The organism is Microbacterium sp. 20-116 (assembly GCF_041079415.1).
Taxonomy (GTDB): domain Bacteria; phylum Actinomycetota; class Actinomycetes; order Actinomycetales; family Microbacteriaceae; genus Microbacterium.
Genome location: NZ_JBFYGP010000002.1, coordinates 224129 through 281179 on the forward strand (window position 1 = coordinate 224129; position 57051 = coordinate 281179).

Genomic DNA, 57051 nt, shown 5'->3' on the forward strand with positions numbered 1-57051 from the left:
CTCGTCGACGCCGATCTGATGGGTCGCGCGCTGCCCGGGATCGACCAGCTCTCCCTGGTGGTCGACGCCGTGCCCGGTGTGGTGCTGGTCGCCGACACCGGAGGGGGCGTCATGGTCGTGGAATCCACGCGGCCCGCCGACGTCGAGAGCCTCGTACGCGCGAGTCTCATCCGAGCCGGGGGTGCCGGCGCCGTTCTCGTCGCGGGCTTCACCGTCGGCGACCTGGCGACCCATGGCATCCCGGGCACCTTCGCCCGGGCGGCCGCGCTGGGCGACGCCGATGTCTTCGGCGAGAGCCTCCCCGGTGGGCGGATCCTCGCGGCGGGACGGGTGAGTGCGGTGGACGCCGTTCCCGACGACCCCTTCGTCCGATCGATCGAGCTGACCGGCGACGACGGTGCGCTGCTGCGCCTGGTCGCACGGTCGGAGTTCCTCGCGGTGACCCGCGACGGGCGGACGATCGCGGCATCCCCCGACATCCTCGTGGCGATCGACAGCGTGTCGGGCGACGTGCTCCAGGTCGACGCGGTCACGCTCGCCCGTCACGTGCGCGTGGTGTCGCTTCCGGCGCCGGCGTGGTGGACGGCCGCCGCCGGCCGCCTCGCGCACGTGATGCCCGCCGTCTATGGGTTGCCCGATCTGGAGGTGGAGTCGTGATGACCGTGCTGCGATCCTCGCCCCGCCAACCGAGGAGAGCGCCGTGACGCCCCTGGATCTGCGCGCGCTACTGGCGCACCCCGCGAACGGCCGGGTCCGTGTGCTGGTCGACGCCCCGGGCGTCGAGGCCTTCGCCGGTGTGGTGGTCGCCGCGCGCGAAGCGCTGCTGCCCGAACGGGGAGACGGCGACCTCGCCGCGCTCATCGAGCGACCGCCCTCGGCGCCCTGGCAGCAGGACGCCCTCGTGCGCCGCGTGCGCGACCGCGGCTTTCGCGGTCTCGCCCTCTCCGGGGCGGATGTGCTGGGGGCCGGCAGTCGCGGCCTCGCCGCCCGCCTGGGGCTCACCCTGCTCGCCGTCGACGACCCGATGGCCCTGGCCCGCGCCGGGTGGGAGCTCGTTCAGGGTCGTGACGCCCTGACGCTCGGGTACGTCAGGCGCGTGGCGCAGTCGATCGAGTACTCCGCCGCGCACCTGGCCGACCTGCTGCGCCACCTCTCGGCCAGCGTCGGACACGGTGTCGCGCTCATCGACGCCGAGGGCGTGCTGCTGCAAGCCGGTGGTGACCTGCCCGAGCCGGTGAGAGCGGCGATCGACTTCGGCCTCTGGCAGGACGTGGTCTCGGTCGCCGAAGGAGCGGCCGCTTCGGTGCGCGTCGACAGCCCGAGCCGCGCGGGGCTGCGGCTGGCCGTCTTCGGGACGGGGCTCAGCGCCGCGCAGCTGTCGGCCCTGGCCGTGGCGGCGGAGGTGGCGATGCCGGCGGTGGCCGCGCGCATCCTCATCGACGAGGTGGCGGACGTGAGCGATGCCGCCGTGGCATCCGGTCTGCTCCGGGAGTTCCTCGAGGCCCGCGACGCCCGCGACCCCGATGTCGAGCAGCGCATGAGCGAGCGGGGCTGGCGCACGGGTGGGTACCACCTCGCGTTCCGCATCGCCGGGCGCCGTCGGCTCGAGACACTCGAGCTGCTGCGTTTCGTTCGGCGGATCCTCGCTGCCCTCCCCGTCGACTCGCAGGCCGTGACCAGCGGCCGCGGCGTGACCGGCTGGCTGAGCTTCGCCGAGCCGCCGGCACCGGACCGCCTCGACGAGCACGTCGCCGCCGTGCGCGCCCTGCACGACCAGGTGCGACGCTCGTTCGACGTCGCAACCGGCGTCGGGTCGCTCGACAGTGGCGCGAGCGGGCTGTTGCGCAGCATCGACGGCGCGGTCGACGGCGCGCGCATCGCCGCCGGACGCGCCGCGACGGGCTGGTTCGTGCGCGTCGACGCCCTGGGCATCGAGCAGGTGCTGCTGTCGTGGGCCGGGTCCGACACCTTCGTGCCCGCCGCCGAGTCGCTCCTCGCTCCTCTCGCCTCGCAGGGCCCGGAACTGCTCGAGACGTTGACGGCTTACCTCGACCACGAGTCCGGCGTCTCGGCCACGGCGACCACCCTGGGCCTGCATCGCAATACCGTGGCGATGCGCATCGCTCGCGCGCAGGAGTTGCTCGGCGTCGACCTCACCGACACCGACGCCCGTCTCGCCCTGCACCTCGCCTGCCGCGCGCTGCGCTGAGGCCGTCGCGGGGGCGCCAAGTGCCTGGCGGCGCGCCGTCCTGCGGAGTGTGGGCCTGACACGCCGTTCGGGATGCCGATGTATCGGCGCGTCTCGAACGAACTCCGCACGACGGTTCACGCCGCGAGCACCGACCCCGCGGGGCGACGGGGGAGGGTTGCGTGAATACCTTCCATGTGTAAGGTTTTAGAGCAGTGAGCTCCGTCCCCCCGGAGCGCTTTCGATGAGGAGAGCCAGTCATGAAGCACACCCTCGCGGCATCCACCGCGGTCGTCGGACTCGTCCTGGGCGGTCTCGCCGCGGCATCCCCCGCCGTCGCCGCACCGGCAGAGAAGCCCGGTCCGCCGGGGCACGCCGGTCCGCCCGCGCATGCCGGCTCCGGCGTACGTGACCTCGAGCGCTATGCCGCCGACACCTGGGCCTCGCTCGCGGCGATGGCCCACGAGAACACCGGCCTTCCCGACGACAACATCGGGGGTGCGCTGGATGAGTCCACGGCATCCGGCTACACCTCGCCGACCAACATCGGCGGGTACCTGTGGTCGACGGTGACCGCGCGCGACCTCGGCATCATCGACGCCGACGAAGCGCGGGATCGCTTGACCGCGACGGTGTCGACGCTCGAGACGATGGAGCGCAACGACGCCAGCGGCATGTACTACAACTGGTACGCGCCCGACACCGGCGCCAAGCTCGAGATCTTCCCGACCTCGGGCGAGGTCATCCACCCGTTCCTCAGCACCGTCGACAACGGCTGGCTCGCGGCGGGGCTGAGGATCGTCCGCGAGGCCGAGCCGACACTCGCCAATCGAGCCGACACGCTCTACCGGTCGATGGACTTCTCGGCGTTCTTCGACGCGGCGGGGGCGGCGGGACTCCCGGCCGGCACGAACCGCGGCGGCTTCTGGGAGGCCCCTCCCGGCGACGGCTGCGCGGTCGAGGCGCCGATGTACAACGGCAGCGGCGAGACCGCGTTCTACACGTGCCACCACTACGACACGACCGTGAGCGAGAGCCGCATCGCGACCTACCTCGGCATCTCGGAGGGGGCGATCCCGGCAACGGGGCTGTACGGTACCCACCGCACCATGCCCGCCGGCTGCGACTGGGCGTGGCAGGAGCAGCTGCCCACCGGCGAGACCCGCACCTACGACGGCATCGACGTCTACGAGGGCGTGTATTCCTACGACGGCATGTCGTTCGCCCCGAGCTGGGGCGGGAGCATGTTCGAGGCGCTCATGCCCGATCTGCTGATCCCCGAGACCGAATGGGGCCCGCGCTCGTGGGGCGTGAACCACCCGATCACCGTCGAGGTGCAGAAGCGTCACGGGCTGAAAGAGGCCGGGTACGGGTACTGGGGCTTCTCGCCCGCCAGCAACCCCTTCGGCGGCTACGCCGAGTACGGCGTCGACATCGCCGGCATGCGCTCCGACGGATACACCTCGGATGCCGAGAAGACCGACGTCGACATCGACCGCCCGGGCTGCGCCGAGGGAACGAACCCCGACCCCACCTTCGGTGACGGCGTCGTCACCCCGCATGCCGCGTTCCTCGCGTTGCCGTACGACCGCGCCGGTGTGCTGAAGAACCTGCGGGGCCTGGAGAAGAAGCTCGGCGCCTATGGGCCCGGCGGGTTCTACGACGCCGTCGCTGTGAAGAGCGGCACGATCGCCGAGCGATACCTGTCGCTCGACCAGTCGATGATCATGGCCGCGATCGGCAACGCGCTGACGGGTGACTCCCTGAAGGACTACATGGTCGATGACAGGATGGAGCAGAACCTCCGACCCGCCATCGAGAAGCAGGTCTTCGGCTCGTCGTGGGGCGCCTCGCGTCCCTGACGGATCGACCGCTCGATGCCCGGTGCCTCGCGGAGGTGCCGGGCATCGGTGTGTCCGGACGGGGAGGGGATGCCGATGACCGACGCACCAGCACAGCGCGGGCGTCGCGGCAGCTATGCGAAGGGGCAGCAGACGCGCCAACGCATCGTCGACGAGGCGGTCGTCGTCTTCGGGCGGTCGGGCGTGACGGCAGGGTCGCTCCGCGAGGTCGCCGCCCGAGTCGGCCTCACCCCCGCGGGGCTCCTGCACCACTTCGCCTCGAAGGAGGAGCTGTTCGCCGAGGTGTTGCGCCAGCGCGACGAGCGCGTCCGCGCGGCCGCCGGCGACCCGGACGAGCACACCCTCGTCGAGCAGATGCGCAAAGTTGTCGCGCACAACGCCACCACGCGCGGCCTCACGTCTTTGTACACACTGGTCGTCGCCGAGGCCGGCGATCCGGCCCACCCCTCGCACGAGGCTTTCGCCGAGCGGTATCGCCGCAGCGCCGAGACGGCCGCGGAGCTGCTGCGGGCCGGGCAGGCCGCGGGGGAGGTGCGCGCCGACGTCGATCCGGAGCGCGCCGCGCGGCTGCTGAGCGCCGTGATGGACGGCCTGCAGCAGCAGTGGCTCCTCGACGAGTCGGTGGACATGCCCGCGCTTTTCGCCGAGTTCGTGCGGGGTTATCTCGAACCTCACGGCTGAGGTGGCGGCATCCGTTCCGTCCGTGGGCTGGTGGTGCTCGTGGGCCGTGCGGCGGAGTTTGTGGTGAAACGCCGGTGCTGGCTGCCGGTGGCTCGGCGTGTTGGCGGTCGATTCCGCCGGAGGGTACGTGTGGGGTCTGGCAGTGGTGGGGGCGTTCGTGGGGGTCGCCTGGGCCGTGCGGTGGAGATCGTGCGGGTCGCCTGGGCCGTGCGGCGGAGTTGGTGGTGAAACGCCGGTTCTGGCTGCCGGTGGCTCGGCGTGTTGGCGGGCGATTCCGCCGGAGGGTACGTGTGGGGTCTGGCAGTGGTGGGGGCGTTCGTGGGGGTCGCCTGGGCCGTGCGGCGGAGTTTGTGGTGAAACGCCGGTTCTGGCTGCCGGTGGCCCGGCGTTTCGGACGTGAATTCCGCCGGACGGTACGTGCCGTGTGGGGCTGTGCGGCCATCACGCCCGGTGCAGACCTCGGTCGAGGTGAGCACGGATGGCGAGCTCGACCGTCGGCCAGTCGTGCACGACCATCGCGTAGTCGAAGCGGAGGGTGACGAAGCCCCATGCGGCGGCGTGGGCGTCGCGCACGAGATCGCGGTGCCGGTGGTCGGGGCTCGCATGGTTGTCTGCGCCGTCGACCTCGACGATCAAGCGTTCACCGAGCAAGAGGTCGACGCGTCCCACCGACACGACGCCGTGCTGTGTCCTCACCTCGACGCCCCAGCCTCGGAGACGCCATCGGACGAGGGTTTCCAACCCGCTCTCGGCGTCGCTCCGTGCGAACGCGATCGCCTCGCGGCCCGTGTCGTTCGTGTGCGCCGCGAGCCACGACAGCTCAGCCGACCCGATCTTCCTCTGATGGAGTGCGGATTCCAGCGCGACGACGAAGTCTTCGACCCCGCGGCAACGGAGAACTTGCCGCAGGGTCTGAGCCACTGCGGGAACGCCGAAGGTGTCGGCGACGTCGTGGTCCCAATGCGGCACCCATCCGGTCCCACGCCGGTGCCCGCGTGGACTCAGGCCGACGTGCAGCGGCTCCGGCGCGGCCATCGTCCACAGGCCGTGATGTCGCGCGGCGCTGACGCACGCCGGTGGACCGCCGAGCAGGGCGGCGCTCATGACGGGCTCGCACGCATCGGCATCCGCGTATATCCCTCGCCGCAGGCGTACGAGCCTCCCGGCCTGCAGAGCGCTCTCGATCGCGCGACGGGTCATCCCCGCGGCGAACAGCTCGGTGCGGGTGTGTATCGACGAGCCGCTGCACATCGCCCCAGGTTCGCGGAGTCTGCGGCGTCCGCAGTGCGGTTCGGTCCCCATCTGTGGATGCCGTGGTGGATTCGTCATCTGGGGAGGAGTCGCGGCGGCCGTCAGGTGGGGTGGGCCGGGTGCGGGAGTGGGGATCGGGGGACGTACCGCCGGGCGGAGTTTGCGCAGGACGCGCGGGGGCGATCGCCCCTTGAGCGGTGTGTGCTCGTGAATCTCCGCGAGACGGCACACTGGCCGGGGTTGTCCGCCGTGCCGTCGAGCGGAGTCGAAGCCCGACGCGCCGACAGAGGAGGGCGCCGGGTGGTGCGTCGCCGCCGAGCTCCGCGAGACGGCACACTGGCCGGGGTTGTCCGCCGTGCCGTCGAGCGGAGTTCACGCCCGACGCGCCGGCAGAGGAGGGCGCCGGGTGGTGCGTCGCTGCCGAGTTCCGCGAGACGGCACGCTGGCCGGCGTTGTTCGCCGTGCCGCCGGGCGGAGTTCAAGCCCGACGGGCCGGCAGAGGAGGGCGCCGGGCGGCGTGTCGCTGCCGAGTTCCGCGAGACGGCACGCTGGCCGGCGTTGTTCGCCGTGCCGTCGAGCGGAGTTCAAGCCCGACGGGCCGGCAGAGGAGGGCGCCGGGCGGCGTGTTGCCGCCGAACTCCGTCTGACGGCGCGCGGCGCGGGCCTCAGGGCCGACGGGCCGAGGGGCCTACGGGCCTACGGGCCTACGGGCCTACGGGCTCACGGCCCACGGCACCCGGCCCACGGGTTGCACGGCAAAGGTTATGCGCTTAAACTCGACGCGACGTGCAAGCGGCACCCGACGGCGGGTGCCTCGTTCGAGGAGGAACAATGAAGATCACCCGATGGAGCGCGGTGGCCGTGGTCGCCGCGGCCGCGATCGCCCTCACCGGTTGCGGGCGCACCTCCGACACCGGCTCCGGTCCCGCCGAAGCCTCGACGATCGGCGACGCCAAGGCCGAGGGCACGCTCACGATGTGGGCGATGGGTGCCGAGGGCGAGGCGCTTCCGGAGTTCGTGAAGAAGTTCGAGGAGGCCAACCCCGGCGTGACCGTCGACGTCACGCCCGTGCCCTGGGACGCCGCGTACAGCAAGTTCCAGACGGCGATCGCCGGCGGCAACACCCCCGACCTCGCGATGGTCGGCTCGACGTGGATGGCCGATTTCGGCGACGCCCTGCAGACGGTTCCCACCGACCTGTCCACCGACGGGATCTTCCCCGGCGCGCTCGACTCGACCATGATCGATGACCGCGCGACCGGTGTGCCCTGGTACGTCGACACGCGCGTGCTGTACTACCGCACCGACATCGCCGCCCAGGCCGGATGGACCAAGGCCCCGTCGACGTGGGACGACCTCAAGCAGATGGCCGCCGACATGCAGTCCAAGGGGGGCGCCGACTACGGCATCCGCTTCCCCTCCGGCAACGACTCGTTCCAGGGCAACGTGTGGATGCCGTGGTCCAACGGTGCTCAGCTCGAGGACGGGTCGAAATGGACCCTTGACACTCCCGAGACCGCCGAGGCGTTCCAGTACTACCAGAGCTTCTACACCGACGGCATCGCCAACCCGGCCGCCGATCGCTCGGCCGGGGCGCAGGAGGCGGACTTCGTCTCGGGCAAGACCCCGATGCTCATCGACGGCCCCTTCCTCATCGGTCAGCTCGAGACGCTCGGCGGCGCCGGCTTCAGCGACAAGTTCACCACCGCGGTGCTGCCGGCCAAGGAGTCGTCGACGTCGTTCAGCGGTGGCGCCAACCTCGCCGTGTTCGACAACTCGAAGAACGCCGCGAGCGCGTGGAAGCTCGTCCAGTGGCTCACGCAGCCCGACACGCAGGCCGCGTGGTACGACGCCACCGGTGACCTCCCCGCTGTTCAGGATGCCTGGAAGGCCGACGCCCTCGCCTCGTCCAAAACGCTCGCCGCGTTCGGCACGCAGCTCGAGACCGCCAAGTCGGTGCCCGCCGTCACGACCTGGGTGCAGGTCGCCGCGGCCGGCGACGCGATGCTCGAGAAGATCCGTCTCGGCCAGCAGTCCCCGGCCGACGGGTTGAAGGAGCTCCAGGCCACCGCCGACCAGCTGGGTCTGGGCTGAGGCCGTGACGCAGGCAGTCGTGGGCGCGACCGGGACGCGTCGTGCGCCCGGTCGCGCCCGCGCCGGCGGGGCGTCGAGCCGCCGTCGGCGCCAGGGATGGGTCGCGTGGGGCTTCGCCCTGCCGTTCGTCGCGGTCTTCGCGGTCTTCATGGTCGTGCCGATCGTGGGCTCGTTCGCGATGTCGTTCACGGACTTCACGGCCCGCGACATCCGCTCGCCGTTCTCGGTGAACTTCGTGGGACTCCAGCAGTACGCCGGGGTCCTCGGCGACCCAGTCTTCCTGACCTCGCTGGGCGTGACCGCGACGTTCGTCGTCGTCGGCATCCCGGTCACCATGGCGCTCGCGCTGGCCCTGGCCCTCGCGCTGAACGCCAGCAACGGACGCATCGTGTCGGTGCTGCGCGTGGGCTTCTACGCCCCGGTCGTGACGAGCATCGTCGCGGTCGCGGTGGTGTGGCGCTACATCCTGCAGCCCGAGGGCCTGCTCAATTCGGCCCTCGCGATCATCGGCATCCAGGGTCCGGACTGGCTCAACGACACCCGGACCGCTCTGCCCTCGCTCATCGCCATGGCGGTGTGGCGCAACGTCGGAACGCTCATGGTGATCTTCCTCGCGGGGCTTCAGGCCATCCCCACCGACGTGAAGGAGGCCGCCCTCATGGACGGCGCCTCGTCGTGGCGGCGCCTGACCTCGGTGACCCTGCCGCTGCTGCGTCCGACGCTGCTGCTGGGCGCGGTGCTCATCTCGGTCGGGTTCCTGCAGTTCTTCGAGGAGGCCTTCGTGATGACCCAGGGCGGCCCGCTCAACTCCACCCTCTCGGTGGCGTACTACACGTTCAAGCAGTTCGGTTTCGGGCAGTACGGCGCGGCCTCGGCTGCGAGCTACCTGCTGTTCCTCGCGATCGCGTTGCTCAGCCTGGTGCAGTTCCGCGTGCTGCGCTCGAAGGATTGAGGGAGGATGCCATGACACTCACGTCTCCCGCGGCTCCGGCCGCCGCCGCCCAGACCGTCGAGCCGCCGCGCCGGCGCCGGTCGCCCGACCGCATGGCCCCGGGCCGGTTGCTCACCTACATCGTGCTCGTCGTCGGCCTGCTCGTGTGGATCCTGCCCTTCGCCTGGATGCTGCTGGGCTCGGTCAAGACGCAGCGCGAGATCCTCCAGCGTCCGCCGACGTGGTGGCCGCAGCAGTTCACCTGGGACAACTTCGGCGCCTGGTTTGGGCAGCTGAACTTCGGTCAGTTCTTCGGCAACAGCGTCGTCGTGGCCCTGTTCACGGTCCTGGGCAACCTCGTGTTCTGCTCGATGGTCGGCTACGCGCTGGCGAAGATGGACTTCCCCGGCAAGAAGGCGCTGTTCGTCGTCGTGATGGTGACCCTGATGGTCCCCGGCGTGGTCACGTTCGTGCCGCTGTTCGTGATGGTGTCGTCGCTCGGTCTCGTCGACAGCTACGCGGCGCTCATCCTGCCCTTCGTCACGACCCCGCTCGGCGTCTTCCTCATGCGGCAGTTCATGCTCGGCATCCCGGACCCGCTGCTGGAGGCCGCGCGCATCGACGGCGCCGGGGAACTGCGGATCTTCGCCCGGATCGTCATGCCGCTGTGCGGGCCGCCGCTGGCGACCCTCGGCATCCTGACCTTCCTCGCCTCGTGGAACAACTTCCTCTGGCCGCTCGTGGCGGCGCAGACCGAGGCGAAGTACACCCTGCCGGTCGCGCTGTCGCTGTACTCGACGGGCCAGAACGCCACCGACTACGGCCTGTTGCTGGCCGGTTCGGTGCTGGTCATCGCGCCGATCATCCTGCTGTTCGTCTTCTTGCAGCGCTACTTCATCCAGGGCATCGCCTCGACCGGCCTGAAGTGAGGCGCGGGCGGGCCCCTGTCACGGCGGCCCGCCCGGCCCCGTGTCGGCCCGCCCCCCGAGCTCCGCCGCCGGCTCCTGCACCGGCGGCCTCGAAAGGACCCCCATGACCTCCGCCCGCTTTCTCACCGCGCCCGACGGCACGCGCTTTCGCGACCTCAACGGCAACGGTGTGATGGACCCGTATGAGAACCCGACGCTCGGCGTCGACGAGCGCACCGACGACCTCCTCCAGCGCCTCAGCCTCGAAGAGAAGGTCGGTCTGATGTTCCAGACCGTCATCGAGGTCGGTGACGAGGGCGAGCTCCTGGAGACGGCGGGCAAGATCTCGAAGTCGCCCACGACCACGGTCGTGGTGCACAAGAGCATGAACCACTTCAACGTGCACGCGATCCGCACCGCACGCCAGGCGGCGACCTGGAACAACAATCTCCAGGCGCTCGCCGAGACCACACCTCACGGCATCCCGGTCACGATCAGCACCGACCCGCGTCACGCGTTCGTCGAGAACACGGGCGTCGCCTTCTCGGCCGGTCCCTTCTCGCAGTGGCCCGAAGGGCTGGGGCTCGCCGCCCTCGACGACGTCGACACCGTGCGCGAGTTCGCCGAGGTCGCGCGGCGCGAGTACGTCGCCGTCGGCATCCGCGCCGCTCTGCACCCGCAGATCGACCTCGCCACCGAACCGCGCTGGGGTCGACAGGCTCAGACCCTCGGACAGGATGCCGAGCGGGTCACCGCCTTCACCGCGGCGTACCTGCAGGGCTTCCAGGGCGACGAACTCGGACCCGACAGCGTCGCCTGCACGACGAAGCACTTCCCGGGCGGTGGACCCCAGCAGGGCGGTGAGGACGCGCACTTCCCCTACGGGCGCGAGCAGGTGTACCCCGGCGGTATGTTCGACTACCACCTCGCGCCGTTCCGCGAGGCGATTCGCCGCGGCACCGCCGCGATGATGCCGTACTACGGGATGCCGGTCGGCCTCGAGGTCGACGGGGAGCCCATCGAAGAGGTCGGGTTCGGGTACAACCGCCAGATCGTCACGGGCCTGCTGCGCGAACAGCTCGGCTACGACGGCGTCGTGGTGACCGACTGGGAACTCGTCAACGACAACCACGTCGGCGATCAGGTGCTGCCCGCCCGGGCGTGGGGCGTCGAGCACCTCACCGCCGTGGAGCGCATGGAGAAGATCCTGGATGCCGGGAGCGACCAGTTCGGCGGAGAGGAATGCGTCGAGATGCTCGTCGATCTCGTGCGCTCGGGCCGGGTGTCCGAGGAGCGCATCGACGCGTCGGTGCGGCGGTTGCTGCGGGTGAAGTTCCAGCTCGGTCTTTTCGACGACCCGTACGTCGACGTCGACGAGGCCGAGCGGGTCGTGGGCAATGCCGAGTTCCGCGCCCTCGGCGAGCGGGCGCAGGCGCGTTCGCTCACCGTGCTGGTGAACGAGGGGTCGATTCTGCCCCTCCGTCCCGCGAAGAACGTCTACGTCGAGGGCTTCTCGGTCGACGACGTGGCCGAGCTCGGGCGCGTGGTGGCCGACCCGGCCGAGGCCGACCTCGCCCTGGTCCGCATCGGCGCGCCGTTCGAGCCTCGCGACGACCTCTTCCTCGAGGCCTGGTTCCACCAGGGGTCGCTCGAGTTCGCGCCGGGCCTGATCTACCGGTTGAACCAGATCGCGGCATCCTGCCCCCTCGTCATCGTGGTGAACCTCGACCGTCCCGCGATCCTCACACCGTTCGTGGGGCATGCCGCGGCCATCGTCGCCGACTACGGCAGCTCGGCGGCGGCGGTGCTCGATGCGCTCACGGGTCGTGTCGCTCCGCGGGGTCGGTTGCCGATCGAGATCCCCCGGTCGATGGATGCCGTGCGTTCCTCGCGCGAGGATGTACCGTCGGACAGCGGCGACCCCGTCTTCCCCGTGCATCACGGGCTGGAGCTCGAGGGCGTGATGGCGACGGTGTCGCAGAGGGGTTAGGGCCGATCCGATGACGGAGGAGCAGACGACGCGTCGACCGACCGTGTACGACGTCGCGCAGGAGGCGAGAGTCTCGATCGCGTCGGTGTCGTTCGCCTTCCGTCGCCCCGACAAGCTCAGCGACGCGACGCGCCAGCGGGTGCTCGACGCCGCTCGGCGGCTGGGATACGCCCCGAGCGGCGCCGCCCGCGGGCTCGCGCGCGGGCGCACCGGGATCCTCGGTCTGCACGCCTTCGACCTGCTGCTCGAGCGGGCCGACCCGCGGGCGCAACCCCTCAGCGGGATGCAGTCGCCGGCGCTCGACACCGGGGGAGTGATCCCCTGGGACCAGACCGACGACGACGTGCTGTCGGACCCCCGCGCCTTCCCGCTGTACGTCGACGAGGTCCAGCGCGGTTTCGAGCTGGAGTGCTGGGCGCTGGGGCGACCGGTCATGCTCAGCAGCGGATCGGATGCCGATGTCTCGGTCGCCGACACCGTCGGCCGCGTCGATGGACTGGCGATCTTCCCGTCTCCCCAGACCGCCCCGACCCTGGCGCGGCACACACCGAGCATTCCGATCGTGCTCTTCAGCGCCGCCCCGGCCGACGACCCCCACCACCGCGTGCGGGTCGACAATGCGCGAGGGATGCGCGACCTCGTCGCCCACCTCGTCGAGGAGCACGCCGCGACCGACATCGCCTTCGTCGGGCGCCTCGAGGCGACGGATGCCGTGGAGCGTCGAGACGCGATGATCGCGGAGCTCGAGGCCCGCGGCATCCGCCCTCGTCTCGACTCCATCGACGCGACGGTGCGCGGCGAGGACGAGCTCGTGCCGCAGGTGCGCGCGCTCCTCGCCGAGGGGCGGATGCCGCGGGCCTTCGCCTGCGCGACCGATCAGAACGCCTTCACCCTTCTCGACGTCCTGGCGGCGGAGGGGGTGCGGGTGCCGGACGATGTGATCGTGACCGGGTTCGACGGCACGCTCGGATCGCGCCTGACCACCCCGCCGCTGACGACGGTCCGCCAGCCGATGGAGGCAATGGGACGAGCCGCCGCGCGGATCCTCGCCGGAACGGCGGGCTCGCCGCCGGAGGGCGGGGCGTTCGACGTCGTTTTCGAGCCGCAGGTGCTGGTGCGTCGCAGCTGCGGCTGCTGAGGTTCCATCCGTCGTCAACGGGGCGGTGGTGTGCCGTTGGGCGGAGTTCGTGGGTGACAGGCTGGTTCGGGGTGCCGTGGTCGGGCGTGTTGGCCGGGGGTTCCGCGGGACGGTTTGGGGGCGGTGGGGTGTGCCGTCGGGCGGAGTCGACCGGTGACACGCCGGTTCGGGATGCCGTGGTCCGGCGTGTTCGCCGGGGGTTCCGCGGGGCGGTCCGGGGCGGTGGGGTGTGCCGTCGGGCGGAGTTCGACCGGTGACACGCCGGTTCGGGGTGCCGTGGCCGGGCGTGTCGGCGGGGGTTTCCGCGGGACGGTTTGGGGGCGGTGGGGTGTGCCGTTGGGCGGAGTTCGTGGGTGACAGGCCGGTTCGGGGTGTTGTGGCCGGGCGTGTCTGCCGGGGGTTCCGCGGGGCGGTCCGGGGGCGGTGGGGTGTGCCGTCGGGCGGAGTTCGTGGGTGACAGGCCGGTTCGGGATGCCGTGGCTGGGCGTGTTGGCCGGGGGTTCCGCGGGACGGTTTGGGGGCGGTGGGGTGTGCCGTTGGGCGGAGTTCGTGGGTGACACGCCGGTGCGGGATGCCGTGGCCGGGCGTGTCCGCCCGGGACTCCGCGGGACGGTTCGCGACCGTTCGGCTCAGGCCGCGTTCCACCGCAGCCGCGGGGCGCCCAGATCCGCCCGTAACGCCCCGGGATCGGCGACCGGGAACATCGTGATGAGGAGTCCGTCGACCGCGTAGGCCAGAGCCGCGGTGCCCTCGGGCAGCGGGGCGCCGAGCGCGATGCGCGCGGTGCGGCCCTCGGCCTGCTCGGTCAGGGCACCTGGGCGGGCCAGCAACGCCGACGCGGCCGCGGTGGCGCGCGACAGGAGCGTCTGCGCGCCGGCCCACGGGGTGAACGCCCCGGCCTCGAGTCCGCACGCGCGTTCCAAGTCGCTCGTCAACCACCGCTCGCGTTTCAGGCCGTAGGGGGTGGGGGTGGTCGAGAGCAGGTAGCCGTAGACGTGCAGGACCCCGGCGTTGCCGATCGGCCACGTCGCCGCCAGACCCGCACGACGGTGCAGCTCGTCGAACAGGGCGCGGGGGAGCACCGCCGCCCCGACGTTCTCGTCGATCACCGTCGAGTGTCCCCACGCGGCGAAGCGGCCGGCCGCGCGGTCCTCGGCGAGCGCGGCGGAGAGCCAGGGGAGGGAGTCGATTGCGGCGACGGGGTCGGTGACCGCGAGGTCCGCGGCGGCATCGAGGGTGTGCACCGCTCCACGCTAGGGCGGGCGCGGGGGCGCACAGGCACCGTTCATCCATCGTTTACACGATGTGGACATTACGTCCACATATGACATGCATCATGGACGCAACGTCCACGACAGGAGTTCACCCGTGCCCCGCCCCGTCCTCATCTTCGACTTCGACGGCACCGTCGCCCTCGGCGACGGCCCCCTGTTGGCCTACGCCCGCGCGGTCGCCGTGCACACGGCATCCGCCGACGACTTCGTCTCGGCCGTCGCCGCTCAGCTCGCCGCTCCCGCCGACGACGTCATCGACGGCTACGACGCCGTCCGTCGCCTCGCGCTCGAGGCCGACGTCGACGACACCGCTCTCGCCGCGGCGTACACGCGCAGCCGCACTCAGCTCGGCGGGCCCGACGCGCCGGTTTCGGCGGCCCCGGGGCTGGCGGACTTCCTCGCGCGGGTGGATGCCGAGCGCCTCCTCGTCACGAACGCCCCCTCCACCCGCCTCGACGAGGCGCTCTCCGCGATGGGCCTGGACGCACTGTTCGACCGCATCGTCACCGACGCCGCCAAGCCCGCAGGGCTCGAGGCCCTGCTCGACGATCTCGGCGACGGTGTCCCGGTGCTCACGGTCGGTGATGTGTGGCGCAACGACCTCGCGCCCGCCCACGCCCGCGGCCTCGATACCGCCCTGGTCGGCGGGTACCTCGATCCATCCGCCACTCCGACCTTCCGAGCCGACACCCTCGACGAGCTGCTTCCCGCGCTCGCCGCGTGGGTCGAGGCCGCCTCCGTCGACGCTCCCCCCGCCGCACACCTGTCGTCCCACGCCTGAATCCCACCCGAACCGCAGAGGAATCATGAACACTCGTCGCACCCGTCTCGCCGCGGCCTTCGCCACCGCCGCCCTCGCCTCGATCGCCCTGGCCGGCTGTTCCGGCACCGCGGGCGCCGCCTCCGGTCCCGCCGCCGACCCGAGCTCGCTCGTGCTCGCGCTCGTCCCGTCGCAGGACCAGGCGAACCTCGTCGACACCGCGAAGCCCCTCACCGACATGCTCACCGAGAAGCTCGGCATCCCGGTCACCGGAGTCGTCTCGAAGGACTACCAGGCCGCCGTCGAGGCGATGGGCGCCGGTCAGGCGCAGATCGGGTTCCTGCCCTCGCTGCAGCTGTGGCAGGCGAACGACCGCTACGGCGCCTCGGTCGTGCTGCAGACCGAACGCAACGGCAACATCACCTACCCGGGCCAGTTCATGACGAACAACCCTGACAAGTACTGCGAGACCCCGATCGTCGAGCGCGACGGCATGTCGTTCTGCAACGGTGCCGACGCCCTGCACGGCCCCGCGGGTCTGGACAGCATCTCGAAGATCGCCGGTGCGAAGGTCGCCGTCCTCGGGCCCGGCTCGCCCGCGGGCTACATCTACCCGATGCTCGCGCTCAAGGAGGCCGGCGTCGACATCGACAGCGGCTTCCAAAAGGTTCCCGTCACGGCCAACGACGCCTCGGTGCTCGCGGTCTACAACGGCGACGCCGAGGTCGGCTTCAGCTTCTGGGACGCCCGCACCCTGGTGAAGAAGGACAAGTCGGACGTGGGCCAGAAGGTCGTCGTCTTCGGCCTGACCAACGAGATCCCCAACGACGGTGTGGCCGTGTCGAAGGACCTCTCGCCCGAGCTGCAGCAGAAGATCTCGACGGCGCTCGCCGACTACTCCGCGACCGACGAGGGCTCCGCCGCCCTCAAGGCTGTGTACTCGATCACCAAGCTCGCCCCGGCCGACCCCTCGTCGCTCGACGTGGTCGCTCGCGCCGCCCAGCAGCTCGGACTCCAGTGACGACCGGATCGCTCACCCCGGGCGTCGAGGCTCTGGCCTCGGCGCCCTGGGGCATCCGTCTCGACGGCGTCTCGGTGCGATATCCCAACGGCACGGTGGGGCTCAAGGATGTCTCTCTCGAGATCGCTCCCGGCGAGCTGATCGCCGTGGTCGGGCTCTCGGGTTCGGGCAAGTCCACGCTGATCCGCACGATCAACGGGCTCGTACCCGCGACCTCGGGCGTGGTCGAGGTCGGCGGTCGACGTGTCGACGGCGCTTCGGGGCGCCGGCTGCGCGAGCTCCGCGGGCATATCGGCATGGTGTTCCAGAGCTTCAACCTCGCCGGGCGCACCACGGTGCTCAACAACGTGCTGGTGGGTCGCCTCGCGCACACCCCCCTGTGGCGCACGCTGTTCGGGGCGTATCGCGAGGACGACCGCCGCTTGGCGTTCGAGGCCCTCGACCGCGTGGGACTGCTGCCCAAGGTCTGGGACCGCGCGTCGGCCCTCTCCGGTGGGCAACAGCAGCGCGTGGCCATCGCCCGCGCGCTGACGCAGCAGCCGCGGATCGTCCTCGCCGACGAACCCGTCGCGAGCCTCGACCCTCCCACGGCCCGCGGCGTCATGGACGACCTGCGTCGCATCAACGAAGACCTCGGCATCACGGTGCTCGTGAACCTGCACCTTCTCGACCTCGCCCGCGAGTACGGCACGCGAATGATCGGCATGCGCGCCGGCGAAGTCGTCTACGACGGCCCCGCGGCATCCGCCACCGACGCCGACTTCGCGCAGATCTACGGCCGCTCGGTGACCGCAGCCGACAGGCTCGAGCGATGACGGTCCTCACCGTCCCCCCTCGTCCGAAGGGGAGATGGATGCCGTGGACCGCCGCGGCGGTCGTCGTCGCGGTGACCGTCTTCATGTGCCTGCCGGGGGTCGGGGTGGGTCTCGACGTCGCCGCCATCGCGCGCAACTGGCAGCAGGGCGCGCTCCGGATCGGCGAACTGCTGACCCCGGACTGGTCGTTCTTCCCGCGCACCGTCGGTCCGATCCTCGAGACGCTGCAGATGGCCGTGATCGGCACGGCGGTGGGGGCGGCGATCTCTCTGCCGGTGAGCTTCTGGGCTGCCCGGCCGACGAACCCCTTCACGCCGACGCGGGCGGTGGTGCGCGGCATCCTGAACGTCATCCGCGCCGTGCCCGAGCTCGTGTACGCGGCGGTGCTCGTCGCGATGGTCGGGGTGGGGGCTCTTCCCGGCATCCTGGCGCTCGTGCTGTTCAACGTCGGCATCATCGTCAAGCTCGTCTCGGAGTCCATCGACGCGACCGACCTCGGCCCCCTCGAGGCGGGGCGGGCCGCGGGGGCGACGCAGACGCAGATCAACCGCGCGATCGCCCTCGCCGACACCTGGCCCGCGTTCGTGTCGCAGACGCTCTACGTGTTCGAGCTGAACGTGCGCGCCTCGACCGTGCTGGGCCTGGTCGGCGCGGGCGGTATCGGTCTGCTCATCGACGCCGTCCGCACGTTCTACCGCTACGACCAGCTGTCGCTCGTCATCGTCGAGATCCTCGTGATCGTCGTCGTGCTCGACACCGTCAGCGACGCGATCCGCCGGAGGCTCGTATGACCGCCCTCGCCCCTGCACGCCCCGCGGCGCGTCTCGTGCCGCCCCGCCGGCGGCGCCCCCTGCGCACCCTGTCGTGGGTCGTCGTGAGCGTCATCGTGATCGGCGCGTTCTGGTCCGCCGACATCGCGTGGTCGCGGCTGGGCGAGCTGCCCGCCGAGGTCGCGCGCTACCTCGGGCTGATGTTCGCCTCGCCGAACTGGGCGAAGCTCCCCGAGGCGCTCTGGCAGACCTGGCGCAGTGTCGAGATGGCGTGGATCGGTACGGTCCTCGGCATCCTGATCGCCACCCCCCTCTCGCTCGTGTCCGCCCGTGGGTTCGGACCCGCGCCTCTCCGGGCTGGGCTGCGCTTCGTCTTCTCGCTCGTGCGGGCCGTGCCCGAGCTCGTGTTCGCGATCATCATCCTCTCGGTGACCGGCCTGACCCCCCTCACCGGGGCTCTCGCGCTCGCGATCAGCGGAGTCGGAACCCTCGGCAAGTGGGGCTACGAGGCCGTCGAGAACGTCGCACCCGGGCCCATCGAAGCGGCCCGCGCGGCCGGCGGCTCGACCGCCCAGGTTCTGCGCTGGGGCGTGTGGCCGCAGGCCTCGCCGACGTTCCTGTCGTTCTGGCTGTACCGCTTCGAGATCAACGTGCGCGCCTCGGCCGTGCTCGGTCTGATCGGGGTCGGTGGGATCGGCGACATGCTCACCTCGTACACCCAGTACCGTGAGTGGTCGACGGTCGGGATGCTCCTGATCGTCGTGGTGATCGTCACCGTCGCCATCGACGCGGTCTCGGGCCGCATCCGCCGCCGCATCATGGAGGGTCCGCGTGTCCGCTGAGGTCCCCGTGACCGCCCGCATCGCGGCCGTCCGCAACTCGCTGCAGCCGAGCGAGCGCCGCGTCGCCGACCTCATCGTCGACGATCCGGATGCCGTCATCGAACTCACCGCGCAGCAGATCGCCGACCGTGTCGGGGTGGGTCGATCCACCGTCGTGCGTGCCTGCCAGACCTTCGGCTACCGCGGCTACCCGCAGTTGCGCGTGGCGCTCGCCGCGGAACGCGGACGCCGCGCGGTGCCCCCGGTCGCCGAGGACGGCGCGCTCGGCGGCATCCGTTCGGCGATCGATCGCATCGCCGACGACCTCCGCACCGCCACGAGCCTGCTGGACGCCGACGGGGTCGACGCCGCGGTGGATGCGGTGGTGGGCGCTCGACGCCTGCTCGTCGTGGCGAGTGGGCTGTCTGCTCCGGTCGCCACCGATCTCGCGATGCGCCTGACCGCCGTGGGGCGCCCGGCCGAGACGCTCGGCGACCCGATCGGCCAGCAGATCGCGGCTCGCCACCTCTCGACCGACGACGTCTGCGTCGTGATCAGCGGTTCGGGCGCCAACGAGGCGAGCCTGCGGGCCGCGTCGGCGGCGCGCGCGGCCGGGGCGCGCGTGATCGCGCTGACCTCGTTCGTCGCGTCCCCCTTGACCGAGCGCGCCGACCTGTCGCTCGTGCTCGCCTCGGGCGGGACGTTCCGCGACGAGCTCGAGCACACCTCGCGCATCGCCCACGCGGTCTTCGCCGAGGCGTTCGTCGACGCCGTCGCTCGCGCGCGGGCGGGCGATGCCGACCTCGCTCGCGAGCGCGTGCTCGAGATCCTCTCGGACAACCTCGGCGACGCCGGCTGAGGCTCGGGCGCCGCGGCATCCTGTTCCGCCGTGGGCTTTCCGTGCCGTCGCGCGGAGACCGCGGTCGACACGCCGATTCGGGATGCCGGCTCCCGGCGTGTCGGGCACGGACTCCGCCCGACGGCTCGGGCCCGACACCGCTACTGCGCGAGCCGCAGCGCCGTCCAGACCTCCGCCCGGACGGCGAACGACGACAGGTCGCGGCCGAGTACGCGCTCGGCCTGCGCGATGCGCGCGCGGACGGTATGGCGATGGATGCCGAGGGCGTGGGCCGTCGCCTCGTGCGAGCAGTCGTGGGCGAGCCATGCGTCCAGGGTCTCGAGCAGCGCGGAGCCCTGTGCCTCGTCGTGCGTGCGCAGGGGAGTCAGGGCGCCCGCCGCGACGCTGCGCGCGGCCTCGGAGTCGAGGGCGGCGAGCAGCCCCGCCCGTGCCGTGTCGGCGAAGTCGGCGACCCCGGGGGTCGAGAGGCGCTCACGCGCCGTGCGCGCCTGCGCGAGGGCGCTCGAGAACGCGTCGTATCCGGTGGGGGCGGAGCACCCCACGACGATCTCGAAGCGGTCGGCGATCTCATCGAGCAGAGCTCGTCCCGCGGTGGGCACGACGATGACGAGTCCGTCGTCTCCGCGGCCGAAGAACACCTCGCCGCGTCCCTCCTGGGTCCGCGTTTCGAGCCACTCGCCGAGGGCGGCGGAACGCGAGGCCGCGGTCGGGGTCAGCGCGACGAGCACCGGGGCCGAGGGGAGGGGGCCGAACAGATCGCGCGACGCGCGACGCGCCAGGGTCGGATCGTCGGTGCCGAGCGACTGCACGAGTCCCGCGCGGAAGGTGCCGATCGCGCGGCCCAGTCCGTCCTGCTGCTCGAGGGCGAGGGCAGCCATCGCCACGACGGCCGTGACGACGCTTCGCGCCTCGTGGTCGAGATCGTCGGCGGCGATCACGAGGGCTCCGCGCAGGTGCCCGCCCCGGCCGAGGGTCTGCACGCTCACCGGGGTGTCGGCGACCCGGAGGGCGGAGGCCGCTCGCGTGCCGCGGCGCAGCATCGTGGTCACCTCGGCCGTCACGGCCTCGATCACCGGGGCGGCGAGGGATCCGGCGGGGTGGGCGGTGCGCAGGGCCCCCGCGGCGTCGAAGAGTGCGACCCAGCAGCCGAGTTGCCGCGAGAGCTCCGCCAGCGTGGCGGTGAGCCCGTCGGGGCGGAGGGCGGCGAGCGAGACGGCGCGCTGGGCGGCGAGCGACCAACTGCGCCGGGCGTAGGCGTCGGCGGCGATGGCTTCGGCTCCGGCTCGGGCGACGGCGATGAAGGGGGTGCGGTAGGGCACCTCGAACAACGGCATGCCCGCGGACAGGCACGCCGTCGCCAGCCCCGCCGGGATGCCGTCGCGCACCACCTCGGTGCCGAACCCCAGAGCCCGTACACCGCGGGCGAGCAGGCGGCCCACGTACGCCGGGTAATCGGCCGTGTCGACGAACTGCGTCCCCGTCGTCAGCAACACGAGACCCTCGCTGAGGAACGGCGTCGGATCGATGAGATCGCTGGAGTGCACCCACCGCACCGGGCGGTCGATGCTCCCGGGTGCGAGCTCGTCCTCACCGGTGACGAGGCGCAACCGCAGATCGCGTCGAGAGAGAAGGGCCCGCAGGCTCGGCGGGGCGGCGGCGGTGTCGACCATGGCGGCTCCTGTACGACTCGTATACGGCGCTGCCTGCGACTGTACATGGAGGAGAGTGCGGGCTCTGTCGCGGCGTCCGTAGCATCGCGCCATGAGCCTCGACACCCTCCCCCTCGTCGGCGGTCCGTCCCTCGCCCAGGAGCGCCGCCTCGTCACCGCCATCCCCGGCCCCCGCTCGCAGCAGCTGCTGGACCGCAAGGCCGCCGCCGTGGCATCCGGTGTCGGTCACACCGTCCCGATCCAGGCCGTCGCCGCGGGTGGGGGAGTCGTCGTCGACGTCGACGGCAACTCGCTCATCGACCTCGGCTCGGGCATCGCCGTCACCAGCGTCGGCAATGCCCACCCGGCCGTGGTCAAGGCCGTGCAGGAGCAGGTCGCGGCCTTCACCCACACGTGCTTCATGATCTCGCCGTACGAGTCCTACGTCGCCGTCGCCGAGGCCCTCAACCGCCTCACCCCCGGCGACCACGAGAAGAAGAGCGCCCTGTTCAACTCGGGAGCCGAAGCGGTCGAGAACGCGGTGAAGATCGCCCGCAAGTTCACCGGTCGCCAGGCCGTCGTGGCCTTCGATCACGCCTATCACGGCCGCACCAACCTGACGATGGCGCTGACGGCCAAGAACATGCCGTACAAGAGCGGCTTCGGCCCCTTCGCGGCCGAGGTGTACCGCGCACCCCTGTCGTACCCCTTCCGCGACGGGCTCTCCGGCCCCGAGGCCGCGGCCAAGGCCATCTCGCTGATCGAGAAGCAGGTCGGCGCCGACAACCTCGCCGCCGTCATCATCGAGCCCATCCAGGGCGAGGGCGGCTTCATCGTCCCCGCCGACGGGTTCCTCAACGCGATCGTGGACTGGTGCCGCGACAACGGCGTCGTCTTCATCGCCGACGAGGTGCAGTCGGGTTTCGCGCGCACCGGCGCGATGTTCGCCAGCGAGCTGTTCGGCATCGTCCCCGACCTCGTCACCACCGCCAAGGGCATCGCCGCGGGCCTCCCGCTCGCGGCCGTCACCGGTCGCGCCGACATCATGGATGCCACCCACACGGGCGGACTGGGAGGCACCTACGGCGGTAACCCGATCGCGTGCGCCGCGGCTCTGGCATCCATCGACGCTTTCGAGAACGAGGGGCTCATCGAGCGCGCTCAGCAGATCGGCGAACTCCTGAAGGGGCGCCTGCACGAGCTGCAGCAGAACGACCCGCGCATCGGCGACGTGCGTGGACACGGCGCGATGATCGCCGCCGAGTTCGTCGACCCCGTCACGGGCGCACCCGACGCCGCCCTCACCGCGGCCGTGGCGAAGGCCGCGATCGCCGAGGGCGTCATCGTGCTCACCTGCGGCACCTACGGCAATGTGATCCGTTTCCTCCCGCCGCTGTCGATCGGCGACGACCTGCTCGACGAGGGCCTCGACGTCGTCGCGGCCGCCCTCGCGCGCAACTGACGAACGCCCCGACGGCGGCGTCGACGCGAACGCCGCCGTCGGGGCCACACCTCCGACTCCGCACGACAAGTAAGGACGTTTTCATGGACGAGATCACCCGAGACGTGGTCGTCATCGGAGCCGGCGCCGCCGGTCTCACCGCCGCCAACGATCTTCGCAAGGCCGGACTCTCGGTCACCGTGCTCGAGGCGCGCGACCGCGTCGGCGGGCGTCTGTGGACCGACGTGGTCGACGGAGCGATGCTCGAACTGGGCGGCCAGTGGGTCTCGCCCGACCAGCAGGCGCTCATCGACACCGTCGCCGACCTGGGACTGTCGACCTACAGCCGCTACCGCGAGGGCGACAGCGTCTACGTCGGCCCCGACGGTCGGGCCAAGCGCTTCACCGGCGAGATGTTCCCCGTCGCGCCCGAGACCGAGAAGGCCATCGACGAGGTGACCGCGCTCCTCGATGAGATGGTGGCCGAGATCGACCCGGACCGGCCGTGGGATCACCCCCGGGCCGCCGAGTGGGACCGGATCTCGTGGGACGCGTGGCTGCGCGAGCAGACCGACGACGACGAGGCCGTCCGCAACCTGGCGTTCGCAACGGGCTCCGCGATGCTCACCAAGCCCACGCACACCTTCTCGCTGCTGCAGTCGCTGCACATGGCGGCATCCGCGGGCTCCTACTCGAACCTCGTCGACGCTGACTTCATCCTCGACAAGCGCGTCGTCGGCGGCCTCCAGCAGGTGCCCGAGCTGCTGGCCGAGCGCCTCGGCGACGACGTGCTGCTGAACCAGCCGGTGCGCCGCGTCATCTGGGGCGACGTCGCCGCGACGGCGGAGCGCCCCGCCGACTCGGCGACGGGACAGCGGGTCGACGACCTGCGCGCGTTGACCGCTCGCGTCGAGGCCGCGAAGACCTCTTCTTCTGGGGTCACGGTGATCGCGGACGGCGTCACCGTCCGTGCCCGCTTCGCGATCCTGGCGCTGGCGCCCGTGCTGTACTCGCGCATCTCGTTCGAGCCCCCGCTGCCGCGCCTGCAGCACCAGATGCACCAGCACCTCTCGATGGGCTTCGTCATCAAGGTCCACGCCGTGTACGAGACCCCGTTCTGGCGCGAGGACGGCCTGTCGGGCACCGCCTTCAGCCCGTACGAACTGGCACACGAGGCCTACGACAACACCAACCACGGTGACGAGCGCGGAACCCTCGTGGGCTTCGTCTCGGACCACAACGCCGACGATCTGTTCCGCCTCAGCCCCGAGGAGCGCAAGGAGCGCATCCTCGACTCGCTCTCGCGCTACTACGGTCCCCGGGCGAAGGACCCCGTCGTCTACTACGAGAGCGACTGGGGCACCGAGGAATGGACCCGCGGCGCGTACGCCGCGAGCTTCGACATGGGCGGCCTGCACCGCTACGGCGCCGAGCTGCGCGAGAGCGTCGGACCCCTCCACCTCGCGTGCAGCGACATGGCCGGGGCCGGCTTCCAGCACGTCGACGGAGCGATCCGTCAGGGCCACCGTGCGGCCGACGAGATCCTCGATCGGACGCGCGGATGAGCGCCCGCCGCGTGGTGGTCGGCTACACCGCGACCGACGCCGGTGCCGACGCCCTCGCGCTCGGCGCGCGGCTGGGTGCCGCACTCGACGCCCCGGTGCACGCGGTCGTCGTGCTGCCGTCGGCGGAGAACAACGTCTCCATCCCGACGGATGCCGGGTACGAGCGCCTCGTGCAGGACACCGCCCGCGGCTGGCTGCGCGAGGCCGTGGCGCCCTATCCCGGCATCCGGGGCCACGTCCGCATCGCCCAGGCGGTGTCGGACGGACTCGTCGCGGCGGCCGAGGAATTCGATGCCGAAGTCATCGTCGTCGGCACCGGCGGGGGAGGACCCCGCGGCCGTCACCGCCTCGGCACGACCGCCGAAGAGCTCGTCCACTCGGCGCCCGTCCCCGTCGCCCTCGCCCCCGAGGGCGCGCGCAAGGTCGACCCGTCCGTCGGGCTGCCGCGTATCACCGCCGCGATCGGCACGCGACCCGGAGCCGACGTCCTGCTCGACACCGCGGCATCCCTCTCCCGCCGGGCGAAGGCGCCCCTGCGGCTCCTCTCTCTCGCGGGCGTCGACCTGCCCGCTCGCGTCGACGCGTCGCTGACGCGGCTCACCGGCCAGGCGCACGCAGAGAGTGTGCTCGAGTCCGTTCGCTCGGCCCTTCCCGCCGAGATCGAGACCGAGGCCGTCGTCGGCGCGGGCTCCGACATCGAAGACGCCGTCTCGCGCATCGACTGGCAGCCCGGCGAAGTGGCCCTCGTGGGCTCGAGCCGGCTCGCGCAGCCCCGCCGCCTGTTCCTCGGTTCCACCGCGGGGCGCATCCTCCGCGCCCTTCCCGTCCCCATGATCGTCGTGCCGCGCACCTCGGAGGCCTCCTCATGACCAGTTCTCCCAGCGGCGCGAGCCCGGCGCCCGACAGCGCCGTCACCACCGGCATCTCGAACAAGGGTCTCCGGGTCGGCTCGATCGGCATGATCGGCGCCGTCGTCATCGGGATCTCGACCATCGCCCCCGCCTACACGCTGACCGGTGCCCTCGGCCCGACCGTCTCGGCCGTCGGCTTCCAGGTGCCGGCGATCATCCTCGTCGGCTTCATCCCCATGCTTCTCGTCGCGCTCGGCTACCGCGAACTGAACTCGAAGATGCCGGATGCCGGCACCTCCTTCACCTGGGCAGCCCGCGCCTTCGGGCCGTGGGTCGGGTGGATGGCGGGCTGGGGCCTGATCGCCGCCACCGTCATCGTGCTGTCGAACCTCGCCGGTATCGCGGTGGACTTCCTGTTCCTGCTGATCGCGCAGGTCACCGGCAACGCCGAGATCGCCGAGCTGACCCGGGTCGTCCCGATCAACGTCGCGGTCTGCCTGATCTTCATGCTGCTGGCCACGATCGTGTCGTATCGCGACCTGCAGACCACCCAGCGCCTGCAGTACGGCCTGGTCGGGTTCCAGATCCTCGTGCTGCTGGTCTTCGCGGCCGCAGCCGTCGTCGAGATGCTCAACGGGAACGCTTTCGATGCGAGCCCCGTCCAGGCGTCGTGGTTCAACCCCTTCGAGGTCCCGTCCTTCAGCGCCTTCGCCGCCGGGCTCTCCCTGTCGATCTTCATCTTCTGGGGGTGGGACGTCATCCTCACGATGAACGAGGAGACGAAGGACCCCGACAAGACACCGGGTCGCGCCGCCACCGTGACGGTGTTCCTCATCGTCGCCCTGTACCTGCTGATCGCCGTCGCCCTGCTGATGTTCGCGGGCAACGGCACGGGGGAGTTGGGCCTCGGCAACGAGGACATCCAGGAGAACGTCTTCTTCCACCTGTCGGGCCCGATCCTCGGACCCCTCGCGTTCCTGGTCTCGCTCGCGGTGCTCACCAGCTCGGCATCCTCGCTGCAGGCGACCTTCGTCGGCCCCGCCCGCACGCTCCTGGCGATGGCCCACTACGACGCCCTGCCGAAGAAGTTCGCGAAGGTCAGCCCGCGCTTCTTCACCCCGGGCTACGCCACCATCGTCTCGGCGGTCGTCGCCTCCGTGTTCTACGCGGTCATGCGCGTGCTGAGCGAGAACGTGCTCACCGACACCATCACGGCCCTCGGCGCGATGATCTGCTTCTACTACGGTCTGACCGCGTTCGCGTGCGTCTGGTACTTCCGAAAGCAGTGGTTCGACTCGGTGCGCAACGTCTTCCTGACGCTGCTCGCCCCCCTCGTCGGCGGGCTGATCCTCGCGGTGCTGTTCGTCACCACCCTCATCGACAGCGCGAGCCCCGACTACGGCTCGGGCTCCGAGATCGGCGGTGTCGGCCTCGTGTTCGTGATCACCGTGGTGATCATCGTGGTCGGAATCGTGCTCATGATCGCCCAGCGCATCGCGAGCCCCGGCTTCTTCCGGGGTGAGACCCTGGGTCGAGAAGCCCCCGCCAGCGCCCGCCGCCGCATCAGGTCCTGACAACGAAACGAAAAGGAGCACCATGAGCGACTACGCCGTCGTCAATCCCGCCACCGGTGAGACCCTCGCCGAGTACGACACGTTGAGCGATGCCGGGGTCGATGCCGCCATCGCCTCCGCGCACGACGGGTACCGCGTCTGGTCGCGCACCGCTCCGGCCGAGCGCGCCGAGGGCCTGCGTCGCGTCGCTCAGCTGCACCGTGATCGGCGTGACGATCTCGCCGCGATCATCGTGCGCGAGATGGGCAAGCCGCTCGAGGCGGCGCTCGGCGAGGTCGACTTCGCCGCCGACATCACCGAGTACTACGCCGACAACATCCACAAGATCACCGGTGACAGCCCGCTGGACATCCTGGGCGAAGGATCCGCCGTGATCCGCCGCTCGCCGCTGGGCGTGCTGCTCGGCATCATGCCGTGGAACTTCCCGTACTACCAGGTCGCCCGTTTCGCGGCTCCGAACCTGGCTGTCGGCAACACGATCCTGCTCAAGCACGCACCCCAGTGCCCCGAGTCGGCCGAGGCCCTGCAGGCGATCTACCGCGACGCGGGCCTGCCCGAGGGCGCTTACGTGAACATCCGCGCCACCAACGAGCAGGCGGCGACCATCATCGCCGACCGTCGTGTGCAGGGCGTTTCGGTCACCGGGTCCGAGCGTGCGGGTGCCGCCGTGGCCGAGATCGCCGGTCGCAACCTCAAGAAGGTCGCGCTCGAACTCGGCGGGTCCGACCCGTTCATCCTCCTCTCCACGGATGACCTGGATGCCGCGGTCCAGGCGGCCGTCGATGCGCGCCTCGACAACAACGGGCAGTCGTGCAACGGCGCCAAGCGCTTCATCGTGATCGACGAGCTGTACGACGCCTTCCTCGAGAAGTTCACGGCGGCGCTGGGCGAAGCCAAGGTCGGCGACCCCTTCGCCGACGACACAGTGCTCGGGCCCCTGTCGTCGCTGGCCGCGGCCGAGCGCCTCGACGAGCAGGTCCAGCGCGCCCTCGCCCAGGGCGCGACCGTCGAGGTCGGCGGAACCCGCGACGGAGCGTTCTACCCGGGCACCGTGCTCACGGGAGTGACGCGCGAGATGGACGCCTACGGTGAGGAGTTCTTCGGCCCCGTCGGCACCGTCTATCGCGTCTCGAGCGAAGACGAGGCCGTCGACCTCGCGAACGACACCGGTTACGGTCTCGGCTCGTACGTCTTCACCACGGATGCCGAGCAGGCTCAGCGCATCGCCGATCGCATCGAGGCCGGCATGGTCTACGTCAACGTCGTGCTCGCCGACTCGCCCGAGCTGCCCTTCGGCGGCGTCAAGCGCAGTGGCACGTCGCGCGAGATGGGGCTGCTCGCGGCCGACGAGTTCGTGAACAAGAAGCTCATCCGCACGGCCTGAGGGGCTTTACGACGACGGCGGCATCCCGCGGGATGCCGCCGTCGTCGGTGAAACTCCTGTCAGCTCGGAAGGGTGCCGCGCACCTCGGTCGCCTCGCCGTGGCGGCCGAGCGCCTCGAGGGCGTCGCCGAGGTCGATGGCGATCGCCTGACGCAGCTGCTCCTGGCCGGCGGCGTGCTCGTGAGCCGAACGCAGTACCGCGGCGGCCTCCTCCGTGCGCTCCGCATCCCGCAGGATCCGGGCAGCGAGGAGTTCGGACGCGCCCGCCTGCGGGACGCCCCCGGCGGCGAGGAACCCGTCGGCGGCCTGGAGCGCATTCGCGACGGCGTCGTCGGTTCGCCCGGTGCCGGCGAGGATCCGCGCGCGCGTGTCGAGGAGGTCGGCCACGAGCCACTCCGCCTCGTCGGTCCGACCGATCTCGAGCGCCTCGTCGAGGACTGCGATCGCGTCGTCGTCCCCCCGATGTGCCTTGGCCTGCGCGAGGGAATGGAGGGCGTCGGCGAGCATGCCGCGGTTGTCGGGGTCGGTTCGAGCAGCCGCGACCGCCGTCGTGAGAGTGTCGACCGCTTCGTCCCCGCCGCCGAGCCGGCCGAGCAGGTGCGCGCGCGCCACGAGTGCCGATGCGCGGCGAGCCGGTTCCCCGGCCTCGACGTGCAGTTCGGCCGTGATCTCCCACGCACGCAGGGCGTTGTCCCATTCCTCGGCCTGTTCGAAGGCCCGCGCGAGCAGCCCCACCGTGATGGCTCGTGATCCCGGTGCCTCGTTTGCCGCTGTCTCCCGTTCGAGCACGTCGTCGATCACCTCGATGGCCTCGTGGGCCGCGCCGGCGGCCACGAGGGCACGGCCGAGACCGTAGAGCAGTCCGGTCGTCGGCTCGCCCGTCGTCTCGAGGCGTTGCAGGGCGACTCGGTAGCCGGCGACGGCCCGGTCGTTCTCGCCCGCGCGTTCCGCGAGCTGCGCGCCCAGCGACATCGCGCTCGCGACGACATGATCGTCGGCGTCCCACGCCAGGAGCAACCGCGTAGCCTCGTCGGCGTCGTCGGCTCCCTGAAGGGGCTCGCCCAGCGCGTCGCGGATCGTCGCCCGATCCATCAGCAGGCGCACGCGTCGTCCGGGAGCGACCGCGTCCTCGGACAGCAGCGCGTCGAGCGACTCGAGCGCGCCCTCCGGGTCGTCCGCCGCCCGCCGCACGTCCGCTTCGAGGTGTGCCAGAGCGTGGGCCCGCTCGACATCGCCCTCCGCCGCGTACAGCTCCCGGGCGCGACGGCTCGCGTCGAGGGCCTCGTCGAGCCGCCGTTCGACGAGGTGGCGGTAGGCGACGATCGTCAACAGGTGGGCCGTCAGATCGGCGGGGGCGTCGGGGTGGGTGTCGAGAGCCCGGCGCGCTGCGTCGTCGTCGACACCGAACAGGGCGAGGCCGAACTCGGCCTCGATGCTGGCGCGGGCGTCTCGCCCCATCGCGCGCAGAGCCTCTTCTCGCGCCGTGAGCACGGCTGCGGCGTCGTCGAGGCGGTCCTCGGCGACGAGCGCGCGCAACAGCGCGAAGGTCAGGGGCACGCGATCGGCGGCCTCGGCGTCGTCGAGCACATCGGCGAGGGCGTCGATCGCGCTCGGGGTGCCGACGGCGGCGAGCACCTGAGCGCGCTCGATGCGTTCGGCGAGATCGCGCTCGCGAGGGACGGTGGCCGCAGCGGAGAAACCCGACGACGACAGCGGCACGTCGTAGTGCTCCTGCGCGAGCGCGCGCGTGCGCTCCAGCCGGCGCGCGTGCGCGTCGGTGCCGTTGCGGCGATCGAACGCCGCCGCGATCTCGTCGGCGCGCGCCCAGCACAGGGAGGCGAGCTCGGATGCCGTCAGCATGTGCCCGCGCCCATCGAGCAGCGGCGCGAGCTCCGCGGCATCCGAGCCTCGTACGGGGGTGCCGCCGTGGCCGGCGCGGGTCACGGCGTCCAGAGCCAGCGCGAAAGCGGCCAAGGCCTCCTGGTGCGCCTCGGCGTTCAGGCCATCGTGAGCCAGCCACCGCAGGTGCTTCTCGACGAGGGTCAGGGCGCGCGCCTCGTTGCCGGTCAGGGCGCAGAACACGACGTTGTCGGCGATGATCGTGAGGTTGTCGGGATTCTCCCTCGCCAGACGGTAGCTGCGCAGATGGAACGCGCGGGCCTGATCGAGGCGGCCCGCCCGCAACAGCGGGAGAAGGGCCAGAGCGAGAGCGCGCTCGGGCTCCTCTCCGCAGGTGAAGCCGCCCTCGACCATCTCCTCGACCAGGCGGATGGCCTCGTCCTCTCGACCTGTCTCGGCGAAGAACCCGGCGAACTGGCTGCGGACGCAGGCGTCGCAGTGGCTGTACTCGTCACGCGGTGTCGCCTCGAGGCGTTCGCGCAGCGCGGCGGCCTCGTCGATGCGCCCGGCCGCCCACGCGTCCTCGAATCGCGCCATCACCGCACCGCTCATGCCCACACCGGCGCGGTGATAGTGCTCTTCCATGTCATCGAGGACGGCGTCGATCTGCTCGCTCGAGAACTCCGGCGAGCCGCGCAGGGCGCCGGCCATCCACTTGTACTGCCAGAGCAGGTCGCCGGCCGGCTCCAGCTCGGCGGGGAAGCGCTCGGGATCCGCGTCGTGCTGCGCGAGGCACCACGCGAAAGACGTGAGCATGAGATCGGTGTCGCCGATCATGTTGGCGCTCGAGGTCTGACGCAGGCGCGCTTCGTACTCGAGGCGCGCGTCACCGCTGTCCTGCGCGCGGGCCACCGCCTCGGCGACGAGGGCTCGCTCCCGGGGGCCCCACGGCGTCCGGTCGATCTCGTCGAACAGGGCACGGATGCTCTCGGCGGCGGCGGTCATGCGGGTCCTTTCGTCGTGGGGTCGGAAGAAGAGGCGGCGAGTTCGACCAGATCGGCCAGGGCCGACGACATCAGCGCCCGGTCGCCGCCTCCGAGGGGGTGGTGGCCGGCGAGCAGCGCCTGGACGTAGAGCAGCTGCACGCCCGCCGTGAAGGCGCGCCCCTCCGGGGCGTGTGCGAGGCGTTGCACGGTCGGGTTCGTCCAGTTCAGGCACAGACGAGAGGCGGGCGGGTCCTGCGCGTGGTCGCGCCCGCGCGCGCCGGCCCGCTCGGCACGGTCGAGGACCCCCGCCCACAGCGAGCCTCCCGCGCTGCGCGCGCGACCGCGGTCGAGCGCGCGCAGCACGTCGGGGTCGGCGACGAACAGTGCTGGTGCTTCCGCGCGCTCGAAGGAGCGCGTCACCACGTCGACGGTGCCCAGGGCGTCGCGAGCGCGCTCCTCGAGCGCGAGAGCGAGCGTGCGCTGGTCCCACGGCGCAGGGGCGAGGCGATCGATCTCGTCCACGACGTCGACGGCTTCGACGCGGACGTCCGGGAACACCTCGGGCAGCAGCCGGATGAGTTCGTCGTCGTACAGGTAGCCGCCGTTGACGAGGACCGAACCGGTCGATGCGACGCTCGCGACCTGTCGGAACGCCTCGACGGTCTCGGTGAACCGCACGGGGGAGGAGCGCCCGACGAGGTCGTCGATACGAAGACGCCCGACGTTCGTCTCGACCGAGAGCCAGGGCACGATGAACCGGGCCAGTTCGTCGTCGTGTCGGACCAGCGACTTCAACGCCACTTCGTGGACGCTCACGACCTGCGCGAGGCGGAGGGGGTCGCTGAGGGCGAGATCGAGGATCCACCGGCGAATGGCATCCCCCAGCTCGGTCCGGGTCTGCTCGAGCGCGTCGTCCGCCACGAGCGCCTCACGGCTCGCCGTGGGGTGCAGTCCCGCCGAGTCGACCACCGCGCGCACGAAGAACGCCCAGTCCGGCAGGAGGTCGTCGGCGCGTTCGGTGAGCAGCATGCGCTGCAGGTACACCCGGGTGCTCTGGCGAGCGGTGGATGCCGGGGCGAACGGCAGCACGAAGGCCAGGCCGCGAGTCTGAGTGGCGGGGACCGAGAGCGGGATGATCGCGAGCGGTTCCGCGCCCAGCAGCTCGCGCCCGTAGGCGGCCTGCTCCTCCCGGTCATCGCCGAGGAACGGGGGAGCCGCGGTGATGGTCGTCTCGCCGCCGGCGGGAAGGTCGACGCTCACCGAGATCGGGAGGTACCGCCCGAAGGTCTCGGCGAGCTCGACGACGGTGGCGGTGCTCAGCAGCGCCCGGCTGTCACTGCGCGAGCGCAGGTGCACGCTCGTGCCCACCGGGGTGTCCTCGGGGCCCGGGCCGACCTCGAAGGTCCCGTCCGTGTACCCCCTCCACTGTACGGGCGCGGTGCCGCGAGCACTGCGGGAGCGGATGACGATGTCGTCGCACACCATGAAGCACGAGAGCATGCCGATGCCGAACTGCCCGAGGAAGTCGGAGCGCGGCAGATCGAACACGTCGCGCTTGGAGCTGCGGCCCACCGTTCCGAGCAGGTCGGCCACCTCGTCGGGCGTCAGCCCCACCCCGTCGTCGCGGAGGACGAACTCGTCGGACGAGGCGCTGATCGGGGTGATCCGAACGCGACCGCCGCCGCCGTCGACCTCTCGTCGGGCGGCGATCGCGTCGACGGCGTTCTGCAGGAGCTCGCGCAGGAACACGCGGGGACCGGAGTAGATGTGGCGGCTCAACAGGTCGATGACGCCGCGCAGATCGACCTGGAACTGCTGGGCGGGCGCGTGCGAACTCATCGGGGTGCTCCTGAACTCTCGCCGGTCGCCGATGTGTCGGGGGCCAGGATGGCGACCGTCTTCCAGCCTATCCATGAGCCCTCGGCGACGGCCGCACGGGGGCTCCGTTCGTCGGCGGTGCGCCCGATGCCGTACACTTGCAGTGCAGTCGAAATCTGCATTCTTTCGCCATGCCCCCGGGCGTGCGGCATCCCTCCTCGAGGAATTCCGGGCGGAAGCGCGTTGATTTCGCATCCTGGATCCCGCGGGATCTTAGGGCGGTAGCTCAATTGGCAGAGCAGCGGTCTCCAAAACCGCAGGTTGCAGGTTCGATTCCTGTCCGCCCTGCGCACAGCGCACGCTGGCACAGACACAGACCTAGGTGGTTCGATGACGCAGGACGAGGCGAAGGGCGAGATCGTCGCCGAGCGCGGCGCGCCCCGCGAGAAGAAGCTCAACTTCTTCGCGCGGATCGCCCTGTTCATTCGTCAGGTCTTCGCGGAACTGCGCAAGGTCGTCACGCCGACGCGGCAAGAGCTCTTCAAGTTCACCGCCGTCGTCCTCGGGTTCGTCGTCGTCATGATGGCGATCGTCTACGGCCTCGACGTGTTGTTCGTGTGGATCACCACCGCCGTCTTCGGCGTCCCCGGTACCGCCGGCGCCTGACCGGCGTCTGGGCGGACGCGCGGCCCCACGAGCGGCCGCCTCTGAACGGAAGAGATCACAGTGTCTGAAAGATATGTCGACGACGCCGACTGGGCGACGGCCGCTGAGCAGTCCAGCGAGGACGACGAAGCCCAGGAGGGCAACGTGCTCGCGTCTCAGGAGCGTGCCTCCGACTCGGCCGAGCACACCGCGGTCCACATCGTCGATGACGAGACCGACACCGACGACGCCGACCTCGGCGACATCGACATCACCGACCCGGAGGCGGACGCGATCGTGAACGACGCTCTCGAGATCGACGAGACCAGCGAGGCCGAGGCCGCCGCCGAGGTCCTGAACGACTCCCTCGCGGAGGAGCAGGCGGAAGAGGCCGCCGAAGCCGCTGACGAGGTCACCCCCTACGACGGTCCCGACGTGAACGGAGAGCCCGACGCTCCCGTCCTCGACGAGGACTTCGTCGACGAGGTCTCCGCTGCCGCGGGCGAGGTCGACGCGGCCGAGGCCGCCGAGTCGCCCGCCGATGCCGCCAGCGACGTCGACGGCATCGTTGTCGACGCCGACGAGGACGCCGACCCGTACGAGGCGTTCCGCGCCGAGCTGCGTTCGCTCCCCGGTAAGTGGTTCGTCATCCACTCCTACGCCGGGTTCGAGCGCAAGGTGAAGGCCAACATCGAGCAGCGCAAGTCGACGCTCGAGGTCGAGGACGACATCTACCAGGTCGAGGTCCCCATGGAGGACGTCGTCGAGATCAAGAACGGCCAGCGCAAGATGGTCAACCGCGTGCGCATCCCCGGCTACGTGCTGGTGCGCATGGACCTCAACGAAGACACCTGGTCGGTCGTTCGCCACACCCCCGGTGTCACCGGCTTCGTGGGCAACGCCCACAACCCGACCCCGCTGCGCTTCGAAGAGGCCTTCAACATGCTGAAGAGCCTCGTCGAGGTCAAGGAGGCCGCCCCCGTCAAGGGCGCCGCCGCCAAGGGCTCGGCCACCACGGCTCGCGTCATCCCCGCCGAGGTCGACTTCGAGACCGGCGAGACGATCACCATCAAGGAAGGCTCGTTCGCGGGTCTGCCCGGCACGATCAGCGAAATCAAGCCCGAGAGCGGCAAGCTCACGGTGCTCGTGTCGCTCTTCGAGCGCGAGACCCCGGTCGAGCTGTCGTTCGACCAGGTCACCAAGATGATCTGACGCCCCCGCGTCTTCGCGAACGCCCCGCTCGGCTCGGTCCGGCGGGGCGTTCGCCGTCTCCGGCGCCGCGCTGCGCGGTGCTGTGCCGCGCTGCGCTGCGCCGTGCCGCGCTGCGCCGTGCCGCGCTGTGTCGTGCCGTACCGCGCCGCGCCGGCGCGGGCACCTCGGCGGGTGGGCGGGCGGAGCCCTGGTTTCCACCCAGAAACGCTCTGCGCGCGCAGAAACGCGTGGTCATCGCGTTTCTGCGCGCGGATCGCGTTTGCGCGGATCACTTCGAGCGGACATTCCTGCCCACCGACGCCAGCGCGGCCACCTCGGCGCGGCGCACCTGTCGCAGTCCCGCTGCCGTCAGGGCGTTTCGCAGCGCGGTTACCCCCACTGCGCCTGGGTAGTCCCATCGAGCGATCTGCCACCCCTCTCGGCGGAGCGCGTCCTCGCGTCGCTTCTCCGCACGGACCGCCTCGGCCGCTGCGACGGGATCCTCCCCGCCGTACTTCAGCCACCCGTCGCACTCACCGATGATGTTCTGCTCCGGCCAGCAGAAGTCCGATCGGAATATCCGTCCTTCGACGTCGTGCTCGACCTGCAGCCGGGGCGAGGGAAAGCCGCACCACTCGATGACCGCGCGGCTGATCGACTCCGCCGGGGACTCGGCCAGCGGCGTGGCATGGGTCAGCGCCCAACGCATGCGCCGTGCTCCGTACGCGTTGCGCTGCAGAGCAGCGCGCTCGAGTAACCGCTCGCTCTCGAGGCCGAAAGCTCGTAACGCCGCGTCGGCGACCGCGACGCCGAACGCGGGAGGCAGCGCACGGCAGAGATCGATGACAACGTCTTCGACCGCGGTGAGGCCGATGCCGACGACCGTGCATGTGGGACGCGTATCGAGGCTGGTGTGTACGGTGACGTCGCCGTACCTGACCGACCTCGCGCGGCGTGCGTCGAAGATGTGGATGGTGCGGGGGTGACCGAAGATGGGGAGCCCGAGCAGCGCCGCGGCCGATTCGTGTGAGAAGACGGCATCCGGTCGCGTCAGTGCGAAGGCGTGGACGCGGGCGAGATAGCGATCCCACGGTGGTAGTGCGTCCCACGCGGCGCGGACGGCGTAGATGCCGGTTCGCACGCGAACCAGGGATTCGTCGCGCCAGAGCGGTGGTCCGGGCCGTGGCGTGTCCGAGGTGAACATCAAGGGAGTCGGTGACGCGCGCAGCGTGCGGGGAACGGCATCCATTCGGCGAGGGTGCCAGGTTCGCGGACAGCATGTGTGCGAGCTGTGGACAACCACCGTGCGACCCCGGTGTAGGCGGGGCCGTGCGGGTGTCGGGGGCACCGTGATCGCCGCGGGGTGCGGGCGCAGGGTCACGCACGCGCATAAACACCGTTGGCGCGCAGAAACGCGCGGTCATCGTGTTTCTGCACGCAGATCGCGTTTATGCGTGGTGCCGGCACCGGTGCTGCCACCGGTGCTGGTGCTGCCGCTGGTACTGGCGTTGGTGCTGTTGCTTCCCCTGGTGCTGGTGCTGGTGCTGGTGCTGGTGCTGGTGCTGGTGCTGCCGCTGGTGCTGCCGCTGGTACTGGCGTTGGCGTTGGCGTTGGTGTTGGTGCTGGTGCTGGTGCTGGTGCTGGTGCTGGTGCTGGTGCCGGCACCGGTGCTGGTGCTGCCGCTGCCGCTTGCGGTGGTCGTGGGCGGAGGCTGGCGCGCAGGTCGAGGGGGAGCGGGCCCGGGTGGGCGACCAGCCCGCAGAAACGCTCTCAGCCCGCAGAAACGCGCTGTCATCGTGTTTCTGCGGGCGGATCGCGTTTCTGCGTGCCGGGAGGCGAGTGCGCGGGCGTGGCGGGTGCGGGGAGGCCGGCGGGGGCCGAGGCCGGATCCGCTCGGGGGGCGTTGAGCGGTGCGAGGCGAGGACGGGAAGAGCCGCGGATGCCGAAACGCCCGGCGTCGCGTACAATGGCAAGGTTGCGTGCGTCAGTGCGCAACGACCGCTGCCCGGAACCGCCGGGCGTGCGGGAGAGAGGGAGCCGCGAGGCCCCCGCTCGAGAGAGGAAAAGGATATGGCACCCAAGAAAAAGGTGACCGGCCTGATCAAGCTCCAGATCAAGGCAGGCGCGGCCAACCCCGCACCGCCGATCGGTCCGGCGCTCGGTCAGCACGGCGTCAACATCATGGAGTTCTGCAAGGCCTACAACGCGGCGACCGAGGCCCAGCGCGGCAACGTGATCCCCGTTGAGATCACGGTCTACGAAGACCGCAGCTTCACCTTCATCCTGAAGACCCCGCCGGCGGCGGAGCTCATCAAGAAGGCGGCTGGACTGGCCAAGGGTTCGTCCACGCCCCACACGGTCAAGGTGGGCAAGCTCACCAAGGACCAGGTTCGCGAGATCGCCACCACGAAGCAGCCCGACCTGAACGCGAACGACATCGAGGCCGCCTCGAAGATCATCGCCGGCACCGCCCGTTCCATGGGCATCACGGTCGAGGACTGAGGGAGATAACAATGGCTACCAAGTCCAAGGCATTCCGCGCCGCAGCTGAGAAGATCGCGGCCGACACGTTCTACACCCCGACCGAGGCCGTCGCCCTCGCGAAGGAGACCGGCTCGAAGAAGTTCGACTCGACCGTCGAGGTCGCGCTGAAGCTCTCGGTCGACCCCCGTAAGGCAGACCAGATGGTCCGCGGCACGGTCATCCTCCCCCACGGCACGGGTAAGACCGCGCGCGTCATCGTCTTCGCCAACGGCCCCGCGGCCGAGGCGGCTCTGGCCGCCGGCGCCGACGAGGTCGGTGGCACCGAGCTCATCGAGAAGGTCGCGGCCGGCTACACGTCGTTCGACGCCGCCGTCTCGACGCCCGAGCTCATGGGCCAGGTCGGTCGCCTCGGTAAGGTCCTCGGACCCCGCGGCCTCATGCCGAACCCCAAGACCGGCACCGTGACCCCCAACCCGGCCAAGGCCGTCGAGGAGATCAAGGGCGGAAAGATCGAGTTCCGCGTCGACAAGCACGCCAACGTGCACTTCGTCGTCGGCAAGGCATCGTTCTCGGCCGAGCAGCTCGACGAGAACCTCAAGGCCGCTCTCGAGGAGATCGTCCGCCTCAAGCCCTCGAGCTCGAAGGGTCGTTACATCCAGAAGGGCGCCGTCTCGACCACCTTCGGTCCCGGCATCCCGCTGGACGTCAACGTCATCGTCTGACATCCGTCACCGAAAGCCCCGCCGCACCTCGTGCCGGCGGGGCTTTCGCGTTCCCGGGGCGTGTCGCGGGTGCACGATCGTGCAATACGGCGTCATGCGGGAAGACGTACGTGCCCGCGCGTGTTCTGCTGGAGGGTACGCCTGCACCGCGTGCCCTCCCGGTCGCCTTCGGCGATCTCCTCCACCGTCCTCACCCATGTCAGGAACAGCTATGCCCCGTCGCCGTTTGACCGTCCTCGCCGCCACCCTGGGCCTGAGCGCCCTCGCGCTGACCGCCTGCAGCGGCGGCTCCACCGCGGCCGACCCCGACGCGGGATCCGACCTCGGCCTCGTCTCGGGCGGCACGCTGACGGTGGCGACCGAGGGCACCTACCGCCCCTTCTCGTACCACGAGGGCGCGGGCGAGCTCACCGGATTCGACGTCGAGATCGCGAAGGCCGTCGCCGACAAGCTCGGTCTGCAGGTGAAGTTCCAGGAGACCCAGTGGGACGCCATCTTCGCGGGCCTGGATGCCGGTCGCTTCGACGTCATCGCCAACCAGGTCTCGATCAACCCCGAGCGCCAGGAGAAGTACGCCTTCAGCTCGCCGTACACCGTCTCTCGCGGCGTCATCGTGACGACCGACAGCGACAACGCCATCTCGAGCTTCGCCGACCTGTCGGGCAAGACCACCGCCCAGTCGCTCACGAGCAACTGGTACGAGCTCGCGACCTCGAGCGGCGCCCAGGTCGAGGCCGTCGAGGGCTGGGCACAGGCGGTCGCCCTGCTCAAGCAGGGGCGTGTGGACGCCACGGTCAACGACCAGCTCACCTACCTCGATTACGAGAAGACCAACAGCCCCACCGGCCTGAAGATCGCCGCGACCACGGAGGACTCCTCCGAGAGCGCGTTCGCTTTCAAGAAGGGTCAGGACAAGCTGGCGGATGCCGTGGACGGAGCTCTCGACGAACTCCGCGCCGACGGAACTCTCGCCTCGATCAGCGACAAGTACTTCGGCGCCGACGTCACGAAGTAACCAGCTGGTGTAAACCCCCGCGGATCATCCGCCTCCCCGCTCTAACGTGGGGGGCGGATGATCCGCTCGCGTGTGAGGAAGGAGGCTCATGAACGACATCTGGACCCTGCTCGTCGATTCGTTCTGGCCGATGGTTCTGGCCGGAATCACCGGTACGATCCCGCTGTCCCTGGCCTCGTTCGCGATCGGTCTCGTGATCGCGCTGGCGATGGCGCTGTTGCGGCTGTCGCGGAACGTGCTGCTGTCGGGCGTCGCCCGGTTCTACATCTCGATCATCCGCGGAACGCCTCTGCTGGTGCAGCTGTTCGTGATCTTCTACGGTCTGCCGTCGCTGGGACTGACGATCGATCCCTTCCCCGCAGCCGTCATCGCGTTCTCGCTGAACGTCGGCGGGTACGCGGCAGAGGTCATCCGTGCGGCAATCCTGTCGGTTCCTCGCGGGCAGTGGGAGGCGGCGCACACGGTGGGGCTCTCTCCCCGCAAGACGCTGACCCGCATCATCCTTCCGCAGGCGGCTCGCGTCTCGGTGCCGCCGCTGTCGAACACGTTCATCTCGCTCGTGAAGGACAGCTCGCTGGCATCCCTCATCCTCGTGACCGAGCTGTTCCGCCAGGCACAGGCGATTGCGGCCTTCTCGTACGAGTTCATGGCGGTGTATCTCGAGGCCGCGCTCATCTACTGGCTGTTCTGCCTCGTGCTGTCGTTCGGCCAGAACGCCCTGGAAAAGAGGCTGGACCGCCATGTCGCCCACTGACGCCGCTCCGCTGCTCGCCGTCTCGGGACTGCAGAAGAATTTCGGCACCAATCGCGTCCTCGACGGTGTCGACCTCGAGGTACGTCGCGGCGACGTGCTCGTGCTGATCGGTCCCTCCGGGTCGGGCAAGACCACGGTGCTGCGCTGCCTGAACGGCCTCGAGACCCCGGATGCCGGGGTGGTGGCGTTCGACGGGGGTCCGGTCGTGGACTTCTCGCAGAAGGTCTCGAAGGGTGACCGTATCGGGCTGCGCGATCGCTCGGCGATGGTGTTCCAGCATCACAATCTCTTCCCTCATCTCACCGTCCTCCAGAACGTCGTCGAGGGGCCGATCCAGGCACACGGCGTCCCTCGCGCCGAGGCCGTCGTTCGTGCCGAGACCCTGCTCGCCCGCGTCGGGCTGTCGGAGAAGCGCGACGCGTATCCGTCCGAGCTCTCCGGCGGCCAACAGCAGCGTGTGGGCATCGTCCGTGCGCTGGCCCTGCAGCCGGCGCTCCTGCTGTTCGACGAGCCGACCAGCGCGCTCGACCCCGAGCTCGTGGGCGAGGTGCTCACCGTCTTGCGCGAGCTCGCGGACGAGGGCTGGACGATGGTGATCGTCACGCACGAGCTCGGCTTCGCGCGCGAGGTCGCCGACGAGGTGCTGTTCTTCGACGAGGGGGTCATCGTCGAGCGCGGCGCGCCGTCCGAGCTGTTGCGTCAGCCGAAGAAGGAGCGCACTCGGCGCTTCCTCGACCGTCTGCTGCGCCCGCTCGACGGCCCCGACCCCGCGGACACCCCGACGTAGCCCCACGCGCAGTAGCGTCGAGGCATGGGACGCCTCGAGGATCTGTTCGGCATCGATGTCCCGATCGTGCTCGGCCCCTTCGGCGGGCTCTCCTCCGTCGCCCTGACGGCGGCGGTGAGCACGGGCGGCGGGCTCGGCTCGTTCGGCCTCTACGGCTACACGCCCGAGCGCATCCTCGACACGGTGTCGCAGCTGCGCGGCGCCACCGCGCGACCGGTGGCCGTGAACCTCTGGCTGCCGCGCGGCGACGAGGTGAGCCCCGCCGACCTGGACGTGCAGCCGTTCCTCGATGCGGCGGCGCCGCTCTTCGCCGCAGCGGGTGTCGAGGTCCCCGCCCCGCCGGCGGCGTTCCTCCCGTCCGTCGCCGACCAGCTCGGCGCCGTGCTCGAGGCCCGGCCCGAGGTGCTGAGCGTCGTCTTCGGGATTCCGGATGCCGCTACCCTCGCCGCCGCGAGAGGCCGCGGCATCCGTGTGATCGGCACTGCCACCTCGGTCGCCGAGGCCGTCGCGCTCGAGGCGGCGGGGGTCGATGCCGTCGTCGCCACCGGATCGGAGGCCGGCGGGCATCGGGTGTCGTTCCTCCGCAAAGCGTCGGCGTCGCTCGTCGGGACCTTCGCTCTCGTGCCGCAGGTCGTCGATGCCGTCGGCATCCCGGTCATCGCCGCGGGTGGGATCGCCGACCGGCGCGGGGTGGCGGCCGCCCTGGCTCTCGGGGCCGACGGTGTGCAGGTCGGAACGGCGTTCCTGCGCACCCGCCAGTCGGCGGCGACCGGGGATCACCGCGACGCCATCGCGCGATCGGTCGACACCGAGACCGTGCTCACCCGCGCCATGAGCGGGCGGCTGGCACGCGGCATCCCGAATCGTGCGATGCGCGAGCTCGAGGCCGCGGGGATGATCGCCCCGTTCCCGGCGCAGAACTGGCTGACCGGGGTGTTCCGTGCCGCCGCGACGGCGAACGGCGACGGCGAGCTGGTGTCGCTGTGGGCGGGTCAGGCGGCGGCGCTGTCTCGTCTCGACGACGCCGCCGAGGTGCTCGACGAGTTGAAGGCCGGTCTCCCGACCTGACTCAGGCGGTGGCTCGGATCTCGAATCCGGAGGCGGACTCCCCGGTCCCCTCGACGACGTCGACATCGTCGACGCGGGCACCGGCCGGGCCGTCGTGCGCCCAGGCGATCACGCCCTCGACCGCATCGGGATCCCCGGCGAGGGACGCCTCCACCGACCCGTCGCGGCGGTTGCGCACCCAGCCGTCGACGCCGAGGCGCTGGGCCTCGGCCTGCATCGTGTAGCGGAAGCCGACGCCCTGGACGCGGCCGCTCACCGTCATCGTCACCGTTCGCATCGGGCCATTCTTGCGGACGACGGGACGCGGGGTCGTGGGTCAGTGCGGCAGCACGAGCGAAAGGGCGATCGCGAACATCACCACGGCGATGATCCCGTCGAGCAGGCGCCACGCGCGCGGGGTATCGAGCCAGCGGCCGAGGAAGCGTGCGCCGTAGCCGAGGGCCGAGAACCACAACAGGCTCGCCGCGCACGCGCCCGTCGCGAACGCCCAGCGTCCGTCGCCGTGCGTCGAGGCCACCGACCCGAGGAGGAAGATCGTGTCGAGGTACACGTGCGGATTGAGCCAGGTGAGGGCCAGACACGTCAGTACCGTCGCCGCGAGCGTCGTGCGTGCCGGACGGGTCTGCACCGTCGTCGTCCCGGCGAGCGGTGCGGGCGAGGATCCCGAGGCGTCGAAGTGCAGCGTCGCGCCGCTCGGGCGCAGGGCGCGGCGCGCGGCGAGCAAACCGTAGCCGACGAGGAAGGCCGCCCCCGCCCACCTCACGACGACGATGAGCCACGGCACCGCCTGCAGGACCAGACCGATACCGGATACCCCGAGCAGGATCAGGACCGCGTCCGACAGCGCGCAGACCGCCACGACGGCCAGCAGATGCTCACGGCGGACGCCCTGACGCAGAACGAAGAGGTTCTGCGCGCCGATGGCGACGATCAGGGAGAAGCCGAGGCCGAGACCGGCGAGGAGGGAGGGGAGCACGAACTCGACGTTAGGGGGTGGTCGAGGCGTAGGCCAGCTCAGGATTCTGGCGCACCATTAGCATTCCTTCATGTCAATCCCGCTCGATCTCGCTCGCACCCTCGCCGTCGTCGTCGACGAGGGAACCCTCGATGCCGCCGCCCGTCGCCTGCACATCACACCGTCCGCGGTGAGCCAGCGCATCCGGGCGCTCGAGGATCAGCTCGGCCGCGTCGTGCTCGTGCGCAGCAAGCCCGTCAGCGCCACAGAAGCCGGCGACGCCGTGGTGCGCTTGGCGCGTCAGCTCGCTCTGCTCGAACATGACGCGCTCGCCGCGATTGGGGCGGAGGGTGGGACGGTGGCATCCGTCCCTCTCGCCGTGAACGCGGACTCGCTCGCGACGTGGTTCCTGCCTCCTCTGGCCCGGGTCGCGCAGCGCCGGGCCGTCGTCTTCGACCTCCATCGCGACGATCAGGACTTCACGGCGGGGCTGCTCGAATCCGGGACGGTGATGGCCGCCGTCACCTCGCGCGAGGCCCCGGTGGCCGGGTGCCGCGTGCGCCGTCTCGGCGTCCTCCGGTACGAGGCGGTGGCGACCGCCTCGTTCGCCGATCGATGGTTCGCCGACGGGGTCGATGCCGAAGCGCTCGGCTCAGCGCCGGTGGTCGACTTCGACCGGCGCGACGACTTGCAGACCCAGTGGCTGACGCGCCGCGGGGTGGCCGCAGCGGCTCCGCCGCGGCATCGGGTTCCGGCCTCCCAGGACTTCGCCACGGCCGTCGCACTGGGTCTGGGGTGGGGATTGCTCCCGGGGTTCCAATCGGCCGAAGCCCTGCGCGCGGGGGAGCTCGTGCGCCTCGGCGACGATCCGATCGATGTTCCCCTCTACTGGCAGCAGTGGAACCTCACCTCGCCGCTGCTCGATGAGGTCGCCGACGAGATCGTCGACGAGGGGCGCCGGATGCTGGCGGTCGGTTGAGGTCAGTCGTCGCTGACGCTAAGCACGATCTTTCCTCGCGTGTGCCCGCGCTCGAGCGCGGTGTGCGCGGCGGCGGCGTCGTCGAGTTCGAAGACGTGCTCGACGTACACGCGCACGGCTCCCGACTCGAGCAGCCGGGTGATCGTGGAGAGAGCTCCGCCGTCGGGGATCGTCTTGTAATCGGTGGAGCGGATGCCGCGCTCCGCGGCGGCCTCGCGGAAGCCGGGCCACGCCCCGGTGGGCACCTCGATGAGCAATCCCCCCGGGCGCAGCACCTCGAGCGAGCGCGTGCCGGTGTCGTCGGAGACGTTGCCGATGAGGTCGATGACCACGTCGACGTCGGACACCACCTCTTCGAACCGGGTCGAGGTGTAGTCGACCACCTCGGCGGCGCCGAGCTCGCGAAGCCACTCCAGGTTGCGGGGAGATCCGGTCGCGATCACGTGAGCGCCGAAGTACGCGGCGAACTGCACCGCGAAGTGCCCGACACCCCCGCTGCCCGCGTGCACGAGGATGCGCTGGCCCTGATGCGCGAGGGCCGTCTCGACCACGATCCCCCAGGCCGTGAGGGCCGCCACGGGTACGCCGGCCGCCTCGACATGCGACAGAGACGAAGGCTTGCGGGCGAGGGAGAGGGTCGGCACGACGACGTACTCGGCGTACGAGCCGCTCGTGCGCGGCACGGTGGCCATGCCGTAGACCTCGGTGCCGACGGGGAACGGGTGCGCGTCGAAGGGCGCCCGTACGACGACGCCGCTCACGTCGAGACCGAGCACGGCCGGCCACGCCGAGATGGCGCCGGAGAGGCCGCGCCCCGCACGCGTCTTCGCGTCGATCGGGTTGACGCCCGCGGCGACCACCCGCACGAGCACCTCGCTCAGCACGGGAGTGGGAACCTCGACGTCGGCGAGGTGCAGGACGTCGGCGTCTCCGGGGCCGTCGAACACCACCGCCCGCATCGTGTCCGGCACCGGGGGAGCGGGCTGAAGGGCGGTCTCGGGACGCGTCGATCGGAATCTCATCGGGCGCTCACTCTCACTGCGGTCGGTCCGCGGCGACCTCGCCGCGATCCCCTCAGTCAACCCCGCCATTGTCTCGGCGGTGTTACGCCTCGGTCACCGTGTCGCGAAGCCCGCTCCTGCCCGGCCCCGGGGAGCGATCAGTCGCGGGCGGGGACTTCGCCGACGGCCAGAGCGTGCAGCAGCGTCGACAGATGGCGGATGTCGTCGATGGTCCAATCGGCGATCGCATCGAACAGGCGGCTCTCGTGCGGAGCACGTGCCTCCGCGAGGCGCGCGTGGCCCACCTCGGTGACGGCGATCAGCCGTGAGCGGCGGTCGTTCGGATCGGGCGTCCGCGTGACCAGGCCGAGATCTTCGAGCTCGGTGATCGAGCGGCTGAGAAAGCCCTTGTCGGCGGCCAGCCGCTCGGCCAGGGCCGACAGGGTCAGCGGGCCGAAGCGGCTCACCACCGAGAGGGCCTTGAACGTCGCCGGCAGCATTCCCGGACTCACGCGTTCCGCCGCCTCGGAGACGAAGCGGCGGAACACGGTCATGAGTTCCGAGAACGACGACTCCAGGGCCTGCACGGCCACGCGGCGTTCGTCGTCCTGTTCGCTCGTCACGTCAGCCATCCTCTCCCATCTCGGCCGCTCGGCGTGCGCGGCGCGGGGAGCCGGCATCCTGTGTCGGGATGGTACCGGTGGCCGAGAGCGTGGCCATGGCCTCGGGCACGGACACGGTGGCGAAGTCGGCCTCGCTCGCCGCGACGCGCTCGGAGGTCGTCATGCGGGTCAGCGGGCGGTTGGGGAGGAACAGGATCGCGATGAGGCTCACGACCGCGACGGGCACGGCGATGAGGAACGAGTGGGCGATCGACTGCGCATAGATGTCCTCGACGATCACGCGGACGCTCTCGGGGAGGGTCGACACCTGCGGGATGGCTCCCGACTGCAGGCTCTGCGCGACCGAGGCCCCATCGGCGCCGAGGCCGATGATGGCGGCCTTGAGGTCGGCCGCGCGGTCGGTGAACAGGCTTGTCGCCATGCTCGCGAGAGCGGCACCCATCACCGAGACGCCGATCGTGCCGCCGAGGCTCCGGAAGAACGTCACGCCCGAACTCGCCGCGCCCATCTGCGTGGGGTTGGCGGTGTTCTGCACCACGAGGACGAGGTTCTGCATCGTCATGCCGACACCGGCGCCGAGCAACGCCATGTAGATCGAGACGAGGGTGAAGTTCGTGTCGTAGTGGATGGTCGACAGCAGGAAGGAACCCGCGATCAACAGCACGCCACCGGCGATGAGGAACGGCTTCCAGCGACCGAAGCGCGAGATCAGGGCGCCGACGACGATCGACGAGACGAGCAGGCCGCCGATCATCGGGATCGTCATGACGCCCGCCTCGGTCGGCGTGGCGCCGCGGGCCATCTGCATGTACTGGCTGAGGAACACCGAGGTGCCGAACATCGCGAGTCCTGTGGCGATCGAGGCGATCGTGGCGAGGGTGAACGTCGCGTCGCGGAACAGGGTGAGCGGCACGAGGGGCTCGGAGGAGCGCAGCTCGACCACGACGAACAGGATCGCGGCGAGGACCGCGCCGCCGACCATGAGCAGCGTCTCGGTGCTGGCCCACTCGAAGGTGCTGCCGGCGTTGGTGACCCAGATGAGCAGCAACGACACGGCGGCCGAGAGCAGGACGATGCCGACGTAGTCGATCTTCACCGCGCGCTTCGCCCGTGCCGGAAGGTGCAGCGTGCGCTGCTGGATCAGCAGGGCTGCGACGGCGAAGGGGAGGGCGACGAAGAAGTTCCAGCGCCAGCCGAACGCGTCGGTGATGACACCGCCGAGCAGAGGGCCGCCGACGGTGGCGACGGCCATGACCGCGCCGAACAGGCCCATGTAGCGACCACGCTCGCGGGGGCTGATGATGTCGGCCATGATCACCTGGCTGAGGGCGGCGAGGCCGCCGGCGCCGAGACCCTGGACCGCGCGGAAGGCGATCAGCATCTCGGTGTTCTGCGAGAAGCCGGCCGCGGCGGTGGCGAGCACGAAGATCGCGATGGCGATTTGGATGAGCACCTTACGGTTGAACAGGTCGGCGAGCTTGCCCCAGATGGGGGTCGAGATCGCGGTGGTGAGCAGGGTCGCGGTGATGACCCAGGTGTAGGCGTTCTGGTCGCCGGACAGATCGTGCACGATGACGGGCAGCGAGGTCGAGACGACGGTCGAGGCGAGCATCGACACGAAGGTGCCGAGCAGGAGGCCGATCAGAGCCGGCAGGACGCGCCGCTGTGCGGGCGCGTCGGAAGAAGTTGCTGTCATGCGGGAACTCCACGAAGGGGGGACGGATGCCGCGACGACACTGGCGCGATTGGTTGACTGATGTCAACGATACGCCTATTGCTTGACTTCCGTCAACTATTAATCGAGGAGGGCGAGAGCCCGATACCTGTCCGTGGGTTCCTTCTGCACCGGCACCGGCCGGCGTGCTTCCATGGTGCGGCGGTAGAGCTCGTCGATCAGCGAAGTCGCGAGCCCCACGAGCTTGGCGATCTCGCGCTCGTCGCGGTCGATCCACTGGCATCGCGGCTCGTCGTGCAGGGGGACGAAGCCGTCGTGCTGCTCCCAGGCGACGAGGGTGCGCTCGGCGCCGAGCACGTGCTGCTGCCACCAGATCTGGCGCATGTAGGTCTTGGGGATCGAGCGCCACGCCTTGTTGGTGGTCTTGATCTCGGCGAGGACGATGCGGCCCTCGCCGTCGACGACCACTCCGTCGGGGGTCGCGAGGTGGCGCTTCTCGACGACCGCGTGGTAGAGCGCGGACGACGGTCGGATGCCATGGGTGGCTGCCACCCATGCGGCGATCTCGGGCTCGCGACGACGACCGTGGGCAGTGAAGGCGTTGCCCGAGAAGTTCGAGCCCATGAGCTTGGCATCGGCCGCCCGGGAGATCGCATTGGCGCTCGTGAGTGCGGCCACGTCGGTGGCGGTGATGCCCCGGGAGCGCGCGCGAATCCACGAGACGCGATCGCGCGAGTCGGCCACGATCCGGGCGTCGAGGTCGGCGCTGCGAGAGGCGACGAGCTCGGGCGACATGGTTTCGACCCTAACCCCGCCCGCCCGTGGAGCGCATGCGAGCAGCGGCGCGTCGGCATCCGGGGTCTTGTGGGCGAAGTAAGGGTGACCTAAGTTGTGTGCATGAGTTCGGTTGACCCCTCGCTGCGTCGCCCCGACGGCGGTCGCTGGTGCGACCTGGAAGGCGCGGTGCTGCTCGGCGGCGACGCGCGCAACACCCCCGAGATGCGTCGGATCGCCGCGGCTCTCTCGCCCGGTGCGCACGCGACCGTGCTGGTCGAGATCTGCGGCGCGGACGAGATCGAGGCGTTCGACGCCCCGGCGGCGCGGGTGAGCTGGCTCGACCGCACGATCGACGGCGAGTTGCGCCCGCGCGGCGAGAGGCTCGCGACGGCGATCCACGCGTGGTGCGCCGAGTGGGCCTGCGGAGAGGCGCCCGTGTGCACGGTGTGGCTCGGCGCGCGCACGCCCTCGCGCATCGTGCGCATGACCCGGGCGATGCTGCCGGCGGCGCGCGTCTCCTGAGGCGCGGCGGGTGGAGCGGCGGTGAGCGCCCAACTCACGTGAACCGGGCCAACGGACACGCAATGACGTGTGGTGCGGACGAAGTCGCGTGATGTCGAGGGCTGGGGGCGTTGCGTGGCCTCGGCTGGGGGAGGCGGGGGAGGCGGGGCGAGACGGGGCGAGAGGCTTCTCCCCAGTGGCGCGAGGCCGACCGCTGCCCACGGATTGGGGTGCTGACAAGCCGGACAGGACGGAGAAGTGGGCAGGGTCGGAGGATGTCGAACGACCTCACAATCACCGACGCCCGACGCGCCATTCACACGCGCTCGCAGCTCGTCGACCGTGACGTCGCGTTGAGCGAGATCCGGCGGGCGAACGGGGCGGGCGCGCTTGAGCGTCTGCAACGCAACGCCTACGTCGCACGAGCGCCGTTCGCGGAGTTGCTCCCGTCGGCGCAACACCGGCTCAGGGTCGTCGCGGCCGCAGAGCAGATGCGGGGCGGGTCAGCGGTCGTCTCCCACCTGTCGGCTGCGGTGCTCCACGGTCTGCCTTTGTACCGCTTCGTCGAGCAACCGATCCAGATGACCTTGGCTGGCGGCCGCCGCGCGTCGAGCCGTCCTGGCCTGCAGCGTCATCAGGGCCGGCTCGACGACGACGACATCGTCGAGGTCGACGGCATTCGGTGCACATCCGTGGAGCGCACGGTCTTCGACGTGGCGCGCACCAGCCCGTTCGAGACGGCGGTCGCGTGCGCCGATGGGGCTCTGCGCGGCAAGTCGGTCGAAGGTCGCATTTTCGACCCGGATGCTCAAGAGGAGTGGCGTGATCTCATGTCGGAACGGACGCGGAATGCGCCGGGAGCTCGGGGGGTCGTTCAGGCTCGGAGGGTGATCGCGTCTGCCGACGGTCGGGCCGAGTCCGTCGGGGAGAGCGTGAGCCGGGTGCAGCTCGTTCGGCTGGGATACACCGTCGAGCCTCAGGCGGCGGTGGCCGGACCACAAGGAACCACCTACTTCGCGGACATCGCTCTGCCAACTCAACACGTCTTCTGGGAGTTCGACGGCGCGGGCAAATACACCGACCCGGTGATGCGCGGCAAAAAGTCCGCCGACGACGTTCTGCTGCAGGAGAAACGACGTGAAGATTGGATCCGCGCGGTCACGGGCTGGAAAGTCTGCCGGGGTGGCTTTCGGGACATCGTCACGCCGGAGGCGCTGGCTGCGCGCCTCGCGTCGTTCGGCGTCGATCTGCCGCGTTGAGCATGCGACGGTCCTCCCACTCTTCGCTCGCGAAATCACGCGACGTGGTCGAACGCACATCGCCGTACATGTGCTTTCGTCCGCGTCACGTGATGTGGACGCGGGGTTGTCCGGGGATGGAGGGCTGGTTTGGTGGGGGAGCGGGGCATCGGGTACAGTAGTGACCAAGCCAAAGACCGTCGGTTATCGGAGTGCTCGCATTCCGATCGAAGCGTCTGCTGAAAAGCAGGGGACCTACGCAGGTAAACGAACTCTCCTTCGGGAATCCGAGCTCCGTGCGCCTGCGCCGGAGCTCTTCTTTTTGTCCGGACCCGGTGTCTTCGGCCGGCGCCCCGCCATCGCGGAGCGCCTCGTTCACACAAGGAGTGGCCATGGCGCAGAAGGATGCATCGGTCGCCGAGCTCACGAAGAACTTCGAGAGCTCGACCGCCGTTCTGCTGACCGAGTACCGCGGTCTGACGGTTGCCCAGCTCAAGCAGCTGCGCAACGACATCCGTCAGGACGCGGATTACGCCGTGGTGAAGAACACGCTGACCAAGATCGCCGCGGCTAACGCGGGGGTCACGGGACTGGACGACGAGCTCAAGGGCCCGTCTGCCATCGCGTTCGTGCACGGTGACCCTGTCGCCGTCGCGAAGAGCCTGCGTGCCTTTGCCAAGGCTAACCCTCAGCTCGTGGTGAAGGGCGGCTACTTCGATGGCGCCGCTCTGACCGCGGACGAGGTCAACAAGCTCGCCGATCTCGAAAGCCGTGAAGTCCTGCTGGCGAAGCTCGCCGGTGCGATGAAGGCGACGATGACCAAGGCGGCATACGTCTTCCAGGCGCTTCCGTCGAAGGCCGTTCGCACGGTCGACGCGCTGCGCGAGAAGCAGGACACCGCGGCCTGACCCGGCCCGGATGATTAACCCGATCAAGGAGATACAACATGGCTAAGCTCAGCACCGAAGAGCTGCTCGACGCGTTCAAGGAGCTCACCCTCATCGAGCTCTCCGAGTTCGTCAAGGCGTTCGAGGAGACCTTCGACGTCACCGCTGCCGCCCCCGTGGCCGTTGCCGGCCCCGCCGCCGGCGGCGCTGCCCCCGCCGAAGAGGCCGAGGAGAAGGACTCGTTCGACGTCGTCCTCGAGGCCGCCGGTGACAAGAAGATCCAGGTCATCAAGGTCGTCCGCGAGCTCACCTCGCTCGGCCTCGGCGAGGCCAAGGCCGTCGTCGATGGTGCTCCCAAGGCCGTGCTCGAGGGCGCGAACAAGGAGACTGCCGAGAAGGCCAAGGCTGCCCTCGAGGAGGCCGGCGCTTCGGTGACCCTGAAGTAATCACGCTTCTCGGTCGCTTCAACGCGATACACGAAGGCCCGGATGCCAATGGCATCCGGGCCTTCGTCGTTCCACCCGGGAGGTGAGAGACGTCGGCCGTCCGAGGGTGATCTCACCTTCGATTCTGTGAGACGCGGTTTCACCCGTTGAGGAACCGATGTTCACCAGATCGAAATAAAGAAGTCTGGGAAAAGGGTATGTGGATCATTTACGGTCGTTGAGACCCCCCCCGTCGATCCCCCCACCTCCGACGTCGCCTTGTGCACGCCGGTACTTGGAGACCCATGCCTTCCGTTGCTTCGCGCGTGGCCGCACGCCGTTTCTCGACCGCACTGAGCGCCGCTCTCGGCGTCGCCCTGCTCGGTTCCGCGATCGTTCCGCCTCCGGCGTCGGCGGCCGTCGGCTCGAAGGTGGTGATCAACGAGGCCTACCTGAAGGGCGGGAGCGCCGGCGCCTTCTTCAACCAGAAGTTCGTCGAGCTCTACAACGCGGGCGACACGGCGCAGGACCTCAGCGGGTGGTCGCTGCAGTACCGCAAGGACTCCAGTGTCGCGAAGGCCTCGGCTTCCAACACCCAGCAGCTCAGCGGCCTGATCGAACCCGGCGGGTACTTCCTGATCGGGCTGCCCGGCAACGGCACCACCGGTGCGGTACTCCCGGAGACCGACCTCACGAGCACGCTCAACCCCGGCGGGACGTCCGGCCAGCTCTTCCTCGCCAATGTCGCCGAGGCACTCGAGCTCCCGGGCGGATCCATCGCGGACTCGCGCGTCGTCGACTTCCTCGGATACGGCTCGGCGGTCAGCTTCGAGACGGCGCCCGCGACGGTCGCGGGCGGCACCACCACGCCCAACGCCCTCGTCCGCACCGACTTCGTCGACTCGAACGACAACTCCCTGGACTTCACCAACACCACGACGGTCACTCCGCAGGGTTCGGGCGCCGGCACGCCGAACCCCGACCCGTCGGGTTCGGCGTCGCCGTCCCCCTCGCCGTCCGCCACGGCGACGCAGGCGCCGCCGGTCACACCGGGCACGGTGATCCCGATCCGTGACATCCAGGGCACGGGTGCCACCACGCCCCTGGCCGAGCAGACCGTCACCACGCGCGGCATCGTGACCGCGGCCTACCCGACCGGCGGCTACAACGGCTTCTTCATCCAGACGCCAGGCACCGGTGGTGAGCTCGACGTCGCCGCGCACCGGGCGTCCGATGCGATCTTCGTCTACGGATCGGCCGCGACGGCGAAGGTCGCCGTCGGCCAGCACGTCGAGGTGACCGGCACGGCCAAGGAGTTCTCGGGCCAGACGCAGATCACCGCCGAGGCCTCCGGGGTGAGCGTGCTCACCGAGCAGGCCGCCGCCGTGCAGCCCGCGAAGATCACGTGGCCGAAGACCGACGAAGAGCGCGAGCGCTTCGAGGGCATGCTCCTCGCTCCGCAGGGTGACTTCACCGTCACGAACTCGTACTCGACCAACCAGTACGCCGAGGTGGGTGTCGCCGCCGGCGCCACGCCCCTGCGCACGCCCACCGATGTGGCCGTTCCCGACAGCCCCGAGTACGTCGCCGCCGTCGCCGACAACAAGGCCCGAGCCGTCGTGCTCGACGACGGAGCGTCGATCAACTTCCTGAGCGACGCCAACAAGGGCATCCCCCTGCCGTACGTGTCGCTGACGACCCCGGTGCGCGTCGGCGCCCCGGTGACGTTCACGAAGCCGGTGGTCCTCGATTACCGCAACAACGCCTGGAAGTTCCAGCCGACGCAGCAGCTGACGGTCGACAACGCCAAGGACGTACAGCCCGCGACCTTCGCGAACACCCGCACGAAGGCGCCCGCACCGGTCGGCGGCGACCTGAAGATCTCGAGCTTCAACGTGCTGAACTACTTCACCACCACCGCCGAGAGCGTCGGATGCACCTCGGTCTACAGGGACCGCGAGCAAAACCCGATCACGGCGGACACGTGCCCTGCCCCCGGCCCCCGCGGTGCGGCGAACGCGGAGAACCTTCAGCGCCAGCAGGACAAGATCGTCGCGGCGATCAACGGCCTCGGCGCCGACGTGGTCTCGCTCGAGGAGATCGAGAACTCGGCGAAGTTCGGCAAGAACCGCGACGCGGCGCTGTCGACCCTCGTCGGAGCCCTCAACGCGGCGCTCGGCTCCGAGCAGTGGGCGTTCGTCCCCTCGCCCGCGGCCCTGCCCGCGACGGAGGACGTCATCCGCACGGCCTTCATCTACAAGAAGGCCGTCGCCGCTCCCGTGGGAGAGAGCGTCATCCTCGACGACGCCGCCTTCCGCAACGCACGCCAGCCGCTCGCGCAGGCGTTCGCTCCGGTCGCGTTCCCGGATGCCAAGATCCTCGCGATCGTGAACCACTTCAAGTCGAAGGGCGACAGCAACCCTAAGGCGACGGGTGACAACGCCAACGGCATCCAGGGTGCTTTCAACGGCGACCGTGTGCGTCAGGCGGAGGCCCTCGGAAACTTCGCGAAGTCCCGCTCGGCCGCCGTCGGCACCGACGACGTGTTCCTGCTCGGTGACTTCAACTCCTACTCGCAGGAAGACCCGATCCAGAAGTTGCGCGACTTCGGCTTCGAGACGCTCGAGGCGGGTACGGGCAAGTATTCGTACTCCTTCAGCGGCCAGTCGGGCTCGCTCGACCACGTGCTGGCCTCGCCCTCGGCGCGTGAGCTGGTCACCGGCGCCGACATCTGGAACATCAATGCGGTGGAGGCCCTGGCCCTGGAGTACAGCCGTTTCAACTACAACGCGCTGAACTTCTACGACTCCTCGCCCTACCGTTCCAGCGACCACGATCCCGTGATCGTCGGCCTCGACCTGTCGCCGACCACCCAGGTCAACCTCATCGGCATCAACGACTTCCACGGTCGCATCGACGCCAACACGGTGCGGTTCGCCGGAACCGTGGAGCAGATCCGCGCGCAGTACGGCGAGAAGAACTCGCTCTTCATCTCGAACGGCGACAACATCGGCGCCTCGGTGTTCGCCTCGTCGTACTTCGGAGACAAGCCGACGATCGACGTCTTGAACGCGCTCGACCTGAAGGCTTCGGCCACGGGTAATCACGAGTTCGACAAGGGCGCCGACGACCTCACGGGGCGCGTCGAGGGCCTCGCGGACTTCCCCTACCTGGCCGCGAACGTCTTCAAGGACGGCAAGCCGCTCCTGCAGGAATACGCGATCTTCGAGGTCGACGGCGTGCGCGTCGGCGTGATCGGAGCCATCACGCAGTCGACTCCGACGCTGGTCACGCCCAGCGGCATCCAGGGAATCGAGTTCCGGGAGCCGGTCGCCGAGGTCAACCGCGTCGTCGCCGAGATCGACGACCAGGTCGATGTGATCGTCGCCCAGTACCACGAGGGTTCCGGCGCAGGCGAGAAGACGACGACGCTCGAGCAGGCCGTCGCGGCCGGTGGACCGTTCGCGAAGATCGTGACCGAGACCTCGCCCGAGGTGGATGCCATCTTCACCGGCCACACGCACCAGCTCTACGCATGGAACGCGCCGATTCCGGGCCGCGAGGGCACCCGCCCGATCGTCCAGACCGGCAATTACGGGGAGAACGTCGGTCAGATCGTGTTGAACGTCGACGCCGACGGTGACGTCGTCACCTCCTCCGCCCGCAACGTCGCTCGACTCGGGGGCAAGGACGCGGCCGTCAACACGGCGCTGGACGCGGAGCTCATCCGGACGTATCCGCGCGTCGCCGAGGTGAACGCGATCGTGACCGCGGCGCGTGCCGAGGCCGACGTGGTCGGACAGAAGGCGGTGGGGTCGGTGGGCGCAGACATCACGACGGCGTTCAGCGGTGGCTCGTACGTCGACGGTGTCTACACCGGCGGCACGCGCGGCGATCGTACGAAGCAATCGGCGCTCGGCGGTCTGGTCGCCGACGCTCTGCTCGACTCGCTCGATGATCCCGACCGCGGCGGTGCGGAGGTCTCGTTCGTCAACGCCGGTGGACTGCGCGACGAGCTGCTCTACGGCTCGGACGGCGTCGTCACGCTCGCCAAGGCGAACGCTGTCCTCCCGTTCCTGAACAACCTGTGGACGACCACCCTCACCGGTGATCAGCTGCGGCAGGTGCTCGAGCAGCAGTGGGGTGACTTCTCGCGGCGCACGGACAACGCCAACCTATCGCTCGGCGTCTCCGAGAATCTCCGGTACACGTACGACGCGTCGCTCCCGGCCGGCCAGCGCATCACCGGTCTCTGGATCGACGGTGTGGCGGTCGACCCCACGAAGGGATATCGCGTCGGTTCGTTCAACTTCCTGCTCGGCGGCGGCGACAGCTTCTCGGTCTTCGCGCAGGGCACGGACACCCGTGACTCCGGCCTGATCGACCGCGACGCGTGGATCCGGTATCTCACCGACAACCCCGGCCTGACCCCGGACTTCACCGCCCGTGGTGTGCAGGTGTCGGGCTCCACGACGGCCGCCCCGGGTACCGACCTCACGGTGACGGTGTCGAACCTCAACCTCACGTCGCTGGGTGCGCCGGAGAACACGACCCTCGAGGCCTCCTTCGGGGCCGAGGTCGCGTCGACCCGCCTCGCCCTGTTCGCCGCTCCGACGGCGCGGGTCGCGGCTCTCGCGGCTCCGTCGGCGACGAGCGTCCCGGTTGTGAACGGGTCCGCGACCCTCACCGTGGGCGTGCCCGCGGACGCCGCCGGAACCCTGCAGCTGCGCCTGACGGCGCAGCCCACCGGCACCGAGGTCGTCGTCCCCGTGACGGTCGCTGCCGCCGGTGACGGCGTCGGCACCCCCGGCGACGGTGCGGGCCAGGGCCAGGGCCAGGGCCAGGGCCAGGGCGGTTCCGGTTCGGGCGCCCTGCCGACCACCGGCACCGACACGGCGTGGATGGGTGCGGGCGTGCTCGCCGCCCTCGCGCTGCTGGGTCTGGGTCTGGTGGCCCGCCGACGGGCGACGCGCCAGGCCGACTGACGAGTGAGAAAGACGGGACCCCGGATGCCACGGCATCCGGGGTCCCGTCTTTTCACGTGGAGCGCGGGGGAGCGGTCGAGGCGCGGACGACCAGGCGCGTATCCGCCTCGGTACGCCACGCGGGTTGATCGTCCGTTCCCTCGATCATCGAGAGCAGCATGCGGGTCGCTTCGACGCCCTGTGCCTGCGGGAACTGCTCGATCGTGGTGAGCGAGAACATCTCGGCGTAGTCGTGACCGTCGATCCCGACGACGCTGAGCTCGGTGGGCACCGAGATGCCCATGCGGCGCGCGGCGATGATGACGCCGATGGCGACCTCGTCGCAGGCGGCGACGACGCCCGTCGGACGCGATGCCGCATCGGCCAGGAACGACGCCGCGGCCGCGTAGGCATCGGTGATCGTGAGGGTGGAGGGGACGCTTCGGATACGCACGGCGAGGCCGTGGTCGTTCATCGCGTTGCGGTACCCGATCGAGCGTTCGTCGACGTCTTTCGCGGGGGCGTCGCTGCGAGGGGTACTGCCGACGAAAGCGATATCGGTGTGACCGAGCGCGATGAGGTGCTGCGTGATGATTCGCGTGATGGCGACGTTGTCGAGGCCGAGGGTGGGCACTCCGCTCAGAGCGTTGCCGATGCTCACCACGGGCTTGCCGATGTTCGCCAGGCGCTCGAGGTCGGCGTCGTCGGGCTCGAGGGCGACGGCGATGATGCCGTCGAAGCGCTTTCGGGCGAGGTACGTGGAGTACAGACTCTCGCGGTCGTTCGAGCCCGGCTCGGCGACGTACAGGGTGACGTCGTAGCCGAGGGGGATCAGGGTGCGTTCCACGCCCTCGACGATCGAGCCGAAGTACCAGCGGTTGACCTTCGGGACGATCAGGGCAATCGTGCGCGTGCGCCCGGTCGCGAGGCTCACCGCGCTCGTCGAGGGCACATAGCCGAGTGATGCCGCAGCGTCGGTGACGCGTTGGCGCGTTCCGTCGGAGACGTAGCCGCCGCCCGTGAGAGCGCGGCTCGCCGTCGACTTGGACACGCCTGCCAGGCGTGCCACATCGGCGATTCCGCTCATGCCCTGATCTCCTCGTGATGCGTCGACGTCCGTGTCGACGTCGGAAAGAGTATCCGAGAATCCCACAAAGTGGAACCGGTCCCGGCCCGATATGCCGGGCGAGAGCCGCGTCTTTCCGCTAGTTATCGGTTCGTGACCTGAGGCTGGTTGCAAGTCTTCGGGATTGCCTCTACGGTTGCGTGGAATCGGTTCCCGACGGGACCCGGTGCACCAAGACACTCAAAGAGGAGAGACCACATGGGTATGTCACAGCGGTATCGGCTGCTTGCGCCCGTCGGACTGTTGGCGGTCGGTGCGATCGCTCTCGCTGGATGCGCGGAGGGCGACAGCGGCGGCTCCGGAGCTTCGGGAGAAACGACCGTCCGCATCTCCGGTGGCATCACCGGTAGCGAGGCCGACCTGCTGAACCAGTCGTTCGACCAGTTCACCAAGGACACCGGCATCAAGGTCGTCTACACCGGCGACAAGAGCTTCGAGGGGAACATCGTCACCAAGGTGACCGGTGGCGACGCCCCCGACATCGCTATCGTTCCCCAGCCGGGTCTGCTCAAGACCCTCATCGGCACGGGCGACGTGAAGAAGGCGTCCGACACCGTGTCGTCGAACGTCGACCAGTACTGGGGCGAGGACTGGAAGTCCTACGGCAGCGAGGACGGCACCTTCTACGCCGCCCCGATGCTCGCCAACCTCAAGGGCTACGTCTGGTACTCGCCGGCGAAGTTCAAGGAGTGGGGCGTCGAGGTCCCCAAGACCCTCGACGAGCTCATGACCCTCACGGCGACGATCCAGCAGAAGACGGGCGCA

The 57051-nt window shown here is 70.2% G+C and carries 49 protein-coding genes and 1 tRNA gene (2 of these 50 only partly in view); 37 read left to right on the top strand and 13 right to left on the bottom strand.

The features are described from left to right. From AB6V29_RS05115 to AB6V29_RS05130, 4 genes are all read left to right on the top strand, one after another. A protein-coding gene (locus tag AB6V29_RS05115) for a DUF917 family protein (RefSeq protein ID WP_369357362.1) crosses the window boundary here: on the top strand, nt 1-657 show its 3' portion. 351 nt of this gene lie to the left of the window's left edge; the window shows 657 of its 1008 coding nt (coding positions 352-1008); its start codon lies beyond the left edge, outside the window; it ends in the stop codon at nt 655-657. Nucleotides 658-700: 43 nt separating this feature from the next. After that, a complete protein-coding gene (locus AB6V29_RS05120; RefSeq protein ID WP_369357364.1) occupies nt 701-2209 on the top strand; it encodes a PucR family transcriptional regulator in 1509 nt (502 codons plus the stop codon). A gap of 239 nt (nt 2210-2448) precedes the next feature. Next, the gene (locus AB6V29_RS05125; RefSeq protein WP_369357366.1) at nt 2449-4050 is read left to right on the top strand and encodes a glucoamylase family protein; all 1602 of its coding nucleotides are present in this window, start codon (nt 2449-2451) and stop codon (nt 4048-4050) included. Nucleotides 4051-4125: 75 nt separating this feature from the next. Beyond that, on the top strand, nt 4126-4731 hold the full coding sequence (locus AB6V29_RS05130; RefSeq protein WP_307313004.1) for a TetR/AcrR family transcriptional regulator: 606 nt from the start codon (nt 4126-4128) through the stop codon (nt 4729-4731). A 441-nt stretch (nt 4732-5172) separates the two neighbouring features. On the opposite strand, the gene AB6V29_RS05135 is transcribed toward AB6V29_RS05130, so the two are convergent. Continuing rightward, the gene (locus AB6V29_RS05135; RefSeq protein WP_369357367.1) at nt 5173-5982 is read right to left on the bottom strand and encodes a type IV toxin-antitoxin system AbiEi family antitoxin domain-containing protein; all 810 of its coding nucleotides are present in this window, start codon (nt 5980-5982) and stop codon (nt 5173-5175) included. 831 nt (nt 5983-6813) lie between these two features. On the opposite strand from AB6V29_RS05135, the gene AB6V29_RS05140 reads away from it, so the two are divergent. The 5 genes from AB6V29_RS05140 to AB6V29_RS05160 all read left to right on the top strand — a co-directional run bounded on the left by AB6V29_RS05140 (nt 6814) and on the right by AB6V29_RS05160 (nt 13043). Further along, nucleotides 6814-8076 carry an extracellular solute-binding protein gene (locus AB6V29_RS05140; RefSeq protein WP_210073284.1) on the top strand — a complete coding sequence of 421 codons (1263 nt, stop codon included), beginning with the start codon at nt 6814-6816 and terminating at the stop codon, nt 8074-8076. 19 nt (nt 8077-8095) lie between these two features. Further along, the gene (locus AB6V29_RS05145; RefSeq protein ID WP_267789346.1) at nt 8096-9028 is read left to right on the top strand and encodes a carbohydrate ABC transporter permease; all 933 of its coding nucleotides are present in this window, start codon (nt 8096-8098) and stop codon (nt 9026-9028) included. A gap of 11 nt (nt 9029-9039) precedes the next feature. Beyond that, the gene (locus AB6V29_RS05150; RefSeq protein ID WP_210073288.1) at nt 9040-9936 is read left to right on the top strand and encodes a carbohydrate ABC transporter permease; all 897 of its coding nucleotides are present in this window, start codon (nt 9040-9042) and stop codon (nt 9934-9936) included. A gap of 103 nt (nt 9937-10039) precedes the next feature. Further along, nucleotides 10040-11905: a glycoside hydrolase family 3 protein gene (locus AB6V29_RS05155; RefSeq protein WP_369357370.1), complete on the top strand. Its 1866-nt coding sequence runs from the start codon at nt 10040-10042 to the stop codon at nt 11903-11905. Nucleotides 11906-11915: 10 nt separating this feature from the next. Next, entirely contained in the window at nt 11916-13043 is a 1128-nt protein-coding gene (locus tag AB6V29_RS05160) for a LacI family DNA-binding transcriptional regulator (RefSeq protein WP_307312998.1), read from the top strand. 629 nt (nt 13044-13672) lie between these two features. Here AB6V29_RS05160 and AB6V29_RS05165 read toward each other — a convergent pair. Then, nucleotides 13673-14287: an amino acid deaminase gene (locus AB6V29_RS05165; protein ID WP_369357372.1), complete on the bottom strand. Its 615-nt coding sequence runs from the start codon at nt 14285-14287 to the stop codon at nt 13673-13675. Between the two features lie 124 nt (nt 14288-14411). Between AB6V29_RS05165 and AB6V29_RS05170 the strand changes: the two genes are divergently transcribed. Genes AB6V29_RS05170 through AB6V29_RS05195 form a run of 6 tightly spaced genes read left to right on the top strand, consistent with a single transcriptional unit; the run spans nt 14412 to nt 19363 of the window. Continuing rightward, nucleotides 14412-15098 carry an HAD family hydrolase gene (locus AB6V29_RS05170; RefSeq protein ID WP_369357374.1) on the top strand — a complete coding sequence of 229 codons (687 nt, stop codon included), beginning with the start codon at nt 14412-14414 and terminating at the stop codon, nt 15096-15098. Nucleotides 15099-15123: 25 nt separating this feature from the next. Next, nucleotides 15124-16098, top strand: coding sequence for a phosphate/phosphite/phosphonate ABC transporter substrate-binding protein (locus AB6V29_RS05175; protein ID WP_267787916.1), 975 nt, complete (start codon nt 15124-15126; stop codon nt 16096-16098). Further along, nucleotides 16095-16913 (top strand): phosphonate ABC transporter ATP-binding protein, encoded by an 819-nt coding sequence (phnC, locus tag AB6V29_RS05180; RefSeq protein WP_210073300.1) that lies wholly within the window; start codon nt 16095-16097, stop codon nt 16911-16913. The genes AB6V29_RS05175 and phnC overlap by 4 nt, the downstream gene beginning before the upstream one ends. Nucleotides 16914-16951: 38 nt before the next feature. Beyond that, nucleotides 16952-17704 carry a phosphonate ABC transporter, permease protein PhnE gene (gene phnE, locus AB6V29_RS05185; protein ID WP_369357376.1) on the top strand — a complete coding sequence of 251 codons (753 nt, stop codon included), beginning with the start codon at nt 16952-16954 and terminating at the stop codon, nt 17702-17704. Beyond that, a complete protein-coding gene (phnE, locus tag AB6V29_RS05190) occupies nt 17701-18525 on the top strand; it encodes a phosphonate ABC transporter, permease protein PhnE (protein ID WP_369357377.1) in 825 nt (274 codons plus the stop codon). Before phnE (AB6V29_RS05185) ends, phnE (AB6V29_RS05190) begins: the two co-directional genes overlap by 4 nt. Continuing rightward, nucleotides 18515-19363, top strand: a complete 849-nt coding sequence (locus AB6V29_RS05195; RefSeq protein ID WP_210073306.1) for a MurR/RpiR family transcriptional regulator — start codon at nt 18515-18517, stop codon at nt 19361-19363. The genes phnE (AB6V29_RS05190) and AB6V29_RS05195 overlap by 11 nt, the downstream gene beginning before the upstream one ends. A gap of 140 nt (nt 19364-19503) precedes the next feature. On the opposite strand, the gene AB6V29_RS05200 is transcribed toward AB6V29_RS05195, so the two are convergent. Further along, nucleotides 19504-21033 carry a PucR family transcriptional regulator gene (locus AB6V29_RS05200; protein ID WP_369357379.1) on the bottom strand — a complete coding sequence of 510 codons (1530 nt, stop codon included), beginning with the start codon at nt 21031-21033 and terminating at the stop codon, nt 19504-19506. A gap of 91 nt (nt 21034-21124) precedes the next feature. Between AB6V29_RS05200 and gabT the strand changes: the two genes are divergently transcribed. The 5 genes from gabT to AB6V29_RS05225 all read left to right on the top strand — a co-directional run bounded on the left by gabT (nt 21125) and on the right by AB6V29_RS05225 (nt 27827). Next, nucleotides 21125-22474 carry a 4-aminobutyrate--2-oxoglutarate transaminase gene (gene gabT, locus AB6V29_RS05205; RefSeq protein WP_267787909.1) on the top strand — a complete coding sequence of 450 codons (1350 nt, stop codon included), beginning with the start codon at nt 21125-21127 and terminating at the stop codon, nt 22472-22474. A gap of 83 nt (nt 22475-22557) precedes the next feature. Next, nucleotides 22558-24018, top strand: coding sequence for an NAD(P)/FAD-dependent oxidoreductase (locus tag AB6V29_RS05210; protein WP_267787907.1), 1461 nt, complete (start codon nt 22558-22560; stop codon nt 24016-24018). Beyond that, entirely contained in the window at nt 24015-24887 is an 873-nt protein-coding gene (locus tag AB6V29_RS05215) for a universal stress protein (RefSeq protein WP_369357381.1), read from the top strand. The genes AB6V29_RS05210 and AB6V29_RS05215 overlap by 4 nt, the downstream gene beginning before the upstream one ends. Next, complete coding sequence (locus AB6V29_RS05220; protein WP_307312993.1) at nt 24884-26443, top strand: APC family permease; 1560 nt, start codon at nt 24884-24886, stop codon at nt 26441-26443. Before AB6V29_RS05215 ends, AB6V29_RS05220 begins: the two co-directional genes overlap by 4 nt. Nucleotides 26444-26465: 22 nt before the next feature. Continuing rightward, a complete protein-coding gene (locus AB6V29_RS05225) occupies nt 26466-27827 on the top strand; it encodes an NAD-dependent succinate-semialdehyde dehydrogenase (RefSeq protein ID WP_369357383.1) in 1362 nt (453 codons plus the stop codon). Nucleotides 27828-27886: 59 nt separating this feature from the next. On the opposite strand, the gene AB6V29_RS05230 is transcribed toward AB6V29_RS05225, so the two are convergent. Both AB6V29_RS05230 and AB6V29_RS05235 read right to left on the bottom strand, forming a co-directional pair. Continuing rightward, nucleotides 27887-30670 carry a hypothetical protein gene (locus tag AB6V29_RS05230; protein WP_369357385.1) on the bottom strand — a complete coding sequence of 928 codons (2784 nt, stop codon included), beginning with the start codon at nt 30668-30670 and terminating at the stop codon, nt 27887-27889. Further along, complete coding sequence (locus AB6V29_RS05235; RefSeq protein ID WP_369357387.1) at nt 30667-32490, bottom strand: HSP90 family protein; 1824 nt, start codon at nt 32488-32490, stop codon at nt 30667-30669. The genes AB6V29_RS05230 and AB6V29_RS05235 overlap by 4 nt, the downstream gene beginning before the upstream one ends. Nucleotides 32491-32744: 254 nt before the next feature. Here AB6V29_RS05235 and AB6V29_RS05240 point away from each other — a divergent pair. From AB6V29_RS05240 to nusG, 3 genes are all read left to right on the top strand, one after another. Continuing rightward, nucleotides 32745-32817, top strand: a tRNA-Trp gene (locus AB6V29_RS05240). A 42-nt stretch (nt 32818-32859) separates the two neighbouring features. Further along, nucleotides 32860-33135, top strand: coding sequence for a preprotein translocase subunit SecE (secE, locus tag AB6V29_RS05245; protein WP_210073325.1), 276 nt, complete (start codon nt 32860-32862; stop codon nt 33133-33135). A gap of 60 nt (nt 33136-33195) precedes the next feature. Continuing rightward, nucleotides 33196-34326 carry a transcription termination/antitermination protein NusG gene (gene nusG, locus AB6V29_RS05250; protein ID WP_267787898.1) on the top strand — a complete coding sequence of 377 codons (1131 nt, stop codon included), beginning with the start codon at nt 33196-33198 and terminating at the stop codon, nt 34324-34326. Nucleotides 34327-34594: 268 nt separating this feature from the next. Here nusG and AB6V29_RS05255 read toward each other — a convergent pair whose 3' ends face one another. Next, nucleotides 34595-35554, bottom strand: coding sequence for a hypothetical protein (locus AB6V29_RS05255; protein WP_369357389.1), 960 nt, complete (start codon nt 35552-35554; stop codon nt 34595-34597). Nucleotides 35555-35759: 205 nt separating this feature from the next. Here AB6V29_RS05255 and AB6V29_RS05260 point away from each other — a divergent pair, with 205 nt between their 5' ends. The 7 genes from AB6V29_RS05260 to AB6V29_RS05290 all read left to right on the top strand — a co-directional run bounded on the left by AB6V29_RS05260 (nt 35760) and on the right by AB6V29_RS05290 (nt 41135). Further along, the gene (locus AB6V29_RS05260) at nt 35760-36212 is read left to right on the top strand and encodes a hypothetical protein (RefSeq protein WP_369357391.1); all 453 of its coding nucleotides are present in this window, start codon (nt 35760-35762) and stop codon (nt 36210-36212) included. A 163-nt stretch (nt 36213-36375) separates the two neighbouring features. Continuing rightward, nucleotides 36376-36807: a 50S ribosomal protein L11 gene (rplK, locus tag AB6V29_RS05265; RefSeq protein WP_013585556.1), complete on the top strand. Its 432-nt coding sequence runs from the start codon at nt 36376-36378 to the stop codon at nt 36805-36807. An 11-nt stretch (nt 36808-36818) separates the two neighbouring features. Continuing rightward, a complete protein-coding gene (gene rplA / locus AB6V29_RS05270) occupies nt 36819-37511 on the top strand; it encodes a 50S ribosomal protein L1 (RefSeq protein ID WP_094734955.1) in 693 nt (230 codons plus the stop codon). 211 nt (nt 37512-37722) lie between these two features. Next, the gene (locus AB6V29_RS05275) at nt 37723-38526 is read left to right on the top strand and encodes an amino acid ABC transporter substrate-binding protein (RefSeq protein WP_210073331.1); all 804 of its coding nucleotides are present in this window, start codon (nt 37723-37725) and stop codon (nt 38524-38526) included. An 88-nt stretch (nt 38527-38614) separates the two neighbouring features. Then, on the top strand, nt 38615-39280 hold the full coding sequence (locus AB6V29_RS05280) for an amino acid ABC transporter permease (RefSeq protein WP_307312980.1): 666 nt from the start codon (nt 38615-38617) through the stop codon (nt 39278-39280). Beyond that, a complete protein-coding gene (locus AB6V29_RS05285) occupies nt 39267-40067 on the top strand; it encodes an amino acid ABC transporter ATP-binding protein (protein ID WP_369357394.1) in 801 nt (266 codons plus the stop codon). The genes AB6V29_RS05280 and AB6V29_RS05285 overlap by 14 nt, the downstream gene beginning before the upstream one ends. A gap of 24 nt (nt 40068-40091) precedes the next feature. After that, entirely contained in the window at nt 40092-41135 is a 1044-nt protein-coding gene (locus AB6V29_RS05290; RefSeq protein ID WP_369357396.1) for an NAD(P)H-dependent flavin oxidoreductase, read from the top strand. Nucleotide 41136: 1 nt separating this feature from the next. Here the strand turns inward: AB6V29_RS05290 and AB6V29_RS05295 are convergent, their stop codons facing one another. Continuing rightward, nucleotides 41137-41412: an acylphosphatase gene (locus AB6V29_RS05295; protein ID WP_369357397.1), complete on the bottom strand. Its 276-nt coding sequence runs from the start codon at nt 41410-41412 to the stop codon at nt 41137-41139. Between the two features lie 39 nt (nt 41413-41451). Further along, complete coding sequence (locus AB6V29_RS05300; RefSeq protein ID WP_369357398.1) at nt 41452-42111, bottom strand: LysE/ArgO family amino acid transporter; 660 nt, start codon at nt 42109-42111, stop codon at nt 41452-41454. Between the two features lie 70 nt (nt 42112-42181). On the opposite strand from AB6V29_RS05300, the gene AB6V29_RS05305 reads away from it, so the two are divergent. Then, nucleotides 42182-43069: a LysR family transcriptional regulator ArgP gene (locus AB6V29_RS05305; protein ID WP_369357399.1), complete on the top strand. Its 888-nt coding sequence runs from the start codon at nt 42182-42184 to the stop codon at nt 43067-43069. A gap of 2 nt (nt 43070-43071) precedes the next feature. Here the strand turns inward: AB6V29_RS05305 and AB6V29_RS05310 are convergent, their stop codons facing one another. The 4 genes from AB6V29_RS05310 to AB6V29_RS05325 all read right to left on the bottom strand — a co-directional run bounded on the left by AB6V29_RS05310 (nt 43072) and on the right by AB6V29_RS05325 (nt 47163). Beyond that, nucleotides 43072-44028 carry an NADP-dependent oxidoreductase gene (locus tag AB6V29_RS05310; RefSeq protein ID WP_324289935.1) on the bottom strand — a complete coding sequence of 319 codons (957 nt, stop codon included), beginning with the start codon at nt 44026-44028 and terminating at the stop codon, nt 43072-43074. Between the two features lie 200 nt (nt 44029-44228). Further along, a complete protein-coding gene (locus AB6V29_RS05315) occupies nt 44229-44702 on the bottom strand; it encodes a MarR family winged helix-turn-helix transcriptional regulator (protein ID WP_267787878.1) in 474 nt (157 codons plus the stop codon). Further along, nucleotides 44695-46389, bottom strand: coding sequence for an MDR family MFS transporter (locus tag AB6V29_RS05320; protein ID WP_369357400.1), 1695 nt, complete (start codon nt 46387-46389; stop codon nt 44695-44697). The genes AB6V29_RS05315 and AB6V29_RS05320 overlap by 8 nt, the downstream gene beginning before the upstream one ends. A 99-nt stretch (nt 46390-46488) precedes the next feature. Next, a complete protein-coding gene (locus AB6V29_RS05325; protein ID WP_267787875.1) occupies nt 46489-47163 on the bottom strand; it encodes a YqaJ viral recombinase family protein in 675 nt (224 codons plus the stop codon). A gap of 102 nt (nt 47164-47265) precedes the next feature. Between AB6V29_RS05325 and AB6V29_RS05330 the strand changes: the two genes are divergently transcribed. The 5 genes from AB6V29_RS05330 (at nt 47266) to AB6V29_RS05350 (ending at nt 55181) form a co-directional block, all read left to right on the top strand. Beyond that, the gene (locus tag AB6V29_RS05330) at nt 47266-47667 is read left to right on the top strand and encodes an SIP domain-containing protein (RefSeq protein ID WP_369357402.1); all 402 of its coding nucleotides are present in this window, start codon (nt 47266-47268) and stop codon (nt 47665-47667) included. Nucleotides 47668-47921: 254 nt separating this feature from the next. Next, a complete protein-coding gene (locus tag AB6V29_RS05335) occupies nt 47922-48905 on the top strand; it encodes a hypothetical protein (RefSeq protein ID WP_369357403.1) in 984 nt (327 codons plus the stop codon). Nucleotides 48906-49276: 371 nt separating this feature from the next. Continuing rightward, entirely contained in the window at nt 49277-49792 is a 516-nt protein-coding gene (gene rplJ, locus AB6V29_RS05340; RefSeq protein ID WP_094735742.1) for a 50S ribosomal protein L10, read from the top strand. Between the two features lie 38 nt (nt 49793-49830). Next, complete coding sequence (rplL, locus tag AB6V29_RS05345) at nt 49831-50217, top strand: 50S ribosomal protein L7/L12 (RefSeq protein ID WP_013585572.1); 387 nt, start codon at nt 49831-49833, stop codon at nt 50215-50217. A 284-nt stretch (nt 50218-50501) separates the two neighbouring features. Then, nucleotides 50502-55181, top strand: coding sequence for an ExeM/NucH family extracellular endonuclease (locus AB6V29_RS05350; protein WP_369357405.1), 4680 nt, complete (start codon nt 50502-50504; stop codon nt 55179-55181). A gap of 52 nt (nt 55182-55233) precedes the next feature. Here the strand turns inward: AB6V29_RS05350 and AB6V29_RS05355 are convergent, their stop codons facing one another. Then, nucleotides 55234-56247: a LacI family DNA-binding transcriptional regulator gene (locus AB6V29_RS05355; RefSeq protein WP_267787864.1), complete on the bottom strand. Its 1014-nt coding sequence runs from the start codon at nt 56245-56247 to the stop codon at nt 55234-55236. 237 nt (nt 56248-56484) lie between these two features. Here AB6V29_RS05355 and AB6V29_RS05360 point away from each other — a divergent pair, with 237 nt between their 5' ends. Beyond that, a protein-coding gene (locus tag AB6V29_RS05360; RefSeq protein ID WP_210073361.1) for an ABC transporter substrate-binding protein crosses the window boundary here: on the top strand, nt 56485-57051 show its beginning. Its footprint extends 759 nt past the window's final position; the window shows 567 of its 1326 coding nt (coding positions 1-567); the start codon lies at nt 56485-56487; its stop codon lies off the right edge, out of view.

Bases quoted from the DNA above. Each gene is read 5' to 3' on its own strand.
- AB6V29_RS05255 (WP_369357389.1), bottom strand. From the start codon at position 35,554: ATGGATGCCGTTCCCCGCACGCTGCGCGCGTCACCGACTCCCTTGATG.
- AB6V29_RS05320 (WP_369357400.1), bottom strand. From the start codon at position 46,389: ATGACAGCAACTTCTTCCGACGCGCCCGCACAGCGGCGCGTCCTGCCG.
- AB6V29_RS05220 (WP_307312993.1), top strand. From the start codon at position 24,884: ATGACCAGTTCTCCCAGCGGCGCGAGCCCGGCGCCCGACAGCGCCGTC.
- rplJ (WP_094735742.1), top strand. From the start codon at position 49,277: ATGGCGCAGAAGGATGCATCGGTCGCCGAGCTCACGAAGAACTTCGAG.
- AB6V29_RS05290 (WP_369357396.1), top strand. From the start codon at position 40,092: ATGGGACGCCTCGAGGATCTGTTCGGCATCGATGTCCCGATCGTGCTC.
- AB6V29_RS05225 (WP_369357383.1), top strand. From the start codon at position 26,466: ATGAGCGACTACGCCGTCGTCAATCCCGCCACCGGTGAGACCCTCGCC.
- AB6V29_RS05215 (WP_369357381.1), top strand. From the start codon at position 24,015: ATGAGCGCCCGCCGCGTGGTGGTCGGCTACACCGCGACCGACGCCGGT.
- AB6V29_RS05135 (WP_369357367.1), bottom strand. From the start codon at position 5,982: ATGTGCAGCGGCTCGTCGATACACACCCGCACCGAGCTGTTCGCCGCG.
- AB6V29_RS05235 (WP_369357387.1), bottom strand. From the start codon at position 32,490: ATGAGTTCGCACGCGCCCGCCCAGCAGTTCCAGGTCGATCTGCGCGGC.
- AB6V29_RS05125 (WP_369357366.1), top strand. From the start codon at position 2,449: ATGAAGCACACCCTCGCGGCATCCACCGCGGTCGTCGGACTCGTCCTG.
- AB6V29_RS05230 (WP_369357385.1), bottom strand. From the start codon at position 30,670: ATGACCGCCGCCGCCGAGAGCATCCGTGCCCTGTTCGACGAGATCGAC.
- AB6V29_RS05175 (WP_267787916.1), top strand. From the start codon at position 15,124: ATGAACACTCGTCGCACCCGTCTCGCCGCGGCCTTCGCCACCGCCGCC.
- rplL (WP_013585572.1), top strand. From the start codon at position 49,831: ATGGCTAAGCTCAGCACCGAAGAGCTGCTCGACGCGTTCAAGGAGCTC.
- AB6V29_RS05155 (WP_369357370.1), top strand. From the start codon at position 10,040: ATGACCTCCGCCCGCTTTCTCACCGCGCCCGACGGCACGCGCTTTCGC.
- AB6V29_RS05275 (WP_210073331.1), top strand. From the start codon at position 37,723: ATGCCCCGTCGCCGTTTGACCGTCCTCGCCGCCACCCTGGGCCTGAGC.
- AB6V29_RS05210 (WP_267787907.1), top strand. From the start codon at position 22,558: ATGGACGAGATCACCCGAGACGTGGTCGTCATCGGAGCCGGCGCCGCC.
- AB6V29_RS05285 (WP_369357394.1), top strand. From the start codon at position 39,267: ATGTCGCCCACTGACGCCGCTCCGCTGCTCGCCGTCTCGGGACTGCAG.
- AB6V29_RS05160 (WP_307312998.1), top strand. From the start codon at position 11,916: ATGACGGAGGAGCAGACGACGCGTCGACCGACCGTGTACGACGTCGCG.
- AB6V29_RS05350 (WP_369357405.1), top strand. From the start codon at position 50,502: ATGCCTTCCGTTGCTTCGCGCGTGGCCGCACGCCGTTTCTCGACCGCA.
- AB6V29_RS05355 (WP_267787864.1), bottom strand. From the start codon at position 56,247: ATGAGCGGAATCGCCGATGTGGCACGCCTGGCAGGCGTGTCCAAGTCG.
- phnE (WP_369357377.1), top strand. From the start codon at position 17,701: ATGACCGCCCTCGCCCCTGCACGCCCCGCGGCGCGTCTCGTGCCGCCC.
- AB6V29_RS05315 (WP_267787878.1), bottom strand. From the start codon at position 44,702: ATGGCTGACGTGACGAGCGAACAGGACGACGAACGCCGCGTGGCCGTG.
- AB6V29_RS05150 (WP_210073288.1), top strand. From the start codon at position 9,040: ATGACACTCACGTCTCCCGCGGCTCCGGCCGCCGCCGCCCAGACCGTC.
- AB6V29_RS05130 (WP_307313004.1), top strand. From the start codon at position 4,126: ATGACCGACGCACCAGCACAGCGCGGGCGTCGCGGCAGCTATGCGAAG.
- AB6V29_RS05200 (WP_369357379.1), bottom strand. From the start codon at position 21,033: ATGGTCGACACCGCCGCCGCCCCGCCGAGCCTGCGGGCCCTTCTCTCT.
- AB6V29_RS05280 (WP_307312980.1), top strand. From the start codon at position 38,615: ATGAACGACATCTGGACCCTGCTCGTCGATTCGTTCTGGCCGATGGTT.
- AB6V29_RS05305 (WP_369357399.1), top strand. From the start codon at position 42,182: ATGTCAATCCCGCTCGATCTCGCTCGCACCCTCGCCGTCGTCGTCGAC.
- gabT (WP_267787909.1), top strand. From the start codon at position 21,125: ATGAGCCTCGACACCCTCCCCCTCGTCGGCGGTCCGTCCCTCGCCCAG.
- AB6V29_RS05335 (WP_369357403.1), top strand. From the start codon at position 47,922: ATGTCGAACGACCTCACAATCACCGACGCCCGACGCGCCATTCACACG.
- rplK (WP_013585556.1), top strand. From the start codon at position 36,376: ATGGCACCCAAGAAAAAGGTGACCGGCCTGATCAAGCTCCAGATCAAG.
- phnE (WP_369357376.1), top strand. From the start codon at position 16,952: ATGCCGTGGACCGCCGCGGCGGTCGTCGTCGCGGTGACCGTCTTCATG.
- AB6V29_RS05330 (WP_369357402.1), top strand. From the start codon at position 47,266: ATGAGTTCGGTTGACCCCTCGCTGCGTCGCCCCGACGGCGGTCGCTGG.
- AB6V29_RS05295 (WP_369357397.1), bottom strand. From the start codon at position 41,412: ATGCGAACGGTGACGATGACGGTGAGCGGCCGCGTCCAGGGCGTCGGC.
- AB6V29_RS05310 (WP_324289935.1), bottom strand. From the start codon at position 44,028: ATGCGGGCGGTGGTGTTCGACGGCCCCGGAGACGCCGACGTCCTGCAC.
- AB6V29_RS05325 (WP_267787875.1), bottom strand. From the start codon at position 47,163: ATGTCGCCCGAGCTCGTCGCCTCTCGCAGCGCCGACCTCGACGCCCGG.
- secE (WP_210073325.1), top strand. From the start codon at position 32,860: ATGACGCAGGACGAGGCGAAGGGCGAGATCGTCGCCGAGCGCGGCGCG.
- AB6V29_RS05140 (WP_210073284.1), top strand. From the start codon at position 6,814: ATGAAGATCACCCGATGGAGCGCGGTGGCCGTGGTCGCCGCGGCCGCG.
- rplA (WP_094734955.1), top strand. From the start codon at position 36,819: ATGGCTACCAAGTCCAAGGCATTCCGCGCCGCAGCTGAGAAGATCGCG.